A 56,387-nucleotide genomic window follows, 5' to 3' on the forward strand; every position below is an offset into this window, starting at 1 on the left:
AAAATGGTTCCCAACACCGAAGTGTCGAGGAGTTTGTTCACTGACAGAGAAACAACTGACTATAAAAATCAAATTGTCCATCAATCAAAGGAATCCCACCCACTCCGAAAAGCAGGTTGGGGTTCAATAAATTGGCATTGAACATAGTGCACGCTGTTGAGTTCTCAAGAAACGGACGCACCCGAACTCCCAACCCACAACCGTGAGCCACTCATTCAGGGCAACCTGTCAACCATACCACCACCCACCACAACCCAAACCGGAAACCAGCTGAGAAACAATGAGAAGAAGAAGTTCGATTCTAGGCTTGAAATCACCGAGTCGCAAACGCGCCTACGAGGTTATTTGGCTAGAACCGCACCGACCGCCCGGCCCGAAGACCCGACCGCCGCGGCGACATGGATAAACATACGCAACCCCACCCCCACCACACAAATCCCACCAACACCCCGGGCGTGTCGCAACGCCGGCCAACCGAGCCGACCGGCGGGAGCGCCCAGATCAACGCCGATTTCCACGCGTGGCCACCCCATCCGCGCGTCGGCCTGCCCGCGCCGACCCCTCGCCCGTCCGACCTGTGAGCCGCATGTCGACATGTTTCGCGTTCGCTGAGATTTCGGAATACCAGCAGCCTCCATGCGTTGGAATGGAACGGGTCGAAGGCGATCCGGCACGTGTTCCCCCACTTGAAAGCTGGTTCGCCATGACGCTCGTCACCGACCTCACCTCCCGCAAGGCCGACACCTCGGCCGCCCTCATCGACCCGCTGGTCGACCGCTGGAGCCCGCGCGCGTTCGATCCGAACGCCGTCGTGGACCCCGAGGCCGTGCGCACCGTGCTCGAGGCCGCCCGCTGGGCGCCGTCGGCGAACAACTCCCAGCCGTGGCGCTTCATCGTGGCGCACCGCGGCACCCCCGCCTTCACCACCGTGCACGAGGCACTGGCCGGCTTCAACCAGGCGTGGGCCGACTCGGCCGCCGTGCTCGTCGTGAACATCGCCGAGGTGGCGGATGCCGAGGGCAAGCCGCGTCCGTGGGCGCGCTACGACCTCGGCCAGGCCGTCGCCCACCTCACGGTGCAGGCGCAGCACGAAGGACTGCACACGCACCAGATGGGCGGCTTCGACGCCGCTGCGCTCCATGACGCGTTCGGCCTCGCCGACAACCTCGAGGTCGTCTCGATCACGACGATCGGCGTGCTCGGCGACGTCGACTCGCTGCCCGACGTGCTCCGCGAGCGCGAGATCGCCCCGCGCCAGCGCAAGACGCTCGACGAGCTGGTGCTCGGCGCGTAGTCGCACCGCGCCTCGCAACGCCGGATGCCCCGTGGTTCGCCACGGGGCATCTTGCGTCCCCGAGGGAGATGGTGGCGGTACGGCGCTACTGCGTTACAGGGTTACGCGCGGACGAGGTCGACGGGGGTCGTCGGCGGTTCCTCGCGGGCCGGCACGGCGGAGGGCTCGACGGCGGCCGAACCCGGGCGTGCGCGATCCGGGGCGACGTCGGGGGCGGCGTGCGTCGCGACATCCGCCACCTCGTCGGACACCACCGGGATCGGGGCCGCAGCGAGCGCCCGCTTGATGCGCCAGGCCGCGAACACCGCGATCAGGCTCACGAGGATGTGCATGCCGAGGAACACGTCGGTCAGGCCCGCGCCGAGCAGCACTCCGGCGACGAGCGGACCCGCCGCCGAGAACGCGGTCTGCAGGGCGGCCACGGTTCCGAGCGTCTGGCCGACCATGCCCTTCGGCGCGAGCTGCGCCGTGAGCGGGTTCAGCACCGGGCTGTAGATCGTCTCGCCCACAGCGAAGATGCCGTAGGTCGTGACGAACAGCGCGGTCGCGATGCCGGGCGAGAACTGCGCGGCCGAGAGGATCAGCCACGACACCACCCAGATGCTGCCGACGCCCATGAGCAGCGCCGGGGCGCCGCGCTTGGCCGTCACCTTCACCACGATCACCTGCAGGGCCACGATGACGATGCAGTTCACGGCGGCCGCGATGCCGATCGCCGAGGGGTCGATGTCGAGCACGGTGAGCCCGTAGGCGGGCAGTCCGGACTCGAACTGAGCGTAGAAGCCGAGGGCGAGGGCGATCGTGACGACGGCGGTCCAGCGCATCGCGGGCTGCGCGAAGATCACGCGGAGGGCGCCGCGGGTGCGGGTCGGGGCGCCGGGGCCGTCGGACGTGCCGTCGCCGGCACGTGGCCCGTCGCGATCCGGGTCGATCACGGCGATCGCGCCGGTCGCGGCGTCGAGGGCCGCGAAGGCGCCGGTGCCGGTCGAGACGCCGTGGCCGGCCGCGCCCGCCCCACGTTCGAGTGGAGCACGGGCGCCGGCGCGCGACATCCGCCCGGCGAACGCGATGATCGCCGACGAGAGCACGAAGCCGCCCGCGGCCATGAGGAATCCGATGTCGAGGCCGTCTGCGCGGTCGAGGTCGACGACGAGCCCGGCGAGGAACGCACCGGCCGCCATGCCGAGCGCCTCGCCCGTGAACTTGTAGGCGAAGATCTTGCGGCGATCGTCGAACGACGACCAGTTCAGGGCGAGCACCTGCTTCGCCGGCACCGCGGCCGACAGGCCGAGCCCGAAGACGAGCATGCCCGCCAGGAAGAGGGCGGGGACATCGGCGAACACCAGCGAGGCGACGCCCGCCGCGCCGAGCAGCTGGGCGAGCACCGCGACGCGCACCGGGTCGAAGCGGTCGGCGAGCCGGCCTGCCAGCGGCGCGGCGACGAGCGCGCCGATCGAGAAGAGCGACGACGCCCCGGCGGCGACGAGGGCGCCCCACTCGCGGGTGTCGGCCGCGTAGGCGTACTGGTACGGCAGCACGGCTCCCCAGCCGAGCGAGCCGATGGCGCTCGCGAGCACGAGCAGTTTCGCGCGCATGAAGGCGCCCTCCTCTCAGGGTTCGTTCGACGGGCGGCGGATGTCGCGACGGGGGTCGCGCGCCGGCGTCGGCCGCGGCATCCCCTCACCCTTCGATTGCGAAGTATTCGATATCGAAATATTAGCAACCGAAGGATGCGTGCGAGAATTCCCGTATGGCCAAACGGACTCCGAGCGCGCAGGAACTGCACCGTCGCGCCGTCGCGACCTACGTGAAGGCCGGCGGCGAGGAGTCGGTGCAGCGCGTCATCACGGCCGTGCAGAGCCTCACGAAGAAGCTCGACCAGTGGTACGCGAGGCAACTCGTCGACCTCGAGGTCACGGCCGGCGAGTGGGCCGTGCTCACCTCGCTCGCCAAGGCCGGCGAGGCCCTCACCCCCAGTCAGCTGGCCGAGCTCACGAACGTCGCGCCGTCGTCGATGACGCACCGCATCGACAAGCTCGTCGAGCGCGGACTCGTCGAACGCACGCCCGACTCCGAGAACCGCACGCGCATCTTCGTGAGCCTCACGGATGCCGGTTGGCAGCTGTTCAGCGTCGCGATCCGCGGGTCGGACGTGGTCGAGTCCGACGTGCTCCAGGACCTGAGCGACGACGAGCGCGGCGAGCTCGCACGCCTGCTCGAGGTCGTCATCGCGCGGCTGGACGACATCGACGCGTAGGGGGCAGTGAGGCGTCGGCCTGATCGAGACCGATCGCGACTCACCCGGCCGAGCGGACCACCTCGAGCGGCCCTTCCTCGGGCGTCGGCGGCTCGAACCTCTCGAAGTACTCAGTGGCCGTCTGCTCGGTGAGCGGCCAATCGTCCGCCGACCGGCCGTGTCGGTCGCCGACGCGGCTCACGATGGTCTCGAGACTCGTCGCGATGTACACGGTCTCGGGCACAATGCCCTGGGGTGCGAGCAACGCCCGGAACTCATCGCGTTGTCGCCGGAACCAGAATCCGAAATCGAGCACGACATCGCTCCCTGCTGCGACAAGGCGCAGCAAGCGCGCCTTCAGGTCTGCCGCCACCTCGGCGACCACGTCGGCGGAGGGCATCGTCGTGATTCCGCGATCCCAGAACTCCACCTCGAACGACAGACGCGTCCAACCCTCGCGTTCCAGGCGTTTGGCGTAGGTGGTCTTTCCTGCACCACCTGGCCCGCACATCATCACGACGCGGGGTCGGTGTTCCGTGTCCAGTGCCACGGGCCGAGGTTACGCTCCGCCACCGACGCCGAGATGTTCAACGCCCGCCCGTCGCCGACCTGGATCAGGACGGACGTGATCCGCACACCCTAGGGCTGCAGCATGACCTTGATCGCGCGGCGCTCGTCCATGGCGGCGTAAGCCTCGGCCGCCTCGGAGAGGGGCAGCTTCAGGTCGAAGACGCGCCCCGGCTCGATCGCACCCGAGATGACGTCGGGCAGCAGCTCCTCGATGTAGCCGCGCACGGGCGCGACGCCGCCGTTGACGCCGACGTTGCGATTGAAGAGCGGGCGCACGGGCAGCTCGGGCCCGCCGTTCGGAGCACCGACGTAGCCGACCATTCCGCCGGGGCGGGTGGAGCGGATCGCCTGGTCCATCGACTCCTTCGTGCCGACGCACTCGAGCACGCGGTCGGCGCCGACGCCCTCGGTGAGCGCCTGCACCGCGGCCACGCCCTCGTCGCCGCGCTCTTCGACGATGTGAGTCGCTCCGAACGCGCGAGCGAGCTCCTGTCGATCGGCGTGCCGCGACATCGCGATGATCGTCGTGGCGCCGAGGCGCTTCGCAGCGATGATCGCGCAGAGTCCGACGGCGCCGTCGCCCACGACCGCGACCGAGTCGCCGGGCTGCACGCCGGCCGAGACGGCCGCGTGGTGGCCCGTGCCCATGACGTCGCTGAGGGTGAGGAGTCCGGGCACCATGTCGGCCGTGACCTCCTCGCGGACCGGAACGAGTGTGCCGTCGGCGAGCGGCACTCGCACGCGTTCGCCCTGACCGGCATCCGCGAACCCGCCGAGGCGGTCGTCGGTGCCCCACCACCCGCCGTTGAGGCACGAGGTGCTGACGCCGTTTCGGCAGTTCACGCACGTGTTGTCGCACACGTAGAACGGCGCGATGACGAAGTCTCCGACCTCGATGAGGTTCACGTCGTCGCCGACGGCCTCGACCACCCCGACGAACTCGTGGCCGATGCGATGCGGTTCATGCGTCGGCGTCACGCCGCGATAGGGCCACAGGTCGGACCCGCAGACGCACGCGGCCACGACGCGCACGATGGCGTCGCCGCCGGTCGAGAGCACCGGGTCGGGCACGGTCTCGACGCGGATGTCACGGGCAGCGTGGATCACGGTGGCGAGCATGAGTCGAGCCTACGCTCGGGGGCGCGCGCTGGGGAGGGATGAGCGGCGCTGGTCTCGATACGCGCCGGCCCGCCTCCTCGACCGACGGGCGGGCGAGGCGGAGCGCGGACCGCGGCGGCCGTTCAGACGTGCGGGACGAACTCCTGCCAGGCGAGGCGCTTCTCGCGCCGCGGGTCGGCCTCGACCCGGTCGACGGCGTCGAAGACGAGGGTGCGCCGCATCCGCTCGTCGTATCGGGGCCAGCCGTCGAGCGGGGCTCCGGATGCGGCGAACGCCGCCCAGTGCCCCTGCATGCGCCGCCCCGCGTCGCGGAACATGCGCCGCCCGCCGAGCAGCGTGAGCGCGGTGCCCACCGGCGTGTCGAACTTCTCGAAGAGCGCGAAGAGCTCGAGCCCGTGCGTCGCGTCGAGCCCGAGCAGCCGGGCCGTGCGCGGCGCGGCGTCGAATCGGTAGAACCAGGTCGGCGCGTACCGCGAGTGCCGCTCGCCCGCCTTCACGCTCGGGAACCAGAACGTGAAGTCCCCGCTGAAGTCGGCGGCGGGCCGACGCTCGGGCAGGTCGGGGTACTGCCGCTTGATCGCCTTGCGCGCCTTCTTGCGCGTGTTCGCGAAGATCGCCCTGATGCGCAGCTTCGTCGTCGGCAGGATGTCGATGCGGCCCTCGAACAGCGACCCCTCCCGGTCGTTCGTGCCGATGATGAGCGGCACCCGGTGCGCCGTGCCGTCGCGGAACGCGTCGAGCGGTCGCACGGGCAGGAAGTCCCCGTCGATCACGGGCGCGAGGCTGATCGTGCCGGGATCCTCGTCGGGCGTGCGCACCGTCAGCTCGGTCGTCGCCCGAGCCATCACCGCGGGGTCGGCCGCACGGAGCATCGCCGCGGCATCCTCGACCCCCTCGCTCTCGAGGTCGTCGTCGTCGACCAGGCGGCTGAGGATCGACACGTACTCGCCCGCCCACTTCGCGGCCATCTCGGGGAGGTACACGGCGTTCGCCGGCGAGCTCTGCGCGATCGCGCGCGAGAACAGCCCCTCGGCGCTCGGCACCGCCATCAGCGTCGTGACCGAGTTCGCGCCAGCCGACTCGCCGAACAGCGTGACGCGGTCGGGGTCGCCGCCGAACGCGGCGATGTTGCGCCGCACCCACTCGAGCGCGGCGACCTGATCGCGCAGGCCGAGATTCACGTCGAACGGATGCCGCGGGCCGGCGTAGGCGCGGAAGTCCAGCCAGCCGAGCGCCCCGAGCCGATAGTTCAGGCTCACGTAGATCACACCGTGCCGGCGCACGAGCCGTTCACCCTGACGCGGGTACTCGTCGGAGGATCCGACGCTGTACGCCCCGCCGTGCACGAACACCATCACGGGGCGAAGATCGTCGCCCGCGGCATCCGGAGCCGTGATGTTGATGCGCAGGCAGTCCTCGCTGCGAGGGAGCCGCGGGTGCGCGCCGATGAACTGGCCGCGGCGGTTCTGCGGCGCGACCGGGCCGAACCGGGCGGCGTCGCGCACCCCGGCCCACGGCTCGGCCGGCACCGGCGCGAGGAACCGGCGCGGGCCGTCGGGGGCCGCCGCGTACGGGATGCCCCGCCAGGCGCGAATGCCGCGTTCGCGCACCCCGCGCACCGCGCCGAGGTCGGTCTCGACGATCAGGTCGTCGGCGCGGACGCCACCCCCCACGAGCATGCGGGGAGCCTACCCGTCGAGGGTGAACACCGCCGGGCCTGCGGATGTCGGGGGCGAGTGCCCCGGCGTGCGGATGTCGGTGGCCTGCGACAGGATGCACGGGTGAACGGAATCCGCGGCTTCTGGCGCGCCCTGCCGACCGAGGGCCGATGGCTGCTCTCGACCGTCGCGATCCAGACGCTCGGGCGCGGACTCACGCTGCCGTTCACGATCATCTACCTGCACGAGGTGCGCGGGTTCGACCTCGCGCTCTCTGGCACGCTCATGGGGCTCATCGCCGTCGTCGGGCTCATCGTCACGGGGCCGGGCGGCAGCCTCATCGACCGCTACGGCGCCCGCCGCATCCTCATCGTCGGACTGATCGCGATGCTCCTCGGCAACGTGCTGCTCGCGTTCGCCACCCATCCCGCCGTGGCCGCGGTCGGGCTCGTGCTCATCGGCGTGAACTTCGGCGTCTCGTGGCCCGGGTTCAACGCGCTCATCGCGAGCGTCGTGACCGGCGACCTGCGGCAGCAGTACTTCGGCATCAACTTCGCGCTCGTGAACCTCGGCATCGGGGTCGGCGGCATCGTCGGCGGCTTCTACGTGAACGTCGAGGCGCCCGAGACGTTCGTCACGATCTTCCTCGTCGACGCGGCGAGCGCGCTCATTCCCATGGCCCTGCTGCTCGGGCCGCTGCGGCACGTGCGCACGCAGGCCGACGCACCGGCCGACGGGGAGTCCGAAGGCGCGGGCGGGTACCTGCAGATCATCCGCCGCCCGGCCGTGATCTGGGTGTCGCTGCTCACGTTCGTGGCGATGTTCGTCGGGTACGGGCAGATGGAGGCCGGCTTCCCCGCGTTCGCCCGACAGGTCGCCGAGGTGCCGACCAGCACGATCGGTTTCGCGTTCGCCGCGAACACCCTCGTGATCGTGCTGCTGCAGTTCGCGGTGCTGAAGCGCATCGCGGGCAAGCGGCGCACGCGCGTCATGTGGGTCATGGCGCTCGTGTGGGCCGTCTCATGGCTGCTGCTCGGTGCGACCGGGCTCGTGCCCGGCACCTTCGCCGCCGCGATCGGCGTCATCGCCTTCATGGGGGTCTTCGCGTTCGGCGAGACCCTGCTCCAGCCGACGGTTCCGGCCGTGTACAACGACCTCGCCTCCGACCACAACCGCGGGCGCTACAACGCCGTCAACTCCGCCGCGTTCCAGGGCGGCGCGATCGCCGGACCGATCGCCGCGGGCTTCCTGCTCGACCACGGCCTGCATGCGGTGTTCATCGGCGTGATGGTCGTCTGCTGCCTCGGCATCGGCGTCATGGCGCTCGCGCTCGAACGCCGCATCACGCCGAGCGTGAACGGCGTCGTCGAGCCGCAGCCCGTCGTGGACTGAGGCTCCGGCACGCGGCACGGGGCACGCGGCACGGGGCACGCGGCACGCGGCAGAGCTACGGTGTCGCGCCCTTCGGAAGCGGCGGGACGATGGTGCGGAGCGACCAGCCGAACAACAGGAACATGGCGCCGACCGCGCCCGCGAACAGGGCGACGCCGAACGCGACGACCGACGTGAACAGCGACGCCCGCAGGAACGACGCGTTCATGACGGTGGAGCGCACCGGGTCGTCTTGATCGAGCTCGGCGTACGTCTTTCCGCCGCCGATCTCCTCGGCGTGCATGGCGATGACGCCCGCCTGCACGAACGCGTCGATCGGGCCGTTGACGGTCTGTCCGGCGAGGATCGGCGCGTCGTCGGGGATCACGATCTTCTCCGCAGCCAACTGGTTCGAGACCGAGGCCCACGCGACGATCGCGACGATGATGAGCAGGATGCCGCCGATGATGCCGGCCAATCCCGTCAGCCTGACCACGTTGACCTGCGTGCGGCTCAGTACAGCGCCACCGGTCTCGAAATTCTCCGTCATGTGCCATCCCCCCGAATGCCTGCGTCGGCTCCTAACGTAGCGGTCGACGCGGTGGGGATGGAAGAGCCTCGGCACGGCGCGTCGACCTGAACGACGCGGATCTCAGAGCCTCGCGGCCTTGGCGAGCAGGCTGTCGCGCTCGCGCTCGTTGCCGGTCATGCGGGCGGCCAGCTCGAGCTCGACGCGCGCCTCGTCGGTGCGCCCGAGCCGGGAGAGGAGCTCGCCCCGCACCGCGGGCAGGCCGGCGTACCCCGCAAGGCGTCCGGCCGCTGCGAGCTCGTCGACGACGAGCAGCGCCGAGGCCGGCCCGGTCGACATCGCGATCGCCACCGCACGGTTCAGGTCGACCACGGGCGACGGCGCGATGCGTCCGAGCGCCTCGTAGAGCACCACGATGTGCGCCCAGTCGGTCTCGTCGACCGACGGTGCGATCGCGTGCTGCTCGGCGATCGCCGCCTGGAGCCCGTAGGCGGCGCGACCGCGCCCGATGCCGTCGGCCTTGGCGAGTGCGGCGCGTCCACGGCCGAGCTGCGCGCGGTCCCAGCGCGTGCGGTCCTGCTCGTCGAGCGGGATCGCCGATCCGTCGGGCGCCGTGCGCGCCGGGAACCGCGCCGCCGTGAACTCCATCAGGGCCACGAGCGACCAGGCCTCGGGCTCGCGCGGCATGAGGCCCGCGACCACCCTGGCGAGGCGCAGGGCCTCGTTCGAGACATCCGCGCGCACCCATTCGCTGCCCGATGCGGGCAGATACCCCTCGTTGAACACGAGGTAGAGCACCTGCAGCACCGACGCGAGCCGCGCCGGGTACTCGTTCGGCTCGGGCACTTCGAACGGCACGTTCGCGGCGGCGAGGGTCTTCTTGGCCCGCACGATGCGCTGCTGAATCGTCGCGGTCGGCACGAGGAACGCCCGCGCGATCTCATCGCTCGAGAGGCCGCCCACGATGCGCAGCGTGAGCGCGATCTGCGCCTCTCGCGACAGCACCGGGTGGCACGACACGAAGATCAGGCGCAGCACGTCGTCGTCGATGGTGTCGGGGTCCCAGAAGACGTCGGATGCCGCGGCGCCGCCCTGCTCGAGGTCTCGCGCCATGGCCGCGTACCGCTCGTCGAGCCGCTCGCGACGGCGCCACCCGTCGATCGCACGGCGCTTGGCGACCGCGGTGAGCCAGGCACCCGGATTGTTCGGAACCCCCTCGGCCGGCCATTGGCGCAGCGCCTCGACGAGCGCCTCCTGCGCCAGGTCCTCGGCCTGGCCGATGTCGCCGACGAAGCGCGTCAGGGTCGCGACGATGCGCGCGGACTCGATGCGCCACACGGCGGCGACGGCCCGGCGGGCTCGCTCGGCGGCAGTGCGGCTCGCATCGACGCCCGCCGCCGGGCCGGCCTCACCGGCCGGCCCGGCCGCGCCCGCGGCATCCGTTGCTCCCATGGTGACGACCCGATGCCGTCAGTCGGCGCGACGCTCGGCGGCAGCCGCTGCCGATGCCTTGATGGCGGCGTCGGAGTCCTCGCGCCAGCCGGCCTCCTTCTGGATCCACTCGTTGTCCTGCGGGAAGTCCTCGAGCTCGGTCACGCGGCGCACCTCGAGCTTCGATCCGGGGCCCAGAGGGCAGCGCTTGGCCCACTCGGCGGCCTCTTCGGCGCTCGACGCCTGGATGATCCAGAAGCCGTTGAAGAGCTCCTTCGTCTCGCCGTAGGGGCCGTCGGTCACGACCGGGGGCGTGGTGTCGAAGTCGACGACGAAGCCCTCCTTGGCATCGGTCAGCCCCTCGCCGCCGAGCAGCACGCCCGCCTTGATGAGCGACTCGTTGTAGGCGCCCATGGCGGCGATGACCTCGTTGAAGTCGAGCTGCTCGTAGGCCTCGACGGCCGCATCGTTCGAGCGCATGATCAGCATGTACTTCACGGTGTTCTCCTCGTGTCAGGTGGCCGGGTGGCCGGTTCGGGGTAGGGCCGAAGTGCCCGCCTCACTCATGCGTCGAACGAGCGGATGCCGGATCGACAGGAGTTCGAGAAAACTTCCGGGGATCCGACATCCGCTCGTTCACGCCCTGCGTTCGGGCTCTACCGCTCGGCCCGCTGCACGCTCAGCGCCTCGCCCGAGGAGTCGAGCGCGACGACCACGGCGTCGCCGTCGCGGATGGTGCCCGCGAGCAGCGCCCGCGCGAGCCGGTCGTCGATCTCGCGCTGCATGAGCCGGCGCAGCGGCCGCGCTCCGTAGAGCGGGTCGTAGCCGCGCTCGGCGAGCCACGCCCTCGCATCGGGGGTGACCCCGAGCTCGAGGCGCCGCTCGTGCAGCCGCGCCGACAGGCGGTCGACGTAGAGGTTCACGATCTCGGCGAGCTCGTCTTCGCTGAGGGCGGAGAACACGACGAGGTCGTCGAGGCGGTTGACGAACTCGGGCTTGAAGGACTGGCGAACGGCCTGCATGACCGCGTCCTCCTTCTGCTCCCACGAGAGCGTGGGATCGACGAGGTACTGCGACCCCAGGTTCGACGTGAGGATCATGATGACGTTGCGGAAGTCGACCGTGCGACCCTGCCCGTCGGTCAGGCGCCCGTCATCGAGCACCTGGAGCAGCACGTCGAAGACCTCGGGGTGGGCCTTCTCGACCTCGTCGAACAGCACGACCGAGTACGGCCGACGGCGGACCGCCTCGGTGAGCTGGCCGCCCTGGTCGTAGCCGACGTAGCCCGGGGGCGCACCCACGAGCCGCGAGACCGAGAACTTCTCGCCGTACTCCGACATGTCGATGCGCACCATGGCGCGCTCGTCGTCGAAGAGGAACTCGGCGAGCGCGCGGGCGAGCTCGGTCTTGCCGACACCCGTCGGCCCGAGGAAGAGGAACGAGCCCGTCGGACGGTTCGGGTCGCTGATGCCCGCACGCGTGCGGCGCACGGCATCGGCGACCGCCGCGACGGCGCGCTTCTGACCGATGAGCCGCTTGCCGAGCTCGCGCTCGAGGTGCAGCAGCTTCTCGGTCTCGCCCTGCAGCAGACGGCCGACCGGGATGCCGGTCCAGGCGGCGATCACGGCCGCGATGTCTTCGTCGGTGACCTGCTCGTTGACCATGCGCGGCTCGTCGGTCGCGACCGACTCCGCCCGCTCGGCCTCGACGAGGTCGCGCTGCAGCCGGGCGATCGTCTCGTACTCCAGGCGCGACGCCGTGGCGTAGTCGGCCTCGCGCATCGCGCGGTCGCGCGCCGTCACGGCCTCGTCGAGCTGCTTCTTCAGGTCGCCGACGCGGTTCAGTGACATCCGCTCGCGCGACCAGCGCTCTTCGAGAGCGGCCAGCTCGCGCTCCTTGCCGACCAGCGTCTCGCGCAGCTTCGCGAGGCGCTCCTTCGAGGCGTCGTCCTTCTCCTTCTTGAGGGCGAGCTCCTCGATCTTCATGCGGTCGACCTCGCGCTTGAGCTGGTCGATCTCGATCGGGCTCGAGTCGATCTCCATCTTGAGGCGCGACATGGCCTCGTCGATGAGGTCGATCGCCTTGTCGGGCAGCTGGCGCGACGTGATGTAGCGATTGCTGAGGGATGCCGCGGCGACGAGTGCGGCATCGGTGATCGTCACGCCGTGGTGGGCCTCGTACCGGCCCTTGAGTCCGCGGAGGATCGCGACCGTGTCTTCGACGGACGGCTCGCCGACGTACACCTGCTGGAAGCGGCGCTCGAGCGCGGCATCCTTCTCGATGTACTCGCGGTACTCGTCGAGCGTGGTGGCGCCGATGAGTCGGAGCTCGCCGCGCGCGAGCATGGGCTTCAGCATGTTCGATGCCGCGACGGAGCCCTCGCCGCCGCCCGCGCCCATGAGCAGGTGCAGCTCGTCGACGAACGTGATGACCTCGCCGTCGGACTCGTCGATCTCCTTGAGCACGGCCTTCAGCCGCTCCTCGAACTGACCGCGGTACATCGCGCCCGCGACGAGCGCGGAGATGTCGAGCGAGATGAGCTGCTTGCCCTTGAGCGATTCGGCCACGTCGCCCGCGACGATGCGCTGGGCGAGGCCCTCGACCACGGCGGTCTTGCCGACGCCGGGCTCGCCGATGAGCACGGGGTTGTTCTTGGTGCGACGCGTGAGCACCTGGCTGACACGTCGGATCTCGGCGTCACGGCCGATGACCGGGTCGAGCTTGCCGGCCTTCGCGATCTCGGTGAGGTTGACGCCGTACTGTTCGAGCGCAGACTTCTGCTCTTCCTGCGAGTTCGGTGCGCCTTGCATGTTCGCCACTCATGACTCCCTTCGTTCCAAACTTGAGTGTACTTAACTCAACTTTGCGAAGTGGATCGGTATTCCGACCCGTGCCGGACTGGCCCCGATGCAGCACAGGCCTGGCCCCCTCATTCAAGGTAGACGGATGCCGCGGCAACCGCCATCACTCAGCGGGTGCGGGGATCGAGTCGCCGAGCAGCACGACGAGCAGTCGGCGGAACTCCGCCCGCTCGGCGTCGTCGAGTCGAGCGAGCAGCGTGCGCTGCGCCGAGTCGACCGCGGCGTCGAGTTCGACGAGCCGTGCGCGGCCGGGCTCCGTGATGTCGACGCTGTTGCGGCGTCGATCGTGCACGTCAGGGGAGCGCTCGACGAGGCCGGACGCCTCGAGTTCGCCGAGCACGACGTGCAGGTCGCTGCGATCGAGCCCGAGCCGTCGCCCCAACTCCGCCTGGCTCACCGCCCCGCCCTCGGCGAGCGCGTGCAGCACCGAGAAGTGGTGCCTGCGCACGCCGTGCGCCGCGAGCGCCTCGCCGACGACGCCGGCACCGACGCCGGCCGCGCGACTGAGCAGCCAGCTCGGCAGTTCGGCGAGCCGACGGGGCGGCACCGGCTGGACGCCCATGCCGTCGGGTGTGGGCGCCGGGGTCGCAGGGGGCGCCGGGGTCACGCCGCGGCCGGCTGCGTCGCGGGCGAGGTGCGCCAGGTCGGCACGACCTGCAGTTCGGCGATGCGCCAACCCGCCTCGGTCTCGCGGACGCCGAAGCGGTAGACCGCGCCGATCACCTGCACGGGCACGCCGTCGGCGTGGGCGAAGTGCGCGGTGAGGTTGGCCCTGACCTTCGCGGTGCGCCCGGCGGGAGCACCGGTGTCGTGTTCGGTCTCGGGGTCGGGGTCCGGATCAGCCTGGTCGACGATCACATTCGTCATGACGTGGTGCAGGCGATCGAACCCCACGTGATTGCGCGTCGCCTGGGCGACGACGGCCTCGCGACCCTCGGCAGTGCCGCCGGGCGTCGTCGCGGTCACGTCGTCGGTGAGGAGCTCATGCAGCACGTCGAATCGGTGCTCGTCGAGCGCGGCGCCCAGCCGCGAGACCATCTCGGCCAGCTGCACCCGGTCGTCGACGGTGATGGGGGCGATCGCCCCGGAGTCTCGTTCGTTCATCGATTGCTCCTCCTGATCGTTGGTGACACCAACGTTGGTGTCACCAACGTAACGCCGACTCGACGTCGAGCGCAAGAGCTCGGGCCAGTGACATCCATGCGATGGAATGGACCCCGCCCGGCGCGCGTTGGACCAGGCATGCAACGCTTCGGAACCCTCTCGTTCGGCCACTACGGACACCTCGGCGGCGGGCGGGAGCTCTCAGCCGGCGACTCGCTGCTGCAGGCCATCGACCTCGCGCAGGGCATGGACGAGCTCGGCGTCAACGGCGCGTACTTCCGCGTGCACCACTTCGCACGCCAGCAGGCGTCGCCCATGCCGCTGCTCGCCGCGATCGCCGCACGCACGCAGACCATCGAGGTCGGCACGGGCGTCATCGACATGCGCTACGAGAACCCGCTGCACCTGGCCGAGGAGGCCGCCGCGGTCGACCTGATCTCGGGCGGTCGACTCGCGCTCGGCGTGAGCCGGGGATCACCCGAGTCGGTCGTGCGCGGCTACGAGGCCTTCGGCTACACGGGATCGCAGGACCCTCGCGGCGCCGACCTCGCTCGCGAGCACTTCGACCGATTCCTGCAGGCGATCGAAGGCCAGGGCCTGGCCGAGCGCGACCCCTCGTCGCCCTTCGGCGGCGGCCACGGCATGCAGCGCATCGAGCCGTACTCGCCAGGACTGCGCTCGCGCATCTGGTGGGGTGCCGGCAACCGCGACTCCGCCGAGTGGGCGGGCCGCGCGGGCGTCAACCTCATGTCGTCGACCCTGCTGACCGAGGACCGCGGCATCCCGTTCGACGAGCTGCAGGCCCAGCAGATCCAGGCGTTCCGCGAGGCGTGGCGCGAAGCCGGTCACCCCGGCGAGCCGCGCACCTCGGTGAGCCGCTCGATCTTCCCGATCACGACGGCCGAGGACGAGCTGTACTTCGGCGGTCGCCAGGACGGCGACGGGGTCGGCATGATCGACGGAATCCGGTCGACCTTCGGCAAGACCTACGCGGGCACGCCCGACAAGCTCGTCGAGCAGCTGCAGAAGGATGCCGCGATCCGCGAGGCGGACACGCTGATGCTCACGATCCCGAGCCAGCTCGGCGTCGAGTTCAACCTGCGGCTGATCGCGGCGTTCGCGAAGCACGTGGCGCCGAGCCTCGGGTGGGAGCCGGCGAACCGCTGACGTCGTCGGCCGGCGATGCGCCGGTCGACCTCGGCACGCTCCTCTCGCCATTCTGCGTCGACAGGAGCAGACTCGGAGCATGGACGACGAACGCGACGAACGACCGCCGACCCGTCACCTGACGGAGGCCGAGTGCTGGCAGCGCATCAGCGATGCGCCCTACGGGCGCATCGCCGCGGCCGCCGGCGGCGACGTCGACATCTTCCCGGTGAACCACGCCGTCGCAGACGATCGCACGATCGTCTTCCGCACCTCTCCGGGCACGAAGCTGCTCGAGCTGACGATCCACCACCGCGTCGCCTTCGAGGTCGACGGCACCGACGACCGTGAGGCGTTCAGCGTCGTCGTGAAGGGCGACGCCGTCGAGTTCGACCGGCAGTCCGAGATCGTCGAGGCCGAACGGCTCGGCGTCGAGCCCTGGGCGCCCGAGACGAAGGACCGGTGGGTGCGCATCACGCCCACCGAGGTGCACGGCCGGCAGTTCGAACGCCCGCTCTAGCGCGGGCCGTCCGCGACTAACAGTGCGGGCCGGTCCGCGACGGATCCGCCGGCAAGGGAGTACTCACGCCGGAAATGGACCGCGCCTCCCCGCCGGGTCACGGCGAAGAGGCGCGGCGTTCATGGAGTCGACGGCTGCGGGGCCGACGACCGGAGACCGGCGACCGGCGGCCTAGCCGACGCCCTCGAGCGCGTCGGTCTCGGTGTTGCCGATGTTCGCGAGCACCTCGGGGCGACGCTTGGCGAGGTGCAGGTACCAGGCGAGCGCGGCGATCATCGTGGCGAGGAACAGGTACGGGATGACGTTCAGCGGCCACGCCGGCACGGGCCAGACGTTCGCGAAGAACACGTAGGCCATCGAGACGACCGCGACCACGGCGCAGACCCAGACGAGGCCGTTGCGCATGCCCTCGCGTCGCGTGTAGACGACGCAGGCGATCGCGACGAGCGCGTAGGCGACCATGTAGCCGTAGGTGCCGTACGTGTCGACCCAGACGACGATCTCCATCGGGTCGGCACCCATCGCGAGCAGCACGAGGTCGAGCACGATCGCGGCCGGGCCGGCGACGAGCAGCACGCGGTGCGGCGTCAGGTGGCGGTCGTGGGTGCGGCCGAACCGCTCGGCGACGACGCCCTCCTTGCCCATCACGTAGATGATGCGGCCGACCACGTTGAGCGGGGCGACGACGACGGCGAAGAACGAGGCGCCGACGCCGAAGGTGAGGATCGGGGCGAACCACGTCGGCATGCCGATCTGCGTGGCGATCGCCTCGAGCGGGCTCGCGGCCGTCGCCAGGTCCTCACCGAGGATCGCGATCTGGGTGTACGCCGCGAAGACGTAGAGGATGCCGACGGTCACCGCGCTCCACATGATGGCGCGGGGGATGGCGGTGTACGGGTTCTTCGCCTCGCGTCCGAGCGCGTCGGCCGATGAGAAGCCGACGAACCCGAGGATGCCGAGCACCATGCCCGCGGCGACGCCCTGGAACGGCACGCCCTCGAGCGAGAACTGCGCCGGGTCCCATGCGTTGGGGCCGGCCCAGACGAGCGCCAGCACGAGCAGGATCAGGATGATCGTCACCGAGACGAGCTCGAGCACGAGCGAGACCCGGGCCGACAGGCGGATGCCGCGGATCGTGAAGAGCGTCGCGAGGCCGCCGAGCACGATCGCCAGCGCCATCGACCAGCCGAGGCCCTCGGCGGGCACGCCCATGAGCACGAGGAACTGGTTCATGTACGAGACGGCGCCGCCGAGCGATCCGGCCGCGATGCCCCAGCAGCCCACGAGCAGGGCGATGCCCGCGAGGTACGCGCCGAACGGGCCGAGCCCCTTCGCGACGTAGGTGTAGAGCGAACCGGCCGAGGCGTGCCGCTTGGCGAACACGGCGACGCAGTAGCCGACCGAGAGGATCACGATCGTCGCGAGCACGAACGAGAGCATCGTGCCGTTGCCGGCCCCGATGTAGATGCCGGCCGCGGTGAACGCGATGACCGCGCTCGGGGCGATGTTGGCGATGGCCTGGGCGGCGAGCTCTGGCCCGCTCATGACGCCGCGGCGCAGGCCGGCGTCGGTGGGGGCGCCGGCCCGGGAGGCCGGCGCCTGGGTGGTGGGGGTGGTCATGTGAACTCTCCAGTGAGTCGAGCGGGTCATGGGCGTCTGCCGGTGGGCATCGGCCGGTCGGGGGCGGCTGCCGGTCAGGGGATCAGCAGCGTGCGGAGCGCTTCGCCGGATTCGAGGTCCTCGAACGCCTCGGCGGCCTCGGCGAGCGGGCGTCGCGCCGAGATCAGCGGGTCGAGCTTGAGCTGGCCGTCCATGTAACGGTCGACGAGCGCGGGGATGTCGATGGACGGGCGCACCGAGCCGTAGTTCGAGCCGAGGATGCGCTGGTCGGCCTCGGCGAGCACGAGCGGCTCGAACGACGCCTTCGCACCCGTCGGCGGCAGTCCCACGATGACGGCAGCCCCGCCGAGGCCCAGCATGCGGATCGCCTGCTCGGTCGTCGACGTGCGCCCGATGGCGTCGAACGCGTAGTCGACGCCGTCGGGGATGAGGTCGAAGAGCGCCTCGACCGCGTCGACCTGCGACGCGTCGATCTGGTCGGTGGCGCCGAACTGCACGGCGAGCGCGGTCTTGTCGGCGCGCACGTCGATCGCGACGATGCGTTCGGCGCCGGCGAGGCGGGCGCCCTGCACGACGTTGAGGCCCACGCCGCCGCAGCCGATGACGACGACGGTGGAGCCGGGCTCGACGGCCGCGGTGTTCAGCACGGCGCCGACGCCGGTGGCGACCGCGCAGCCGACGACGGCGACGATGTCGAGCGGCGCGTCGTCGCGCACCTTGACCGCACCCGACGCGGGGACGACGACCTCCTCGGCGAACGACGAGACGCCGAGGTAGTGGTGCAGCGACTCGTCGCCCTGCGACAGGCGCGAGGTGCCGTCGAAGAGCACGCCCTTCGGCGCCACGACCGTGGCGACCTTCTGGCAGCGGGCCTCGTGGCCCGAGCGGCAGTAGCGGCACTCGCCGCACGGCGGCACCCAGGAGAGCACCACGTGGTCGCCGACGGCGAGCGACGTGACGCCCTCGCCGAGTTCGACGACCACGCCGGAACCCTCATGACCCATGACGAGCGGAGCCGGGGCGTCCCATTCCCCTCGCTTCACGTGCAGGTCGGAGTGGCAGACGCCCGCCGCCGCGATCTTGACGCGCACTTCGCCGGCCTTGGGGGCGGCGAGTTCGACGTCGGCGACCTCGATCGGCGTCTCCGGTGCGCGGAAGACGATGGCTTTCATTGATGCTCCCTTGGATCTGGTGCTGGGGTACGCAAGATGCTAGGCAGACCAGCCCCGGCGCGTCACTGTGAAGAATGTCGAATCGAGAACGGATGCCGCGACATTCCGTACACTCGATCGCATGGCTCGTGACGTGCTCTCCATCGCCCGCGTGCTCGGCGGCGAGCTCATCGGCTCGGGCCTCGACGCCGCGACCCCGGTCGACTCGGCGATCCGGCTCGAGGAGTTCAGCGTCGTCGGCCACCCGTCGTTCGCGACCCTCGTGGTGGCCGCCGCCGAGCCGCTCGCCGCCGCACTCTCGGCCGGCGGACCACGCGCGGAGGCGCTGCGCGGCACCGTGCTCGTGAGCCATGGATCGACCCGTGCACTCCGGCGCGCCGTCGACCTCGCCGGCGTCACCGCGATCGTCGGCGCCGACGCGGGCGACGCCGTGCTGCACCCGCTGCTCGTCGCCCTCCTCGCGACCGACCAGGCCGCCGAGGACCGGCTCGTGACGACCGGCACCAAGGTGCTCACCCAGGTCGCGCGTCGTGGCGGGGTCGGCGCGGTGATCGCCGAGCTCGCGAGGCGCATCGACGGGTGGGCCGTGCTGCTCGACCCGCACGGCCAGGTGATCTCGACCGCCGGCGCGGGCGGACTGCATGTGCAGGACGCCGTCGCGGTGGCCTTCAGCAGGCCGGTCCGCGTGCGATATCCGGGCCTGCAGGTGCATCCGGTCGGCACCGGCGAGGACCTCAGCGCGTACCTCGTGATCTCGTCGCGCGAGGCGTCGATGAGCCGCGGCCGCGACCTCGCCTCCCAGGCGGCCGCACTGCTCGACCTCATGCTCCGCACACACGACCGGACCACGACCGAACGGCTCGGGCGGGAGCTCATGATCGGCACGCTCCTCGACGGCGGCCAGGCCGCCTCCTCGCTCCTTCGTCGGTGGGGCGTGCACGAGAGCTCGCTGACCGCGTTCGCGATCACGGCCCGGTCGAAGTCGGTCGACCTCGAGCGCCTCGTCACGCGGTGGCTCGACGAGTTCGGCAGCGTTCACCTCATCACCGAGGAACCCGGCCGGCTGCTCGGCTTCCTGCGCGACGATCGCGTCGACGACCTGGTTCGGAGGGTCGAGGATGTCGCGGCCGACGCGCGCGTGCCCCTGCGACTGGGACTCGGCTCGCCCGCGGCATCCGACTCCCTCGCCCGCACCGCCGCCGAGGCGCGACAGGCCCTCGACCTCGCCGCGACCGACGGCCGCACGGTGTCGAGGTACCGGGCCATGCCGACGGTCGCCCTCGTGCTCGATCGACTCGACGCGGCCGACGGCGCCCGCCTCGCCGAGGTGCTCGACCCGCTGCGCGAGGCGTCCGGCGAGCACGGCGAGCTCACCCGCACCCTCCGCGTCTACCTCGCCGAACACGGGTCGTGGGGGGTCGCCGCCGAGACCCTCGGCGTGCACCGGCAGACGCTGGCGAACCGCATCCACCGCATCGAGGCCACGACCGGTCTCTCGATGGGCAGCCCCGACGACCGCACGGCGGCGTGGCTCGCACTCAGGGCCCTCGAGCGCTGAGGCGATCGAGCCCTCGAGCGCGACGCCTCCGGCGAGGTCAGCCGATCGGAGGCGGCGCCACGTCGACCGAGGCGACCGTGGTGCGCGCGACGCCCTCGGGCGTCGGGATCTCGTACCTCACCGGCATGCCCGGGTGATCGAGGGCGAACCAGAAGCGCGCCACCTCCGGATCGCCGCCGTCACCGTGCCCCTGGCGCACCTCGTAGAGCAGGCAGTCGAGCAGCGCGTCCTCGCCGCCGAGGACCAGGTCGAGCGACACGGACGACCTCGTCGCATGCTCGACGGGGAACGCCGCGTGCTCCTGCAGTTCGCGCCACGTCACGCGCTCGCTCGTCACCTCGCCGTCGACGTCGCCCGCCGCATCGAGTCGCCACTGCTCGAGCGTCGCGCCCTCGTCGTCGAGGTCGACGAAACGGTTGACCCGCTCGAAGCGCTCGCCGCCGGGCGTCTCGACCAGCAGCCGGATCGTCTTGCCGGATCCGCTCGCCGCGCGGATCTCGCCGGCCGTGAACGGCGTCGGCAGCAGGCCCGGCCCGAGCAGGTGCGGGTCGGACGCAGGCTCGAGATCGGCGCCCGAGGGGGCGGCTTCTTCGCTCATGGCGCCAGTCTGCGACATCCGCCCGGATCTGGGAACCTCGGATTCGGCACGCGTTCTTACCGCATCGGCCCGCCCAGCGGAACAGCCTCCGGGACCTCATGGCGGATTCAATGCGTTCTCATACGAAAGCGCGTCATGCTCGAGATCCGACCACGACGAACCACGACGAACCCCCGGGGGCCCGCCATGCAGAAGCGCACCAAGATCATCACCGCCTCGATCGTCGCGGGGGTGCTCGTGCTCGGCGCGACGGCCGCGATCGCCGGACCGATCGTCTATCGCGACTTCATCGTCGGGCCGGCCGCCGATGCGCCGACCGTCACGGTGACGCCGAACCCGAGTGCGGGAGCCGGCGAGGCCGAGGCATCCGACCTCACCGGTGCCTGGACCGTCGCGGGCGGCTCGTTCGCCGGCTACCGCGTCGACGAGGTGCTGAACGGCACGGATGTCACGGTCGTCGGCCGCACCGAGCAGGTCACCGGCACGCTCGCCGTCGCCGACACGACCCTCGAATCGGCCGAGATCACCGTCGACGTCGCCTCGATCGCGACGGACAGCTCGAACCGCGACGACTACTTCCGCCAGAACGCGGTGCGCGTCGACGAGAACCCGACGGCGACGTTCGTGCTGACCGACGCCGTCGTGAGCGACGGTGCACCGGCCGTCGGGGAGGTGCAGACGATCCAGGCGACCGGCGACCTGACGCTCGCCGGGGTCACCCGTTCGGTCACCGTCGAACTCGAGGCCGTGCTGAACGGCGAGACCGGGCAGGTCGCCGGCAGCATCCCGATCACGTTCGCCGACTTCGGCGTCGAGGCGCCGAACCTCGGCTTCGTGTCGGTCGAGCCCGACGGCTACGTCGAGTTCTCGCTGGAGCTCGCGCGGGCGTGACCCGGCGGCCCCTCGTCCGATGGGCGTAGCCTCGAAGCGACCGATCGACCAGAAGGAGCACTCCATGCCTCTCGAAGGCGAATACGCGCCGAGCACCGCGGGTTGGGCCCGCAAGCAGGCCGAGGCCTACGAGGCGAGCGGCGGAACCGAGGCCAACCTGCTTCGCGGCCGACCGGTCATCGTGCTCACGACGGTGGGAGCCAAGAGCGGCAAGCTGCGCAAGACGGCGCTCATGCGGGTCGAGCACGATGGCGAGTACGCCGTGGTCGCGTCGCTGGGCGGTGCCCCGAAGCATCCGGTCTGGTACTGGAACCTGCTCGCCCACCCCAAGGTCGAGCTCCAGGATGCCGCGGAGAAGCACGACTACCTCTCGCGCGAGCTCGAGGGCGCCGAGCGCGACGAGTGGTGGGCGCGCGCGGTCGAAGCGTGGCCCGACTACGCGAACTACCAGACGAAGACCGACCGGCTCATCCCGGTGTTCCTGCTCACGCGTGTCGACGTGCTCTGACGCTCGCGGCGTCGGCGTTCACCACCTCGACATTCGGCGCGTCGGCGTTCACAGCCCGCGCATCGTGAAGGCGCGGGCGAGGAGTCCGCGCAGCGGGGGCAGGTCGAGCGTGCGCACGCCGGCGTTGCGGAGGCGCAACCGCAACCCCGAGGCCGGCGCACCGACGGCCATGTTGAACGCGGCCCGGCGCACGGCGCGACGAGCCGCCTGCCGCCGGACGCGATCGTAGACCTCGAACGCCTCGAACGGCGCGCCCACGGCGAGCGCGGCGGCGAGTTCGTGGTCGAGCCGCACGGCGTCGAGCCAACCGAGGTTCATGCCCTGCCCGCCGATGGGGCTGATCTCGTGCGCGGCATCGCCCGCGAGCGCGATGCGGCCGACGGCCATGCGGTCGGCGAGGTGCTGCCGCGCCTCGAACGCGCTCGGATCGCCCGCGTGGGCGACGTCGAACGCGCCGCCGACACGCGCATCCACGATGCCGGCGAGCGTGTCCGCGGTGAGCCGCGCCGGTGGGCGCCGCACCCTGGCCACCCAGCGCCGCCGCCCCTCCGGCATCGGGAACGACTCGACCACGCCCGCGGGCTCGAAGTGCAGCAGCGCGGTGCCGGGTTCGCCCGTGTCGTCGCGGGTGTCGCACATCACGTAGTGCGCCCGGCCGCGACGCGGTCGCCACCCGACCTCCATCGACGAGCGGATGCCGCTGCGCACGCCGTCGGCCGCGACCACGTAGCGCGCGGTCAGCGTGGTGGGCTGCCCGCCGGCGAGCCCGTCGACCTGCACGTCGGCGCCGCGGTCGTGCACGGCGCGCACGTCGACCCCCCGACGGATGCTCCCGGGCCGCAGGGCGGCGAGGCGGCGTTCGAGGATCGCCTCGGTCTCGAGCTGCGGCAGCGAGAGCACGACGCCGCGACCATCGACGTCGCGGACGCCGCCGCCTCGCCTGCCGCCGAAGGACATGGTGCCGAGCGTGCGCCCCTCGCAGGTCGCCCGTCCGTCGCGGATGGGCACCGCCGCGCCCGCGACCTCGGCCTCGACGCCCGCACGCGCGAGCGCTCGGAACCCAGGCGGATGGATGCCGATGGCGCGCGAACCGCCCGCGCCCCGAGACATCCGCCGCTCGAGCACGACCACGTCGACCCCGCGCTGCGCGAGCAGGCAGCCGAGCAGCAGGCCGACCGCGCCCGCGCCGACGACGACCACGTCGTGGCGGGACTCGCCGGCATCGGCCCGCTCGCCAGCGTCGGCCCGCTCACCGCCCACGGCGCGCTCGCCGCCCACGGCCCGCTCAGACATCCGCGCCCCACAGCACTTCGAGTCGCCACGGGATGCCGCGCCGCACCCGCCACCCCGAGGGAAGCAGCGCGGAGAGCTCGCCTGCCGTGTGGCTGCGACGGATCGAGGTCAGCCCGTCGGGGCGGATGTACGACCCCGACAGCAGGTTCGGGGCGAACGGCAGGGTGCCGAGCGCGAACGCGGCGTACCCCAGCGTGCTGCGCTCGATGTCGCCGTGCACGACGAGGCCCCCGTCGCGTGCGAGCCGCTCGGAGTCGGCGAGGAGCGCACCGAGCTGCACGCCGTCGAGGTGGTGCAGCACATGGTTCGACGTGACGACGGCGAACCGCTCGCCGGCGTCGGCGAGCTCGGCGCTCGTCGTGCGGCGGAGCACGAGCCCCGGCTCGCGCGGCCGGCTCGACGCCCACGCGAACGCGCGCTCGTCGGGGTCGATCGCGACCACCTCGAGCCGGAGGCCGTCGGCGCGGGCCCACCGCAGCATGGCCCGCGGCACGTCGGCGCCGCCCGAGCCGACGTCGAGCACCCGGCGGGTGGAGTCGGCCGACAACCGCGGACGGATCCACCGGCGGTACACCGCACGCTGGTTCGAGACCACGGGGTTCAGGCGACTGAACTGCTCGTACGTGCGAGCGAGCCGCTGCGGGTCGCAGTCGGGGTCGTCCATGAGCTCGGTCGACGCGTCGTCCCGCGTCGCCAGCGACCTCAACTCCGCCCCCTGCCCGGCGCGGAACGCCCGAAGCACATGGTCAGGCGCGGATCGTCAGCAGCGCCGACTCGACGGTGAGCCCCGGGCCGAAGGCCATGGCCGCGACCCGGTCGCCGTCGGCCGCGTCACGGGACTCGAGGATGTTCGCGAGCACGAACAGCACGGTCGCGCTCGACATGTTGCCGAAGTCGCGCAGCGTCTCGCGGGCGGGCACGAGCTGCGCCTCGGTGAGGGCGAGCCTCGACTCGACCTTGTCGAGGATGCTGCGGCCGCCCGGATGGATCGCCCAGTGCTCGACGGCCTCGCTCGACGTGTCGGTGGCGAGCGCCTCGGCGAGCGCGGCGTCGTGCTCGAACAGCGGCTCGAGCGCGCCCGTGATGTGCGCGTCGATGATCGCCGGCACCGCGTTGGAGAGCACCATCTCGAACCCGTGGTCGCCGATGCTCCAAGCCATGTCGTCTTCGCCGACGGGCGTGATGCGCGTCGCGAAGCGGTCGAGCTCGAACGCGCGCTCGCCGGGCTCGGGGGCGCGGGTCGAGACGATGCCCGCACCGGCTCCGTCGGAGAACAGCGACGAGGCGACGATCGTGTCGGGGTCGTTCGACGAGCGCAGGTGGAGCGTGCAGAGCTCGACGCTGATGACGAGCACCACCGCCGCGGCATCCGCCTGGCAGAGCTGCCGGGCGAGGCGGAGCGCCGGAATCGAGGCGTAGCAGCCCATGAACCCCAGGTGGTAGCGCTCGACGCCGGGGTCGAGCCCGAGTTCGCGCGCGACCATGAAGTCGGGGCCGGGGGCGTAGAAGCCCGTGCACGAAACCGTGATGACATGCGTGATCTCGGATGCCGCGACGCCCGGTGTGGCGTCGATCGCCGCCCGCCCCGCCTCGACGTAGAGGCCGGTGGCCTCGCGTGCGTAGATCGCATTGCGGGCCTTGGTGCCGGGCAGCAGCAGCTCGCCGGTCGCCTGGTCGAAGAAGACCGGGGTCTCGTCGCGCGGCTCGAGCGTGAGCTCCTCGAGCACGCTGTGCCGGCGCTCGATGCCCGAGACGTTGAACGACGTCGTGACGATGCGCTGCGCGAGGCGGTTCAGCCCCGGTTGCGCCGCGAACACGTCGCGCACCGCATCTTGCACGAGGACGGTGGCCGGAACCACCGTCGAGATCCCCCTCAGCGTGATGGTCATGCCCCACCCTAGGCACGTGAGCGGATGCCGCGACAGGGGTTGCGGCGAACTCCTCCGCGCACCTGCGAACTCTCCGCGCACAGACGACGAAGCGCCGGCGATCCGGAGAGGATCACCGGCGCCAGGTGCGTCGCGGTCTGCGGATCAGCCGAGCAGCCGGGCCTTCGCGGCCGCGAACTCCGCGTCGTCGAGGATGCCCTGCTCCTTGAGCGCAGCGAGCTTCTGCAGTTCGGCGACGATGTCGACGCTCGGGGCCGCAGCCGCGGGCGGCGGCGCTGCGGCCGCCTGCTGCTGCGCGAGGTACGCCTGCTGCTGCGCAGCCTGCTGCGCGGCGGCGTCGATCTGCGCCTGCTGCTGTTGCTGCTGGTAGGCGTCGGCCTGGGCCTGCTCCTGGTACTTCTCCTGCTGGTGGCGCTGCACGCTGCCGCTCACCGCGGTGGCCGTGCCGGCGACGACCGCCGTGCGCGCCGCCATGCCGATGAGGCCCGGGCGCCCCATCCGTCGTCCCATCATGATTCGACTCCTTCGGTCTCGGCCAGCACCGCGTTGACGATCGGCGCGGGAATGCGCTCGGCCTGGATCACCTCGGCACCGGAGGCGGCGAACTTCGACGCGAGCCGCTTCGCCCACACCAGTTCCATCGCGACCAGCGCCGCCGACGTGCCCTGCGGAATCAGCGCCGCGAGCTCCTCGACGTCTTCGTCGCCCACGAGCCCGGCTTCGAGCACCTCGATGTCGATGTCGAGCTCGCCGCCGAGATCTTCGAACTCGACGATCGTGACCTCGTCGTCATGGCTGCGCGACACGAGCAGGAAGTCGAGGATTCGGATCTCTCCGCCCTCGACCAGCTCGCTGAGCGCGTCCATCGTTCCCTGATCGGGACTCTCGCCCGTGAACCCGACAAGGTACAGGTCGACCGGACCGTACTCGAACTCCGCCATTGGTTCCCCCTCCATGGTTGTGAGCAGAACACTAGTCCCGGGTACCGGCCGTTGTCACCGCCTCGTCCGGTGTATCTCCCGAGAGTCGCCTGAGCGTCGCCGAGCGTTCATCGGGCTCGAGGAAGAGCGCACGCACGAGCAGCGTGAGCGGGATCGAGAGGATCGCGCCGATCGGCCCGATCACGAGGGTCCAGAACACGACCGACACGAACGAGAGCGTGAGGCTCAGCGACACCGCATCGCTCACGAACTTCGGCTGGATCAGCACCTGCAGGGTCACGTTCACGACGCAGTACACGAGCACCACGACGAGGGCGAGCGGCCACCCGCCGATCACGAGCGCGAGCACCGCGGGCGGGATGAGCCCGATCACGAAGCCGATGTTCGGGATGAAGTTCGTCACGAACGCGAGGATCGCCCAGACGAGCGGGATGGGGATGCCGAGGCCCCACAGCACGAGGCCGTCGATGATCGCCACGACGAGTCCGAAGCTCGCATTGACCACGTAGTAGCGCCGGACGCCCGAGAAGTAGCGGCCGCCGATCACGTCGCCGGCAGCCGTGCCGAAGACCGGGCGGGCCCGCGCGAAGCGCGCAGCATCCGCCGACATGAAGATCACGTACGCGAGCACGAAGAAGAACGCGGTCGCGAGGCCGAGCAGCGCGCTCGCGAGGCCGCCGGCGAAGCCGACGAGCTGCGCGGGGTCGAGCACCGTCGAGAGGCTCGCCGTGGCATCCGTCGTCACACCGGTCGACTCGACCATGGAGATCAGCGACGCCGCGGTCTGCTCGAGCTCGTCGAGGTAGTCGGGCAGGATCGCCACGAACTGGGCGGATGCCACGACGAGCAGCACTGCGAGGGCTGCGAGGATCGCCCAGGCCACCGCGACGACCGCACTCGTGGCCAGCCACTTCGGCCAGCCCCGACGCTCGAGCGGGAAGCGCACCGGGTGCGCGATGATCACCACGACGGCGGCGACCGCGATCGGCCCGAGCACCTCGCGCGCGAGCCACACCCCGCCCAACGCGATCACGGCGGCGGCGAGCACGATCACCCGCCGGTGCGCCAGCGTGAAGCCGGTCGACGCGATCCGGCGATCCTCGGGCACGTGCTCTACTGCGGCATCCGCCATCTCGGCCTCCCACGAGTCACCCTACGATCACCGACGCGCAACCCGCAGACCGCCGCGCGTTCTCTGGACGAGATCCTCGGAACGACGCTACATTCGGCTCAGGCGCTCGATCCCTGGGGGGCGCGGAAAACTCGAGAACGGAACAACGAATATGGATTTCTGGTCAAACTTCTGGAGCATCATCTGGTGGTTCCTGTGGGCCTTCGTCTTCATCGCCTACCTGATGATCCTCTTCTCGATCGTGGGCGACCTGTTCCGCGATCACAAGCTGAGCGGCTGGTGGAAGGCCATCTGGATCATCTTCCTGATCTTCGTCCCGTTCCTGACGGCACTGATCTACCTCATCGCGCGTGGCCAGGGCATGGCGGAGCGCTCGCAGCGTGACGCCCGCCAGGCGCAGGCGGCGGCCGACGACTACATCCGCCAGACGGCGGGCACCGCGGCGAGCCCGTCCGATGAGATCGCCAAGGCGAAGGGCCTGCTCGACTCGGGCGCCATCACGGCCGAGGAGTTCGCGCACCTGAAGTCGAAGGCGCTGTCGCAGAGCGCGTAAGCAGCACCGTTCGTCGTCAGACGGACGAAGAGGGGGCCGGATGCCACGCATCCGGCCCCCTCTTGGCGTTCGTCCCTAGTCGCGTGGTGCCGCGGCGGCGGGCACCGCCTGCGCACCGGCATCCGCCACCGGCTCGCCCGAAGCGCCCGCGGTGCGGAGGAACACGATGATCCAGCTGAAGATCAGGCAGGCCGCCACGAGCTCGACGGCCGTGAGGTTGTAGTACCCGATCGCGAAGAAGATCGCGACGACCGCGATCACGACGAGGTACGCGAAGCCGAGCAGCACGAACACGCGCGGGATCGTGCGGATCAGCCTCGGCAGCCGGATCACGATGATCGCGAAGCAGATCGCCATGCCCGTCGCGACCGAGTTGTGCACCCAGAAGAACTCGTCGACCTTGAAGATGCCGACGCACGCGAGGAAGATGCCGACGAGGATCAGCAGCAGGCGCACGGTGTCGCGTCCCTTGCGGTCGGCGGGGTCGGATGCCGGCAGGGCCGCGGTGGCGTAGCGCGCCACGATCGTGACGATCGCACCCGCGACGATGAGCGTGACGTTGAACGCCATGGCCGAGATGTCGTCGGTCATGCCGAGCGCCGAGAGGTTCTCCTCCCACCAGTGCTTGTCGCCCGCCGAGAGCATGCTCGCGAGCACGCCCACCACGAGGAACACGGCGAGCACCAGCGACAGCAGCATGGGCGTCATGCGCACCGACGACAGGAAGCTCACGTACGCCGACAGGGCGAGCGTGACCCCCGCGAGCGCCGCGGCGGGCAGCGGGAACACGACCGCGTCCTGGAAGCACAGCTCCAGCACCGTCGAGAGCGCGAGCCAGCCGAGCAGGGCGATGACGCCGTGCGCGATCGCCAGCGCGGCGATGTCGAACCAGTGCAGCCTCGCGTCGGGCACGTTGAGGCCCTCGCCGATCTCGTTCCGGAGCGCAGGATTCGGGGTTCGGTCCGCGACGTACCGGCCGAACACGAACGCGGCGATCGCCGCGACCGCGCCGCCGATGGCCGCGAACGCGCCGAGCGAGCCCCGACCCGCGATCGGGAGGTCCTGACCCCAGAAGAGGAACAGTCCGACCACCCCGCCGAGCACGAAGAACACGCTGCCGACGAGCAGGGCCGCGGACTCCAGCGACTCCACGTTCGCGCCGGGTGTCTTGAGGATCTGCCTGATCGGCACCGCTTCGCGCTTCGACCGCTGCTTCGTCGACGTTGCTCCCGACACGTGCTCTCCCACCCCTAGGCCCGTGCCATCCGAGTCGGCACGGCGATTCGGAGATCAGCATGACACCGCGCGCGCCGACGAGTCCACAGGCTCGACGTGCGGATGCGGCATCCGCCCGACTGCGTCGATGGTCTCGAGACGCTTCGCGCCTCGACCGGCGACCGCGGGTCAGGACGAGATCGGGTCGAGCACCTCGAGCATCGACCCCTGCACGAACCCCGCCCACTCGTAGGCCGCGCGCAGGTAGTCGTCGCGGGTCTCGTCGGACTCGGTGTCGCCCTCCTCGATGACGCCGACCCGCTCGGCGAGGATCAGCCGAAGATCGGTGAGGAAGGTGAGCCACCCCCACGCCTCGGACTCGTCGAGCTCGATCTGCACGACGCCCTCGCCCTCGTGGGAGGCGGTCGCGTCGCGCACGCGCTGGGCCGCCTGGCGCTTGCCGTCGACGAGGCTGTCGCGCGTGTACCGCTCGAACTCCTGCGAGGCGGCATGGTCTTCGGGGTACGCGTTCGGCAGCAGTCTCCCGAGCGCCGGGTCGTCGACCTCGCCGAGCAGCAGCACCGAGTCGACCTGGTCGGCGAGCTCGGACAGCAGCATCGCCTCTTCGGTCTCGAGCACGAGACGGACGCCCTCGCCGTCGCTGCGCCCGGCGACGATCACGGCTCGGCCCTCGACACGGTCGCCTGCAGGCCGTAGCCGTGCATGGCCTGCACGTGGCGTTCCATCGCCTCCCGGTTGCCGGTCGCGACGATCGCCCGCCCCTCGGTGTGCACGCAGAGCATGAGGCGCTCGGCCTCGTCGCGCGCGAAGCCGAAGTAGCTGCGGAACACGTAGCTCACGTACGTCATGAGGTTGACCGGGTCGTCCCACACGACGGTCTGCCACGGCACCTCGGCCGCGACACGCGTGGTGGTGTCGAGGTCGAGTTCTTCGAGCGTGGAGGTCACGCATCAAGACTGACACGACCGGGCGGATGACGCGAGTGGGCGTCGGTCGTGCGGCTCAGGTCGCGCTGCCCTCGTCGTCGGCGGCGCTCGCGGTCCGCGGCGTCATGAACCACTCGACGAACCGCTCCGCCCGGCCGTCGGGGGCGAAGTGCACCTCCCAGAGGTTCCAGTAGAACGCATGGCCCGGGTAGTCCACGTGCCCCTTGATCATGCCGAGGCGGTCGTCCTCGATCAGCACCTCGAGCTCGAAGACGGGCTCGGCGGGCTCGTCCTCGATCCACATCTCGACGATCGCGTCGATGCCGCGCACCGGGTCGGGGTCGTCGGGTCGGAACCAGTACTCGGCGTCGGCCGTGAAGAGCGCCCGCACGTCGTCGGGCGCCTTGGATCGCCATGCGCGGAGGTACCCGTCCAGCCATCGGCTCGCCTGCGTCATGCCCCGTGTCTACTCCACCGGCGGCGGCGCCGTCATGCGGTTGACAGCGGGCTCGGCCAAGTCCTGCTCGGAGCGCGGGCCTCAACCGGCGCGACGCGAGGCGGTGACCGTGAACTTCGGGTCGCGGGCGATCTGCCGCGTCGGGCCCACGATGCGCTCGAGCGCGGGCCGGTAGCGCAGGTGCGAGTTCCAGACGCACCACAGCTCGCCGCCCGGCGCGAGCACCCGGGCGGCATCGGCGAAGAGGTGCTCGGCTATGCCCGTGTGCAGTGCGGCGTCGGAGTGGAACGGCGGGTTCAGCACGATCAGCCGCTGGCTCGCCGCGGGCAGCAGCTCGAGCCCGTCAGCCTGCGTCACGGTCACGCGGTCGGCCACGCCGTTCGCCTCTGCGGTCGCGCGAGCGGATGCCGCCGCCGCCGCCGAGCGGTCGGTCGCCGTCACCACGAGCCCCGGCCGGGCGCGCGCCAGCCAGGCGGCCACCACGCCCGTGCCGCACGCGAGGTCGACGGCCGTCGCGGCATCCGGAACCGCATCGCCGTCGTCGAGCGCCGCGAGCAGCAGACGCGTGCCGATGTCGACCGAGGTGCCCGCGAACACGCCGCCGTGCGCGGCGACCACGAGATCGAGATCGGCGTCGCGCTGCAGCCGCGGCCACGTCGTCGGCCGGGGCGCGTGCACGACCCGCCGCTCGCTCGCGATCAGCACGCGGGACTTCTGCCGGGCATGCGACACGTCGACCCGGTCGAACCACGTCCCGAGCACCTCGTTCATCGCGAGCGTCATGTGCTTGAGGCGCCCGCCGGCGACGATGCGGACGTCGGATGCCGCGTGCTCGGCCACGAGCCCCGCGAGCTCGTCGAGCCGGTCGAGCGAGCGCGGCAGCCGCATGAGCACGACCCGCGCGCCCCCGAGGAGTTCGGGCGAGAGCGGGAGCGAGAGGGGCACGCGTTCACCCGCGAAGCCGAGCCGCACGGTGTTGCGCGCGAGCGCGCGCTCGCCCGTCGCGAGGTCCTGGTGCACCCGCACGCCGGACGCGCCGAGCGCCGTGGCGCCCAGTGCGAGCGCGCCGTAGGCGTCGTCGAGCACGACCACCTCGCCCGGCCCCGCCGCCGCGATCGCCTCGGCCGCCTCGTCGAGGATCAACCGGTCGGCCGCATCGGACGCCTCGAGCCCGTGGCCCTCGACATCGGGCTCGCGGCGCAGCAGTTCGAAGTCCAAGCTCACCCGCCAAGGCTACGCGGAGCGCCATCCTGAGTGCGGGACGCAGACTCGTTTGCTACTCTCGGGCCCGCATGGGGAACGCACAGTCGACTGGGGAACGATCGGCGGCGCGGCAGAACGCCGGGTCGCGCGTCAGGCGAACCCAGAGGCGCCGACCCCGCGGCATCCGCCCGCTCGCGACCTTCTCGGTCGTCGCCGTCATGGGCATCGTCGCGACGCTCTCGCTCGTGCCCGCAGCACCGGTCCCGACCGCGCTCGCGGGCGGCACCGACACCGTCGACGGCGCGCAGACCGTCGAGATCGCCGACGGCGTCGAGGCGCAGAAGGTCTCGCAGGAGTCGTACACCGCGGCCACCGGGCCCCAGACGCTCGTCGCGGGCGGCACCAACGTCGACTGGGCCAAGCTCGTGCTCATCGACGGAGACTGGCCCGTCACCGAAGAGAACATCACGTTCATGATGCGCTGGACCCGGCAGGAGAACGGCGCCGACAACTGGTGGAACCGCAACAACCCGCTGAACAACGGGCAGGGGTCCGGCGGCGGATCCGGTCTCGGCAGCTACGTCGACCTCGTCGAGGCGGCCTTCTACGCGGCGCAGAACATCAAGTCGGGTCGTTACCCCGCGGTCGACGCGGCGCTCCAGCGCGGCGATTCGGCGGATGCCACGGCGCAGGCCATCTGGGCCTCCCCGTGGGCGTCGAGTCACTACGGCTACGGCACGCACTGGAGCTCGCGACCCTACGAGGTCATCGAGGCGCCCGCGGAGGCCTGGGGCCGCTGAGTCGCTCGCCCGGCTCGACCCGTCAGCCGCGGTCGAGCGGACGCCAGACGACCATGGCCGTCTCGCGTCGAACACGCGTGCCCGCGCGGAGCGTGACCACCTCGCCCTGCGACCCGGCCGCGAACACGCGACGGCCCGGACGGTTCAGCATCTCGTCGGCGAGCATGGCCTCGAGCTCGCGCACACGGGCGCGCAGCGTGGTCACCTCGTCTTCGAGGCCGAGCACGCGGCGGATGCCCTCGAGGCTGACGCCCTCGCTCGAGAGCTGGGCGATCTCGCGCAGCTGCACGACGTTGCGCATCGAGTAGCGGCGCGATCCGCCGGTGGTGCGCGTCGGCGAGACGAGGCCGAGCCGGTCGTACTGCCGCAGGGTCTGCGGGTGCATGCCGGCCAGCTCCGCCGCCACCGAGATGACGAAGATGGGGCTGGACTCGTCGACGCTCACGGCCGGCTCAGCCCCTCGCCTTGGCGATCAGGTCGTCGCGCGGGTTCTCGGCGGGCAGTTCGGCCGCGAACTCCTCGAGCTTCTGCTGGGCGTCTTTCGAGAGGTGCGACGGCACGACGACCTGCACCACGGCGAGCAAGTCGCCCGTGGCCTTCTTCGTCTCGACGCCTCGGCCCTTGACCCGCAGCACGCGGCCGCTCGGGGTGCCGGGCGCGACGCGGAGCTTCACGGGGTCTCCGCCGAGGGTCGGCACCTGGATCGTGGCACCGAGCGCGGCCTCGGTGAACGTCACGGGAACGGTCACGCGCAGGTTCAGGCCGTCGCGCTCGAACACGGGGTGCTTGCGCACGGTCACCGTGAGCACGAGGTCGCCGGGCGCGCCGCCGTCGGGCGACGGCTGGCCCTTGCCCGCCACGCGGATCTTCTGGCCGTCGGCCACGCCCGCCGGGATGCGCACCGTGATGTTGCGGCCCTCGCCGGTCTGCAGGGTGATCTGGTCGCCCTTGGTGGCGGTGACGAAGTCGAGCGTGGTCGTCGCCGTGACGTCGCGACCCTTGGTGGGGCCGCCCGCCCCGCGGAACCCGCCGGTCGACTGCCCGAACCGGCCGTTGCCGAAGAGTCCGCCGAGCAGGTCGTCGTAGTCGCCGCCCTGCTGGTAGTACTGCTGGCGTCCGCCGCGGCCGGCGCCTGCACCGCCGCCGAACATGCCGCCGAAGACGTCGTCGAAGCCGCCGTTGCCGCCGCCCGCGCCGGGCGCGGTGAAGCGCGCGCCGGAGCCCATGGCTCGAACCGCGTCGTACTCCTTGCGCTGCTCGGGGTCGGAGAGCACCGAGTGCGCCTCGCTGATCTCCTTGAACTTCGCCTCGGCCGCGGCATCACCCGCGTTCGAATCGGGGTGGTACTTGCGCGCGAGCTTGCGGTACGTCTTCTTGAGGTCGGCTTCGCTCACGTCTTTCGAGACGCCGAGCACCTTGTAGAAGTCCTTGTCGAACCAGTCCTGGCTGGCCATCGACACCTCATCTCTCGAAGTCTGGTGGAAAGGGTACGCCGGTCGAGGAGCTGTGCGCTCCCCGACCGGCTCCCGGAACGGATGGTTACGCGGGCGTCTTCACGACGACCTTCGCAGCGCGGAGCTGCGTGCCGCCGAGCGTGTAGCCCGTCTCGACGACGTCGGCGACCGTGTCGACCTCGACGTCGGGCGAGGGCTGCTGGAAGATCGCCTCGTGCTTCTGCGGGTCGAACACGTCGCCCGGCTCGCCGAACTTGGCGAGCCCGAGGCGCTCGACCGACGCGCGCAGCTTCGCCGCGATCGTGGCGAACGCCGACTCGCCCTCGAGGTCTCCGTGCTTCTCGGCACGGTCGAGGTCGTCGAGCACCGGCAGCAGCACCGAGACGGTCGCGCCGATGGCGCGCTCCTTCTCGAGCTCGCGGTTGGCCTCTGTGCGCCGACGGTAGTTGGCGTACTCGGCCGTGACCCGCTTGAGGTCTGCCAGGTGCTCGTCGCTCGGGTCTTCGACCTCGGCGTTCGCCGCGTTCAGGATGTCTTCGACCGTGAGCTCGCGCTCGTCGGCCTCGACCCCGTCGATGAGCTCCTCGGGGGTGACGGATGCCTCGGCATCCGTCGCCCCGTCGGCGGCGTCGGGCTCGGGAACCTGGGGGTTCTCGTTCTCGTCAGCCATGCTCGGGCCTACTTCTTGTCGTCTTCGTCGTCGATGACCTCGGCGTCGACCACGTCTTCGTCGGACGCGTCGGCCTGCGGCTCGCCGTCGGCGGGAGCGCCACCGGCGGCCGAGGCATCCTGCGCCTGCGACTGCGCGTAGATCGCCTCGCCGAGCTTGCCCTGCGACTGCGACAGCTTCTCGAAGGCCGACTTCACGGCCTCGTCGTCGTCGCCCGCGAGGGCCGACTTCAGCGCGTCGACGTCGCCCTGCACCTCGGACTTGACGTCAGCGGGGAGCTTGTCGTCGTTGTCCTTGATGAGCTTCTCGGTCGAGTAGGCGAGCTGCTCGGCGGAGTTGCGGGTCTCGGCGAACTCGCGGCGCTTCTTGTCTTCGGCCGCGTGCTCTTCAGCCTCGCGCACCATGCGCTCGATGTCGTCCTTCGGGAGGCTCGAGCCGCCCGAGATCGTCATCGACTGCTCCTTGCCGGTGCCCTTGTCCTTGGCGGACACGTGCACGATGCCGTTGGCGTCGATGTCGAAGGTGACCTCGACCTGCGGGATGCCGCGGGGGGCCGGGGCGATGCCGGTCAGCTCGAAGGTGCCGAGCGGCTTGTTGTCGCGGGTGAACTCGCGCTCGCCCTGGAAGACCTGGATCGCGACCGACGGCTGGTTGTCGTCGGCGGTCGTGAAGGTCTCGCTGCGCTTGGTCGGGATGGCCGTGTTGCGCTCGATGAGCTTGGTCATGATGCCGCCCTTGGTCTCGATGCCGAGGCTCAGGGGGGTGACGTCGATGAGCAGGACGTCCTTGCGCTCGCCCTTCAGCACGCCGGCCTGGAGCGCGGCGCCGACGGCGACGACCTCATCGGGGTTGACGCCCTTGTTGGGCTCCTGGCCGGTCTCCTTCTTCACCAGTTCGGAGACGGCGGGCATGCGGGTCGAGCCGCCGACGAGCACGACGTGCGCGATGTCGGCGAGCTTGACGCCGGCCTCGCGGATGACGTCTTCGAAGGGCTTCTTCGTGCGGTCGAGCAGGTCGGAGGTCATGTTCTCGAACTGCGCGCGCGTGAGGGTCTCGTCGAGGTTGGCGGGGCCGTTCTCGGTGAGCGAGAGGTAGGGGAGCTGGATGCTCGTGCTCATCGAGGAGCTGAGCTCCTTCTTGGCCTGCTCGGCGGCCTCCTTGAGGCGCTGCTTGGCGATCTTGTCGTTCGAGACGTCGACGCCGGTCGACTCCTTGAAGCGCTTGATGAGCCACTCGACGATGCGCTGGTCCCAGTCGTCGCCGCCGAGGCGGTTGTCGCCCGCGGTCGAGCGCACCTGGATGGTCGAGAAGTCGTCGTCCTTGCCCACTTCGAGCAGCGAGACGTCGAACGTGCCGCCACCGAGGTCGAAGACGAGGATGAGCTCGTCCTCCTTGCCCTTGTCGAGGCCGTACGCGAGTGCGGCGGCGGTGGGCTCGTTGATGATGCGGAGCACGTTGAGGCCCGCGATCTCGCCGGCCTCCTTGGTGGCCTGGCGCTCGGCGTCGTTGAAGTACGCGGGAACGGTGATGACGGCGTCGGTGACCGTGTCGCCGAGGTACTGCTCCGCGTCGCGCTTCAGCTTCTGCAGGATGCGCGCCGAGATCTCCTGGGGGGTGTACTTCTTGCCGTCGATCTCGTCGGTCTTCCAGTCGGTGCCGACGTGGCGCTTGACCGACGCGATGGTGCGGTCGACGTTGGTGACGGCCTGGCGCTTCGCGGTCTCGCCGACGAGCACCTCGCCGTCCTTGGTGAAGGCGACCACCGAGGGGGTGGTGCGGAAGCCCTCGGCGTTCGCGATGACGGTGGGCTCGCCACCTTCGAGCACGGCGACGACCGAGTTGGTGGTTCCGAGGTCGATTCCTACTGCACGTGACATGTGTGTCTCTCCTTCTGCCTGGGGCGGTTCGCGGGCGGATGCCGCGAGCACCCGTCGGCTGTCGATTCGGCCTTCATGGCCGGCAACCGAAGTTCATTCTGCGGAACTTGAGTCCCGATGACTCAAGCCTTGCAGTGCTGTTTTGGCGTGTCAAGTCGAGGACTTCAAACTTGAGCACACTTGACTCAACTCACAGCGCGCATTCAGTATTCCGGCTCGTCCGCACGGTGCGGTGCGCGGCCCCGTCGCAGCCACTAGCCTGCCGTTGTGGACGCGCAGGAGCAGGAGGAGCGCCTCGTCGCCGCGGAGCTCGACCGGTACGACCGCGAACTGCGGCGGTACCGCAAACTGCGAAGCGGCCTCGAGGCCGACGTCGCGCGACGGCTCGAGGCCGCCGGGTTCAAGTACTTCCACGTCACCGCGCGCGTGAAGTCGCGCGAGTCCTTCGAGCGCAAGGTGCGCCGGGCACCCGACCGCGAGGTGCGCGACATCCTCGGCGTGCGGGTGGTCGCCAACTTCGAGGGCGACCTGCCCGGCATGGAGCAGGTCGTGCGCGAGGCGCTCATCGTCGACGACGACTCCTGGGTCGACAAGTCGGCGCTGCTCCCGCTCGACGCGTTCGGGTACCGCTCGGTGCAGTTCGTCGGACGGGTGCCGGGCGACCGCGTCGGCAGCGGCAGCGGCAGCGGCAGCGCCAGCAGCAGCGGCGAGGCGGCGAGCGGCGACGACCGCGCCGCCGGCTCGGAGGTCGAGGTCGAGGTCCAGCTGCGAACGGCGCTGTCCGACACGTGGTCGGAGCTCGAGCACGACTTCCGCTACAAGTCCGCGCGACGCCTGCCCCGCGAGGTCGACCGACTGTTCGCCATCTCGGCGGCACTGCTCGAGCAGGCCGACGACAACCTCGACCTCATCCGCCGACTGGTCGAGGAGGCGCGCACCGCGACGCCGGTGGTCGGCGACCGCGGCGGCGAGCGCGGGTACATCGGGCGGTTCATCCAGTACGACGGCGACTCCCGTTCGCTCGACCAGGTCGTCACGGCCGCGCTCGACGTGCCGTTCGGCACCGTGACCGGATCGGGGCGCGAGCTCCGCAGCGTCGTGCGCGCCGCCGGATGGCTGCACTACGACGCCCTCGCCGACGGCTTCGCCGAGTTCTCGGAGCACGGTCGCCGCCTCGCGATCGCGTGCGCCTCCACCACCAACGACATCCTGCTGACCGACGCGGAGCCGCAGCGGCCCGCCCGTTCGTTCCGCGGCATCGGGCTCTACTGGTCCGCACTGGCCGCGGCCCTCCTCGGCGGCGGGTCGCTCCGCGAGAGCCGAGTGCCCGGCGGGCGGCTCGCCGAGTACCGCACGGTGGCGACCTGGCTCGACGCGCATCCCGAGGCGTCCGCGCTCGGCGTGCGGAGCCGGTACCAGTCGCTGGCGGCTCCGTCCGGCACGCTCGACGACGCGGGCTACGGCCCGATCGCCCTCGACTGAACGGGCGCTCGGCCTGAGCGGTCGGACCGATCGGGGCGGTCGCACCGATCCGGGCGGTCGCACGACCGTGGCGACCGTCATCGAGGGTCGCACGCGGCATCCGGCCCGTCCGTCGACTGATTGAATCGACGGATGCCCCACGCCGAACCGTGCACCACGTGAACCCCCTCGAGTTCGTGCTGCTCATGGCCGGCGGGGTCGTCGCTGGGTCGATCAACGCGGTCGTCGGATCGGGCTCGCTCGTGACCTTCCCGCTGCTCATCGCGTTCGGCTACCCGCCCGTGCTCGCGAACGTCACGAACAACGTGGGCGTGCTGCCCGCCTCGCTCGCGGCGACCTACGCGAACCGGGCGCAGTTCCGCGGCGAGTGGCGGCGGCTCGGGTTCATCCTCTGCTTCTCGGCCGCAGGCGGCGTCGCCGGCGCCGTGCTGCTGCTGCAGCTGCCGAGCGAGGCGTTCGACGCGATCGTGCCGGCGCTCATCGTGCTCGCGCTCCTGCTCGTGGTGTTCGGCCCGTGGATCAAGCGGTGGACCACGCGCCTGCACGGCGGAGCCGAGCACCACGACCATCCGGTCGCCACGGTCGTCGTCGCGGGCCTCACCGCGGTCTACGGCGGCTACTTCGGTGCGGCTCAGGGGGTGCTGCTGCTCGCCCTGCTCTCGATCACGATGACCGGCGCGCTCTCGCGGGCGAACGCGTACAAGAACGCCATGGCCGCCGTCGCGAACCTCGCGGCAGCCGTCGTGTTCGTCGCGGCCACCGACGTCGCCTGGCCCGCTGCCGCGGCGATCGCGATCGGCTCGTTCATCGGCGGATCGCTCGGCGGACGCTACGGACGGCACATCCCGCAGACCGCCTACCGCGTCGTCATCGTCGTGGTCGGGCTCGCGGCGCTCGCGTACTTCGTGCTCACCTGAGCCTCGGACCCTCCGCGGTGGAGCGCGGAGCGCGGAACTGCGGAGCGCGGAACTGCGGAGCGGCGCAGCTCAGCCGAGCATCGACCCCTCGGCCGACGCGTTCGGCGCGGGGTCGGGCAGCCTCCGCATCCGGAACCCGTTCAGGATGCCGAGCACGCCCGCGAGGATCGGCACGAGCAACGCGACCTGCAGTGCGATGAAACGCGCGTCGGTGTTGATGCGCAGCACCTCGTCCTGCACCTCGGGCGTCTCGTCGGCGAGGAGCGCCTCGAGGCCGGTGTTCGTCATGATCTCGGCGTCCTCCTCGAGCACCGTCGAGACCTGCTGCTGCTGTTCGGTGCTGAGCACGGTGCTGGCCTCCGCGCTCGCGGTGAAGGTGTACGCGAGCGTCGCGAGCATGATCGCGCCCGCGAACGCGAGGCCGAACGACAGGCCGAACGACCCGGCGGCCGAGTTCACGCCGGCCGCCTCGCTCACCCGCTCGTCGGAGATCGGCGAGAGCGTGTAGTTGTTCAGCTGCGAGACGAGCAGCCCGAGCCCGCAGCCCGCGATGACGAGCGGCACCACGAGGAACCAGCCCGAGTCGGCGATGGGCACGATCGGCACGATCAGGCCCACGCCGACCACGACGAGCACGAAGCCCCAGAGGATGATGTTGGCCGGGCGTCGCTTGAGTCCGCGCCCGGCGAGGAGCGCCACGACGAACATGCTGAGCGACAGCGGCGCGATCGAGAGACCGGCCTGCAGCGCGTTGTACTCGAAGACCATCTGGAGGTAGATCGGCAGCACGATCATGGTGCCGCCGAGCGCGATCTGCTGGAGCAGCTGGCCGCTCGCACCCGCACGGAACGGCTTCGAGTCGAAGAGCGTCGGGTCGAGCAGCGTCGGCTTGCCGCGGCGTTTGCGGCTGCGCAGCCAGAACACGAGCAGGCCGAGCCCCAGCACGCCGATGCCGATGATGAGGCCGACGTAACCGCCGCCCTCCTGCCACACGAGGATGCCGGTCACGACACCGCCCATGCCGATGATCGAGAGCAGGGCGCCCACGAGGTCGATCGAACGTTCGCCGTGGTACGGCACGTCCTTCACGAGCCCGATGCCGATGAGCACGACGGCGATGATCGCCGCCTCGAGCGCGAAGCCGACCCGCCACGACAGGAACGTGGTGATGAAGCCGCCGAGGAGCGGTCCGACCGCCGCCGCGATCGCGGCGGACGCCCCGACGAGCGCGTAGACGCGCTTCTGGTGGTCGCCCTCGAAGTTGCCGTGGATGAGCGACTGCATCGCGGGCAGCAGCAGCGAGGCGCCGATGCCGCCGATGACGGCCCAGAAGACGATGATCGCCGTCAGGTCCTGCGCGAAGACCATCGCGAGCGCGCCGACCGCGTACGCGAGCAGGCCGAGGATGTAGGCGAGCTTGCGGCCGATGAGGTCGCCCGTCTTGCCGCCGATGAGGATGAACGCGGCCGAGACGAGCGCCTCGAGCGCGATCGCGCCCTGCACCCCGCTCACCGTCGTGTCGAGGTCGTGGACCACCGCCGAGATCGACACGTTCATGAGCGACGTGTCGACCACCAGCACGAACATCGCCATCGCGAGGAGCAACGCGAGACGGAAATTGAACGGCGCAGCGGCGCCCTGCCCACCACTCATACGCGCACTCAACCACACCCGCGCCCTCCTCCGATAGAGCCACCCCGGTGGACAGCCGCGCGCGGGGCGCGTATCGTGTCGCGAGCCGCACCACGCGGCATCCGCCTCACGGAGTGAAAGGAGCGAGTCATGACCGACGCCTTCGTCGCGCGTTTCGCAGACCCCCTTTCCTGCGAGGCCTCCAGCCTGTAGCCGTTCGGCCGGGCACCCGGTGGCCTCCATCTCATTCGGAGAACCACCGTGACCTTCCTCTCGTCTCTCGACGACACCGCTTCGACGACTTCCGCCGAGGCATCCGCCCTCTCCTCGCTCGCGTTCCAGACCACGGAACCCGGCGAGGGCCAACGCTGGTCGACCTGGCCGGCGACCACTCCCAGCGAGCGCGGCCCCATGCCCCGCCCCGACTGGCTCGTCACCTCCGCCGCGGCGATCGACACCGAACTCGGCGTCGTGAAGACCGGCAAGGAGGGCGACGTGTTCCTCATCGAGCGCGCGATCCCGGATGCCCCGCCCGAGGTCGCGGGCAACCGCGTCGTGCTCGCCGCCAAGCGCTACCGCTCGAACGAGCACTCCGACTTCCACCGCTCGACCATCTACACCGAAGGACGTGGGCTGCGCCGCACGCGCGACGTCCGCGCCGTCGCCAAGGGCACGTCGTTCGGCCGCTCGGTCGCGCGCGTGCAGTGGGCGAGCGCCGAGTTCGAGGCCCTGTGCCGGCTCGCCGAGCTCGGCGCGGCCGTGCCGTACCCGGTGCAGGTGGCCGGCACCGAAGTGCTCATGGAGTTCATCGGCGACGGACGGGTCGCCGCCCCGCGGCTCGCGCAGGTTCGGGCGACCCCCGACGAACTCCGGGACCTGTTCCACCAGGTCGTCGAGTTCATGCACGTGCTCGCCGCCAACGGCCTCGCGCACGGCGACCTCTCGCCGTACAACCTGCTCGTGCACCACGGGCGCGTCGTCGCGATCGACCTGCCTCAGATCGTCGACCTCGTGTCGAACCCGCAGGGGCTCGACCTGCTGCACCGCGACTGCGTCAACGTGTGCGACTGGTTCACGAGGCAGCGGCTCGAGTGCGACGCCGAGGCGCTGTTCGGCGAACTCGTCGCCGTGATCTGGTGACGATGATCTGGTGACGGATGCCGCGGCGCAGCGCCTCGGGGTTGGCCCCGAGGCGCCGCGCCGGGCGCACGGGTACGCTCCGCGCATGGAGACTCGACGGAACGGATACCTGCTCGCCCTCGCGCTCGTCGGCGCAGGCGCCCTGCTCACCGCCTGCACCAGCGGCTCGGCGCTCCCGAGCGACCCGCCGTCGAGCAGCAGCGCCCCGCCCGCGACGTCCGAGCCGAGCGCGGACGCGAGCCCGGATCCGGAGGCGAGCGGGACCGCGACGACGTGCGACACCGTGCTCACGCCTGCCGCGGCGGCGGACCTCGCCGCCGACGGCCTGGAGCCGGTCGAGGTGGCGCAGACCTCCTATCCTTTCGCCGACGAGCTCGCCGAGGCGGGTGCCCTCGTGTGCAAGTGGGGCAAGCCCTCGAGCGACGTCAGCATGCTCGTCGTGCAGCTCTCGGGCGTCGAGACCGACGACTGGACCGACGAGCTGACGGCAGCCGGCTACGTGGAGACGGGGGATCCGGTCGAGGGGGCATGGACCGGCCCGATCGACGGCGGAACCGGGCTGCCCTCGGTCGTGCTCGTCGAGGGCGACCGGCTCACGTTCGTCAGCGCCCCCGACTTCGTCGACGACCTCGCCTGAACGCTGTCGCCGCCGACGCTGGTCAGCGGGCGCGGCGACGCGACCTGATGCCCGATGCCGCGAGCAGCAGTCCGGCAGCGGCGAGCATGCCGACGGCGAGGGCCGAACCGGATGCCGCGTCGACGCCGGTCGCGGGCAGGCACGTAGTCGAGCCGGGCGGGCACGGGGTCGGCGTCGGCGGTGCGGTGGTCGGTACCGGCGTGGTGGGCGTCGGAGTCGGCGTCGGCGTCGGAGGTGCGGGCGTGACCGTGAGGAGCATCGGGTCGCCGATCACCGGGTCGAAGAGCGCGCTGGTGGCGACGAGGCGCACGAGCAGGCCCGAGTTCGCGAGCGCGCCGTCGACGTCGAGCGACTCCCCGGTGGCGCCGGCGACGTCGGTCCAGGTCGCGCCGCCGTCGGTGCTCGACTGCCAGCGGATCTGCTGCCAGAAGTCGGCGGCGGTGGCCGTGAACGTCGCGGGCGTGCCCTCGTCGACCGTCTGGTCGCCGCTGCCGGTGATCGTCGGCTTCGTGAAGACGAGCAGCTCGTCGGTGCCGCCGCTGGTCGCGTAGACACGGTCGGCGTCGGCACCGGTCGCGCTGTACGCATCGACCGACTCGACGTTCGCGCCGATGTCGACCCGCGACCCGTCGGGCGTGCCGGTCGAGTAGTCGATCGCGACGATGCCCCCGGTGAGGCAGGCGACGTAGACGCGGTCGCCGTTCGGGGTCGAGTCGAGCAGGCGCGGACCGCAGTCGACGGGGTCCGTCACGACGGGGTCGGCGGAGCCGGGCGTGAACGCGGAGATCGAGGTCGGCGTGCCGGAGTTCGAGCTCAGCACGCGGTCGACGTTCTCGACATAGGCGGAATCCCAGGGCAGGTCGCCCGTGGGGGTGAGGGTGCCGAGCGCGAGCGAACCGTCGCCGGCGACATCGACCGCCTGCACGCCGCCCGCCGGAGCGGCCGCGAACGAGGTGAAGTACGCCTGCGTTCCGTCGGTGCGCACCGAGACGCCTCGCGATCCGTTGGGCACGGTGACCGTGCGAGGAGCCGCCGTCGGATCCGCGGTCGTGAACTGGTACTGCGGATTGAACAGCGTCGCCGCGTAGATGTAGGTGCCCGCAGCGTCGGCCTCGAGGTCGACGAATCCACCGCCTGCCGTGATCACGGTCGGTGCGGGCATGCCGCCCGCCTCGAGGTCGGCGGCCGGGTAGACGAGGATCTGCCCCGGGTTGTAGAACGCGACCCACACCTGCGTGCCGTCGGGCGAGACCTGCACGGACGTGGGATTGAAGTCGGTGCCGGGCCCGAAGGTCACGGCGCCGACCTGGGCGAAGTCGGTGGTCTCGTACACCCGCAGGTCGGCGACGCCGCCGTCGCCGCGCGAGATGACGAACACGTGGGCGCCGTTGGGCGTGGCGTCGACGTCGATCGGGTACCGCCCCGACGGCACGGCCAGGTAGGTCATCTCGGGGTCGGCGCTGGCGGGGGCCGCGGCGAGCAGCCCGGTCGCGGATCCGGCGAGGAGCATCAGCGCGGCCGTGGCGATCGCGAGGCCGCGACGGCGGCGACGCGACCGGGGCGGGGCCTGCCGGCGATCGGTGTCGAGCATTCGTCGAGTCTTTCATCTGTCGCACGCCGGCACCAGACCACGGGGTGGCGCGCGGAGTAGTGTTCGTGCAGATCACCGACGATCCGACCGCCCGCCCGCCGTGCGGCGCCGGACGACGGGCGCCGCGCCGCGGCATCCGTCACCGGCCGTTCACCCGACCGAATGAGACTGCTCGCATGACGCTTCCCCCCGAGCCCCCCGCCGACGCACCGCGCAACTTCCCGCCGTCGCACCTGACGCCCGCCGACGGCGCCGCGGCGACGATCGGCGTGACGACCGAGCAGGTGGAGGCCGTCTCCGACGCGGGCGCGCGCAAGGGCCGGATCCTCGCGTGGGGGCTCTGGGACTGGGGCTCTGCGGCCTTCAACGCCGTCGTGACCACGTTCGTGTTCACCGTGTACCTCACGGGCGAGTCGTTCGGGCCGAAGGGCACCGTCGAGGCGCAGCTCGGCTGGGCGCTCGCGATCGCGGGCCTGCTGATCGCGCTGCTCGCGCCCATCACGGGCCAGCGCTCGGACACGAGCGGGCGCCGCAAGCTCTGGCTCGCCGTGAACACCTACATCGTGGTGCTCATCACGCTCGCGATGTTCTTCGTACTGCCGGCGCCCGAGTACCTGATGCTCGGCCTGTTCCTCGTGGCCGCGGGCAACGTGTTCTTCGAGTTCGCCGGCGTGAACTACAACGCCATGCTCGTGCAGGTGTCGACGCCGCGCTCGATCGGCAAGGTGTCGGGCTTCGGCTGGGGCATGGGCTACGTCGGCGGCATCGTGCTGCTGCTCGTCGTCTACTTCGGCTTCATCCAGCCCGAGGTCGGGCTCTTCGGCGTGACCGGTGACGACGGCCTCGACGTGCGCGTCACCATGCTCGTGTCGGCGATCTGGTTCGGGCTCTTCGCCCTGCCGGTGCTGCTCGCCGTGCCCGAGTACCGCAACCCGGCCGCCGTCGATCGCGGCAAGGTCGGCTTCTTCGCGTCCTACGCGCGTCTCGGCCGCGACATCAAGCGCCTCTGGAACGAGCAGCGCGACACCGTGTGGTTCCTGCTCGCGAGCGCCGTGTTCCGCGACGGACTCGCGGGCGTGTTCACGTTCGGCGGCGTGCTCGCGGCATCCGTCTTCGGGTTCTCGGCCGGCGAGGTCATCATCTTCGCGATCGCGGCCAACGTCGTCGCGGGCGTCTCGACGATCGCCGTCGGCGCGCTCGACGACCGCCTCGGGGCGAAGCCCGTCATCATCACGGCCCTCATCGGCCTCGTGGTCAGCGGCCTCATCGTGTTCTTCCTGCACGACGGCGGGCAGATCGTGTTCTGGACCGCGGGCCTCGCGCTCTGCCTCTTCGTGGGTCCGGCGCAGTCGGCGAGCCGCACGTTCCTCGCTCGGCTCATCCCGGCCGGGCGCGAGGGCGAGGTGTTCGGCCTGTACGCCACGACGGGCCGCGCCGTGAGCTTCCTGGCGCCGACGGCGTTCGCGCTGTTCGTCACGATCGGCGGGGCGCCGTACTTCGGCATCCTCGGCATCGTGCTGGTGATCGCGCTCGGGCTCGCGCTGCTCATTCCCGTGAAGGCGGTGCCGGTGCGGCGGTAGGGCCGGCGGCGCGGGGCCGGCCGGGCGGTCAGGCCTCCGCGCGCAGGCGCTCGACGAGCTCGTCCATGGCGCGGCCGACGATGCGGGGCATGTCGACGGCGTCGGGGTCGAGGAGCCACTGCACCTGGAGGCCGTCCATGATCGCGATGAGGCTCGTCGCCGAGTCGCGCAGCTCCTGCGCGTCGGTGTTGCCCGACACCTCGCCGAGCACGCCGGCGATCTTGGTGCGCAGGCCCTCGGTGCGGGTCTGGAAGTAGTCGTGGGCCGGATGCCCGTCGGTCACCGATTCGCCCGAGAGCACCGAGTACGCCTGCACGACGCCTCGGCGGTGCGTGTTCTCCTCGACGGTGTCGACGAGGTGCTGGAGGAAGGCGGGGCCCTCGACCTGCGCGCGCTCGGGGATGCCGGCGACCTCCTCGCCGTCGCGGTACTTGAGCATCGCGACGAGCAGCCCCTCCTTCGACCCGAAGTGGTGCAGCACGCCCGCGTGGGTCATGCCGGCCTGCTCGGCCACCTCGACGAGGGCGCCCTTGTTGTAGCCGCGGGCGCCGAAGACGTTCAGTGCGGCCTTCAGCACCGCCTCGCGGCGTTCGGTCGTGCGCGCCTGAGGGCGCTGCACGCGCTCGGCCGCGGGCTTCGGGGCCCCGGCTCGCGTTGTGTCCACCACGGATGATTCCTTCCTCGTGCAGCGCCGACTCGCGGCATCCGCTTCTGTGCAGGATGCCGCGTCGGGCGTCGCATGTCGAGTGCAGCACTCGATGTTCGGGTCTGTCGGGTGCCACCGTTCGCCGTTACCGAACCGTGACATGATTCACTTACTTACTAGTCAGTAAGTGTGTCACGATGTCCAACGTCACTCAACGACGAGCATGGATGGAGTTCAGGCGTGACCGCAACGACGACCGCCCTCGGGGCCCTCGACCCGAACGGGGCACCCGCAGCCGATACCCTCGGCGCACCGGCGATCGACCCGGCGACGCTCGCCGCCTCGCTCCCGCTCGACGAGAAGGTCGCCCTGCTCACGGGCGCCGCGACCTGGACGCTCCGGTCGATCCCCGAGATCGGCATGCGCACCATGACCGTCTCCGACGGGCCCATCGGCGTGCGCGGCACCGGCGAGGACGGCCTGCCCTCTGCGCAGCTGCCCGCCCCCTCGGCCACCGCCGCGACCTGGGACGTCGACCTGCAGGCCCGACTCGGCGCGCTCATGGCCGGCGAAGCCCGCCGCAAGGGCGTCGACGTGATCCTCGCCCCCGTCGTGAACCTCCAGCGCAGCCCCGTCGGCGGCCGCCACTTCGAGTGCCTCTCCGAGGACCCGCTGCTCACCGCCCGCCTCGCCGTCGCGTTCATCGACGCGATCCAGGCCGGCGGCATCGCCGCATGCGTCAAGCACTTCATCGGCAACGAGACCGAGACCGACCGCACCTCCTACCTCTCGCGCATCGACGAGCAGACGCTCCGCGAGGTCTACCTCGCCCCGTTCGAGGCGGTCGTCGACGCCGGCGTCTGGACCATCATGGCCGCCTACAACGGCCTCACCCGCGACGGCGTCGAGGCGACCTCGACCGCCCACGAGCCCCTGCTCAGCGGCATCCTCAAGGGCGAATGGCAGTTCGACGGCGTCGTGATCAGCGACTGGCTCGCCACGAAGACCGCGGTCGAACCCGCCGTCGCCGGCCTCGACCTCGTGATGCCCGGCCCCGGCGGCCCCTGGGCCGACGGCCTCCTCGCGGCGGTCGAGTCGGGCCTCGTCCCCGAGTCGGTCATCGACGACAAGGTCGCCCGCATCATCCGCCTCGCCGACCGCGTCGGCGCACTCAGCGGCATCGCCGGCGAGACCCTGCCGTTCGACGCGACCGGCGCCACCGACGACCCGGCGGGCGAGAACGTCGTCGCACTGCTGACCGAGGCCGCCGCGCGCTCGACCGTCGTGCTGCGCAACGAAGGCGGACTCCTGCCCGTCGACCCCGCGCTGCGCGGCCGCATCGCCCTCATCGGCCACAACGCCGTGCAGCCCTTCACGCAGGGCGGCGGCAGCGCGTTCGTCACCGCGCCGCACGTGAGCCAGCCGATCGACGCCCTCCGCGCCGCGTTCCCCGACGCCGCCGTCGACCTGCTCCGCGGCGGGGCGACCACGCTGCGCGCCCCACTCGCGCCCGCCGAACTGCTCACGACGCCGACCGGCGAACCCGGAATCCTCGTCGAGCTCCTCGACGCGAACGGCGAGACCGTCGGCACGGAGCTGCTGCCCGACGCCGAGGCGCTCTGGTTCCCGATCGACGACGACGCCGCGGCATCCGTCCGCGTGATCACCGACCTGCACCTCGCGCGCGCCGGGCGCCACCTCATCGACCTCGGTCCCGTCGGCGCGCACCGCGTCGTCGTCGACGGCGCCGAGCGCAGCACCTCCCGGCACGTCGTCGGCGCCGAGGTGATCCTCGACTCGAGCTACGCGAACCCTGCGCACGTCGAGACCGCGATCGACGCCGAGGGGCCGCGCCACGTGCGCATCGAGGTCGACGCGCAGATCATCGACGGCGAGTCGTACGGCCGCTTCGTGCGCCTGCACTTCCGCCACCTCGAGCCCAGCCTCAGCATCGACGAGGAGATCGCACAGGCCGTCGCCGCCGCCGAGCAGGCCGACCTCGCGGTCGTCGTCGTCGGCACGAACTCCGAGACCGAGTCCGAGGGCTGGGACCGCCCCGACCTCGCGCTGCCCGGCCGCCAGAACGAGCTCGTGCGCCGCGTCGCCGCCGCGAACCCCGCCACCGTCGTCATCGTGAACGCCGGCGCTCCCGTGCTGCTGCCGTGGCTCGACGAGGTCGCCGCCGTGCTCTGGTGGTGGCTGCCAGGCCAGGAGGCCGGAGCCTCCCTCGCGGCCGCGCTCACCGGCGCCATCGAGCCGAGCGGCCGCCTGCCGTGGACCCTCCCCGCGAACGAGGCCGACGTGCCCGTTCCGCACGGCATCCCCGTCGACGGCGTCATCGAGTACGCCGAGGGCGTCGACGTCGGCCACCGCGGCTGGGATCGCCTCGAGCGCACGCCCGCCCGCGAGTTCGGCTTCGGACTCGGGTACGCCGCATGGGAGTACCGCACGCTCGAACTCGTCGACGCGGCATCCGGGACCCCCGATGCCGACGCTTTCGCGACCGCCCGCGTGACGGTCGAGAACACGAGCGGGCGCGACGGCCGCGAGGTCGTCCAGGTCTACCTCTCGGCCGACCCGGCCGATGCGACCCGCCCCCTTCGCTGGCTCGCCGGCTTCGCCGTGGTCGACGTCGCCGCCGGCGGCAGCGCGACCGTCGACATCCCGATCGCACGCAGGTCGTTCGAGACCTGGGCGACGGATGCCGCATCATGGACCCTTCCGTCGGGCACCTACCGGGTGCACGCGGGCCGGTCCTCCCGAGATCTCCGCCTGGAGGCCGTGCACGCCGTGCACCCGGTCGCGGGCTGAGCACCACCCAAGCACCACAACGCACCAACCCACACACAATGCAAGGAGGCATGGAAATGCGAAAGAGCATCCTCGCCGCGGGCGCCGTACTGGTCGCCGCCGGCTTGGCTTTCACGGGGTGCAGCGCGGACACGAGCGGCGGAGGCGGTGGAACGAGCGCGAAGGTGCTCACCATCGGCATGCCGAACGGCCCGCAGCAGCCGAACCAGAACCCGCTCGCCACCGGATCGGCATCGCTGTCGCTCGGCTACGCGTTCGCGGTCTACGAGTCGCTCATGCAGGTCAACGAGATCGACCCGACCGCGGCCCCGACGCCGTGGCTCGCCGACTCGGTCGAGTGGAACGCGGACTCGACGCAGGCGATCATCACCGCTCGCGACGGCGTCAAGTGGTCCGACGGCGAAGACTTCACCGCTGAGGACATCGCCTTCTCGATCCAGCTCCGCAAGGACAACCCCGAGCTGAACATCGACTTCCCCGACCAGTACGGCGACATCACCGTCGACGGCAACAAGGTCACCGTGAACTTCACGACCGGCCAGTACGTCAACCAGGTGAAGCTGTACAAGCTGCTCATCGTTCCCGAGCACATCTGGAAGGGCGAGGACGCCGTCACGTTCAGCGACGACGACATGATCGGCACCGGCCCGTTCACCCTGAAGTCGTTCAGCGCCCAGGCCGTCACGCTCACCCCCAACGAGACGTACTGGGGCGGCAAGTCGAAGGTCGGCGAGCTCCGCTACGACGCCTACAACGACAACGCGGGCCTGACCACGGCGCTCACCACCGGTGAGGCGCAGTGGGGCTGGACCTTCATCCCCGACTACGAGTCGACCTACATCGCCAAGGACCCCGAGCACTTCAACCAGGTCGCCGGCGGCGGCTTCGGCGTCGACGTGCTCTACCTGAACAACGAGACGAAGCCGTTCAACAACGTCGCCTTCCGTCAGGCGCTGAACATGGTCGTCGACCACGCCGACATCACGAAGACGGCCGGCTACGGCGTCTGGCCCGAGATCACGAGCGTGACCGGCCTGCCCCAGCCCTCCGGCGACGCGTTCATCTCGGACGAGTACCAGGGCAAGGAGCTCTCGGTCGACGTCGACGGCGCCAAGAAGGTGCTGACCGACGCGGGCTACACCTACGACGGCGACAAGCTCATCGACCCCGATGGCGAAGCGGTCTCGTTCAAGCTGACCAACCCCAGCGGTTGGACCGACTACCTCGACGCGCTCGGCATCATCGCCGAGGGTGCCAAGTCGCTCGGCGCCGAGGCCACGGTCGACGCGATCGTGCAGGACACCTGGTTCAACGACACCATCCCGTTCGGCAACTTCCAGGCCTCGCTGCACTGGACCGACGGCGGTTCGACCCCCTGGAACCTGTACTCGAACATCATGGACGGCGCCTCGTACGTGCCGCTCGGTGAGACCGCGAACTGGAACTTCGGCCGCTACAACGACGACGACGTCACGAAGGCCCTCGCGACCTTCAAGTCGACGACCGACGAGGGCGAGCGCCAGGCCGCGCTCGACGTCGTGCAGCAGCACTACGTCGAGGACGTTCCCGGCATCGTGATCTGGTCGCGTCCTGCCGTGGCGCAGTATTCCACGCAGAACTACACCGGATTCCCCACCTCCGAGGACCCCTACGCGAACCCGCAGCCGACGGGCCCGCAGGCGGCACTCATCCTGTCCAAGCTCACGCCGAGCGAGTGACCCCGACCGGGCGCAGGCCCGGAACAACCGGCACATCGGGAACCTCCCGCAACATGTGACGATGAGGTGCGGCGGATGCCTCGTGCATCCGCCGCACCACCCACTCAACGTTGAGCTCCGACCCCGAGGTGACCCGAATGTCCCCCTCCCCCTCAGCAGAACCCGCGGACGGCGACGTCGTCCTCCAGGCCGTCGACCTGCAGAAGCACTTCAAGCTCCGCGGGCTCAACTCGCGCGACGTCGTGCACGCGGTCGACGGCGTGAACTTCGAGCTGCGGCGCGGCCGCGTGCTCGCCCTCGTCGGCGAATCGGGCTCGGGCAAGTCGACCATCGCCCGACTGCTCGCCCAGCTCATGCCCACGACCGGTGGGCGCATCCTGCTGCACGGCGAGGATGCCGCGGCCAAGGGCCGCCGCGCGTTCCGTCGGTACGTCGGCCGGGTGCAGATGATCTTCCAGGACCCGTTCGGGTCGCTGAACCCCGTGCACACCGTGCGGTACATGCTCACCCGCAGCCTCCGCATCCACCGCGGACGCCTGCGCGGCGCCGCCCTCGAGGAGGCGCTCGTCGAGCTGCTCGAGCGCGTGCAGCTGAAGCCGGCCGAGCGCTACATCGACAAGTTCCCGCACGAGCTCTCGGGCGGCCAGCGCCAGCGCGTCGCGATCGCCCGCGCCCTCGCGGCAGACCCCGAGGTGCTGCTCGCCGACGAGCCGATCTCGATGCTCGACGTGTCGATCCGACTCGGCATCCTGAACCTGCTCCAGGACCTCCGCGATCGCCTCCACATCGCGATCCTCTACATCACCCACGACATCGCCTCGGCCCGCTACTTCGCCGACCGCACGATGGTCATGTACGCGGGCCGCATCGTCGAGTCCGGTGATTCCGAGTCGGTCACGCAGGACCCGAAGCACCCGTACACCCAGCTGCTCGTGCGCTCGGCGCCCGACCCCGACGACCTCGAGGCGCGTGCGCACGGTGCACGCGGCGAGGCCCCCAGCCTCGTGAAGCCCCCGAGCGGATGTCGCTTCAACCCGCGCTGCCCGTTCGCGACCGAGCTGTGCCGCACGGAGGCTCCGCCCCTGCTGCCCGTCGGCGACGGCCGCGAGGCCGCGTGCTGGGGCTACTCCGAACGTGCCGACCGCCCGACGCTCAGCGACATCACGGAGGCGCTCGCATGAGGTTCTTCCTCCGCCGACTCGGCTTCTACCTGATCACCTTCTGGGCCGCGGTCACGATCAACTTCTTCATCCCCCGCATCATGCCCGGCGACCCGGTCAGCGCCCTCATCGCCAAGAACCAGGGCCGCATCAGCCCCGACGCCGCCGAAGCGCTGCGCACGCTGTTCGGCCTCGACGAGAACATGTCGCTCTGGGACCAGTACGTGCAGTACTGGAACCTGCTTCTGCACGGCGAGCTCGGCACCTCGTTCGCCTACTCCGCCCCGGTCGCCGACGTCATCGCCGGAGCCATCCCCTGGACCATCGGCCTGGTCGGCATCGCGACGATCATCAGCTTCACGCTCGGCACGCTCATCGGCTCCGGCATCGGCTGGCGTCGCGGCACGTGGGCCGACTCGCTCCTCCCGATCTCGACGTTCTTCTCGGCCGTGCCGTACTTCTGGCTCGCGCTGATCGCGATCTCGGTCTTCTCGGTCACGCTCGGCTGGTTCCCGGCGAGCGGCAGCTACGACCGCTCGCTGGTTCCGTCGTTCTCGTGGGAGTTCATCTCCTCCGTCATCTACTACGGCACCCTGCCCGCCCTGACGATCGTGATCTCGTCGATCTCGGGGTGGATCCTCGGCATGCGCAACATGATGGTCACGGTCTCGTCCGAGGACTACGTGACGGTCGCGCAGGCGAAGGGCGTCTCGGAGCGCACCGCCCTGTTCGGCTACTCGGCGCGCAACGCGATCCTGCCGCAGGTGTCGAGCTTCGCGCTCTCGCTCGGCTTCATCGTCGGCGGCACCCTCGTCATGGAGATCGTCTTCTCCTACCAGGGCATCGGCTACTACCTCTTCACGGCGGTCGCCGCGAAGGACTACCCGCTCATGCAGGGCATCTTCCTCGTGATCACGGTCGCGGTGCTGTTCGCGAACATCGTGGCCGACTTCATCTACGGGGTGCTCGACCCGCGCACCCGACAGGAGGGCTGACATGACGATCGACACCAGCATCGTCGAAGAGGGCCAGGAGCTCGAGAAGCCGTCGCAGGCGCCCATGACGGGCGTGGTCGCGGCGGCCGAGGGGCGCCGACGCGGCAAGCCGCGCAAGTTCCTCTTCCTCCGCAACTCGAAGGCCGTCGCCGGCATGGTGATCCTCGGGTTCTTCCTCCTCATCGCGATCATCGGGCCGTGGATCGCCCCGTACGATCCGAGCGCGCGCAGCGACGACATCCTGCAGCCGCCGTCGTGGGAGCACTGGTTCGGCACGACCCACCTCGGCCAGGACGTGTTCTCGCAGATCCTGGTCGGCACGCGCGGCGTGATCGTCGTGGGCTTCGTCGCCGGCATCCTCGCGACCGCGATCGGCGTCATCGTCGGCGTCACCGCCGGGTACATCGGCGGCCTCGGCGACGAGACCCTCTCGGTGCTCGCGAACGTGTTCCTCGTGATCCCGCAGCTGCCGCTCATCATCATCATCGCCGGCCAGCTGCCGACGGTCGGCGGCGTGACGGTGGCCGTGGTCATCGCGATCACGGGCTGGGCGTGGGGTGCGCGCGTGCTCCGAGCCCAGACGCTCTCGTTGCGACGCCGCGACTTCGTCGAGGCGGCCCGCGCGAACGGCGAGCGCACGTGGCGCATCATCACGGCCGAGATCCTGCCGAACCTCACGGCGATCATCGCCTCGGGCTTCGTCGGCACCGTCGCATTCGCCGTGCTCTCGCTCATCACGCTGTCGTTCATCGGCATCGGCAACACGGGCGAGTGGAACTGGGGAACGGTGCTCTACCAGGCGCAGTCGCAGCTCGCACTGCAGCGCGGCGCGTGGTGGTGGTTCGTTCCGGCGGGCCTCTGCATCGCCCTGCTCGGCATGTCGCTGACCCTCATCAACTTCGGCATCGACGAGTTCGTCAACCCGCGCCTGCGATCGACGGGCCTGAACGCCAGGTCGCTGCGCAAGCGCGGCATCCGCCCCCGTATCGGATTCACCCCTGTGGTGCGCGAGGCCGAGGAGACCCGAGCATGACCATCGCCAGCCCCATCGGGCACCCCCAGCGACTCGCCCCGGCGAGCGACCCCGTGCTCGAGATCAAGAACCTGTCGGTCGACTACGGCTACGACGACGACCCGGTGCACGTGCTGCGCCAGGTCTCACTCACCCTGGGCCGCGGCGAGGTGCTCGGCCTCGCCGGCGAGTCGGGCTGCGGCAAGTCGACGCTCGCGTATGCGGCCACGCGACTGCTGCCGCCCCCCGGCCTCATCACGGGCGGCGAGGTGCTGTTCACCGACCGCTCGGGAGTGAAGACCGACCTGCTGCGACTGAACGACACGCAACTGCGCGCGTCGCGCTGGCAGGACATGGCGATCGTGTTCCAGGGCGCGATGAACTCGCTGAACCCGGTGTACCGCATCGGCCGGCAGATCGCCGACGGCATCCGCGCGCACGAGCCGAAGACCTCGCAGAAGGAGGCGCTCGAGCGCGCCGCCGAACTGCTCGACCTCGTCGGCATCTCGCCCGACCGCCTGCGCTCGTATCCGCACGAGCTCTCGGGCGGCATGCGCCAGCGCGTCATGATCGCCATGGCGCTCGCGCTCGACCCCCAGGTGCTGATCATGGACGAGCCCACCACGGCGCTCGACGTCGTGATGCAGCGCCAGATCGTCGAGCAGATCGCCGAGCTGCGCGATCGCCTCGGCTTCTCGGTCATCTTCATCACGCACGACGTGTCGCTGCTCATCGAGATCGCCGACCGCATCGCGATCATGTACGCGGGCGAGATCGTCGAGGATGCCGCGGCGCTCGACGTCTACAACAAGCCCCGTCACCCGTACTCGTCGGCGCTGCTGCACTCGTTCCCGCCGCTGCGCGGGCCGCGGCGCGAGCTCATCGGCATCCCCGGATCACCGCCCGACCTCTCCCGCCTCGGCGGCGGGTGCCCGTTCGCCGACCGCTGCGCGTTCGCGTTCGACGCCTGCTCGAAGGTGAACCCCGAGCTCGTGTTCCCGAACGTGCCGGGCGACGACCCTCGCCGGTCGGTCGCGTGCCTGCGCCACGACCCCGCCGCCGTGCGGGCCGTCGGCGAGGTGCCGCTGCCCGTGCCGGCGGAGCTGTCGCTGAGCTGAGCGAGGGCGAACGGATGCCGCGGGCAGGCGTCTCGTCGTCGGAACACGCGCTGTGCGAGCATGGGCGCATGCCTGAACGCCTGCCCGCCCTCGTCGCCATCTCGCACGGAACGAGCTCCCCCGAGGGTCAGGCGGCGGTGCGCGGGCTGCGCGACGCGGTCGGCGAGGCGCTCGCGCGTCGTGCCGCCCGCGCCGGCACGGCAGACGCCCCGACGGCGTCGCTGCGACTCGGTCACGTCGACGTCGAGCAGCCCGACGTTCCCGCCACGCTCGCCTCGCTCGCCGAGGGCGAGCCGGCGGTCGTGGTGCCGCTTCTGCTCTCGGCCGGGTATCACGTGCACGTCGACCTCACCGAGGCCGTCGAGGCCGAGACGGCGCGCGACGTCGTGCTCGGCGGCGCGCTCGGCCCCGACGACCGGCTCGTGACCGTGCTGATCCGCCGCCTCGACGAGGCGGGCATCCGCGACGACGACGCCGTCGTGCTCGCGGTCGCGGGCTCGAGCGATCGGCGGGCCGTCGACGACTGCCTCGACATGACCGCGCGGCTCGCCGCGGCATCCGGGCGCGCCGTCTCGGTCGGGTTCCTGTCGGCCGCCGAGCCGTCGCTGCCCGACGCGGTCGCCGCGGCCCGTGCCGACGCCGCGATCGCCCTCGCGCTCGACGCGCCCGGCAGGCCCGGTGCGCTGCTCGGCATCCCGGGCGTCTCCGACATCGCCGGCTTCCCGGGCGTGCCCGGCACCAATCGGGCGAAGGCGGCCGCGGCTCCCCGCGTGATCGTCGCGAACTACCTGCTCGCCCCGGGCTACTTCGACGACCTGGCCCGCTCCGCCGGTGCCGATGTGGTCGCGCAACCCCTGCTGCTTCCGGATGCCCCGGCCCCCGCCGAGCTCGTCGACCTCGTGCTCGAACGCTACGACGCAGCATCCGGGTCACCGGTCGAGTAGGCGCGCCGGCGCCGTATCGAGACCAGCGACCCGAGCCCGACCGGCTGGTCTCGTTACGCTCCTTCGTCGCTCCTCGACCGGCGGAGCACCCGGCGGAGTCCGCGAGCGCAAGGGTTCCCGCCCACTGTGACGCAATACGTCACGACGTGACCGGACGTGACGCCATCGCCTGACGGCATCCGGCGGCCTCGCCTAGCTTCGAGCGGAAGGCCTGAGCGCACCGTGCGCCGCCGACGGAAGGAGCAGCCTGTGACGACCCCGCCAACGGATGTCGCGACCGACGCGAGTGCGCTCGACGCGGCTGCGACCGAGACCGCCGCGGCCCCCGCTCGCCCGGAACGCCCCGAGCGCGCCGAGCGCCCTGCCCGTGCCGAGCGCCCCGCGCGC

Annotated in this window: 54 protein-coding genes (1 of these 54 running past the window's edge); 23 read left to right on the top strand and 31 right to left on the bottom strand. The window is 70.9% G+C overall.

What is annotated here, in order from left to right; all coding sequences use genetic code 11:
- Positions 1–703: 703 nt before the first annotated feature.
- Positions 704–1,294: a nitroreductase family protein gene (locus GQR16_RS04680; RefSeq protein WP_157414009.1), complete on the top strand. Its 591-nt coding sequence runs from the start codon at positions 704–706 to the stop codon at positions 1,292–1,294.
- A 101-nt stretch (positions 1,295–1,395) separates the two neighbouring features.
- Here the strand turns inward: GQR16_RS04680 and GQR16_RS04685 are convergent, their stop codons facing one another.
- Positions 1,396–2,889, bottom strand: coding sequence for an MFS transporter (locus tag GQR16_RS04685; protein WP_157414010.1), 1,494 nt, complete (start codon positions 2,887–2,889; stop codon positions 1,396–1,398).
- A gap of 155 nt (positions 2,890–3,044) precedes the next feature.
- Between GQR16_RS04685 and GQR16_RS04690 the strand changes: the two genes are divergently transcribed.
- Positions 3,045–3,551 carry a MarR family winged helix-turn-helix transcriptional regulator gene (locus GQR16_RS04690; RefSeq protein ID WP_157414011.1) on the top strand — a complete coding sequence of 169 codons (507 nt, stop codon included), beginning with the start codon at positions 3,045–3,047 and terminating at the stop codon, positions 3,549–3,551.
- Between the two features lie 40 nt (positions 3,552–3,591).
- Here the strand turns inward: GQR16_RS04690 and GQR16_RS04695 are convergent, their stop codons facing one another.
- The 3 genes from GQR16_RS04695 to GQR16_RS04705 all read right to left on the bottom strand — a co-directional run bounded on the left by GQR16_RS04695 (position 3,592) and on the right by GQR16_RS04705 (position 6,898).
- Positions 3,592–4,080 carry a P-loop nucleotide/nucleoside kinase family protein gene (locus tag GQR16_RS04695; protein ID WP_211373440.1) on the bottom strand — a complete coding sequence of 163 codons (489 nt, stop codon included), beginning with the start codon at positions 4,078–4,080 and terminating at the stop codon, positions 3,592–3,594.
- A gap of 89 nt (positions 4,081–4,169) precedes the next feature.
- Positions 4,170–5,219 (bottom strand): zinc-dependent alcohol dehydrogenase family protein, encoded by a 1,050-nt coding sequence (locus GQR16_RS04700; RefSeq protein ID WP_157414012.1) that lies wholly within the window; start codon positions 5,217–5,219, stop codon positions 4,170–4,172.
- A gap of 122 nt (positions 5,220–5,341) precedes the next feature.
- Positions 5,342–6,898, bottom strand: a complete 1,557-nt coding sequence (locus GQR16_RS04705; protein WP_157414013.1) for a carboxylesterase/lipase family protein — start codon at positions 6,896–6,898, stop codon at positions 5,342–5,344.
- Between the two features lie 102 nt (positions 6,899–7,000).
- On the opposite strand from GQR16_RS04705, the gene GQR16_RS04710 reads away from it, so the two are divergent.
- Positions 7,001–8,269 carry an MFS transporter gene (locus GQR16_RS04710; protein WP_246200517.1) on the top strand — a complete coding sequence of 423 codons (1,269 nt, stop codon included), beginning with the start codon at positions 7,001–7,003 and terminating at the stop codon, positions 8,267–8,269.
- Positions 8,270–8,324: 55 nt separating this feature from the next.
- On the opposite strand, the gene GQR16_RS04715 is transcribed toward GQR16_RS04710, so the two are convergent.
- The 6 genes from GQR16_RS04715 to GQR16_RS04740 form a co-directional block, all read right to left on the bottom strand.
- Positions 8,325–8,798 carry an aromatic ring-opening dioxygenase LigA gene (locus tag GQR16_RS04715; RefSeq protein ID WP_246200519.1) on the bottom strand — a complete coding sequence of 158 codons (474 nt, stop codon included), beginning with the start codon at positions 8,796–8,798 and terminating at the stop codon, positions 8,325–8,327.
- A 102-nt stretch (positions 8,799–8,900) separates the two neighbouring features.
- A complete protein-coding gene (locus GQR16_RS04720) occupies positions 8,901–10,229 on the bottom strand; it encodes an RNA polymerase sigma factor (protein WP_157414015.1) in 1,329 nt (442 codons plus the stop codon).
- A gap of 18 nt (positions 10,230–10,247) precedes the next feature.
- Positions 10,248–10,706, bottom strand: a complete 459-nt coding sequence (locus GQR16_RS04725; RefSeq protein WP_157414016.1) for a YciI family protein — start codon at positions 10,704–10,706, stop codon at positions 10,248–10,250.
- A gap of 158 nt (positions 10,707–10,864) precedes the next feature.
- Positions 10,865–13,027, bottom strand: a complete 2,163-nt coding sequence (locus tag GQR16_RS04730; protein WP_170298415.1) for an ATP-dependent Clp protease ATP-binding subunit — start codon at positions 13,025–13,027, stop codon at positions 10,865–10,867.
- A gap of 145 nt (positions 13,028–13,172) precedes the next feature.
- A complete protein-coding gene (locus GQR16_RS04735) occupies positions 13,173–13,631 on the bottom strand; it encodes a MarR family winged helix-turn-helix transcriptional regulator (RefSeq protein ID WP_157414017.1) in 459 nt (152 codons plus the stop codon).
- A gap of 41 nt (positions 13,632–13,672) precedes the next feature.
- Positions 13,673–14,173 carry a nuclear transport factor 2 family protein gene (locus GQR16_RS04740; protein WP_157414018.1) on the bottom strand — a complete coding sequence of 167 codons (501 nt, stop codon included), beginning with the start codon at positions 14,171–14,173 and terminating at the stop codon, positions 13,673–13,675.
- A 138-nt stretch (positions 14,174–14,311) separates the two neighbouring features.
- Between GQR16_RS04740 and GQR16_RS04745 the strand changes: the two genes are divergently transcribed.
- Positions 14,312–15,340, top strand: coding sequence for an LLM class flavin-dependent oxidoreductase (locus GQR16_RS04745; protein WP_157414019.1), 1,029 nt, complete (start codon positions 14,312–14,314; stop codon positions 15,338–15,340).
- A gap of 79 nt (positions 15,341–15,419) precedes the next feature.
- Entirely contained in the window at positions 15,420–15,839 is a 420-nt protein-coding gene (locus GQR16_RS04750; RefSeq protein ID WP_157414020.1) for a pyridoxamine 5'-phosphate oxidase family protein, read from the top strand.
- 171 nt (positions 15,840–16,010) lie between these two features.
- Here the strand turns inward: GQR16_RS04750 and GQR16_RS04755 are convergent, their stop codons facing one another.
- Both GQR16_RS04755 and GQR16_RS04760 read right to left on the bottom strand, forming a co-directional pair.
- Positions 16,011–17,384, bottom strand: a complete 1,374-nt coding sequence (locus tag GQR16_RS04755) for an APC family permease (RefSeq protein WP_211373454.1) — start codon at positions 17,382–17,384, stop codon at positions 16,011–16,013.
- A gap of 149 nt (positions 17,385–17,533) precedes the next feature.
- Positions 17,534–18,631, bottom strand: coding sequence for an alcohol dehydrogenase catalytic domain-containing protein (locus GQR16_RS04760; RefSeq protein ID WP_157414022.1), 1,098 nt, complete (start codon positions 18,629–18,631; stop codon positions 17,534–17,536).
- Between the two features lie 121 nt (positions 18,632–18,752).
- Between GQR16_RS04760 and GQR16_RS04765 the strand changes: the two genes are divergently transcribed.
- Positions 18,753–20,189: a PucR family transcriptional regulator gene (locus tag GQR16_RS04765; RefSeq protein WP_157414023.1), complete on the top strand. Its 1,437-nt coding sequence runs from the start codon at positions 18,753–18,755 to the stop codon at positions 20,187–20,189.
- Positions 20,190–20,226: 37 nt separating this feature from the next.
- On the opposite strand, the gene GQR16_RS04770 is transcribed toward GQR16_RS04765, so the two are convergent.
- The gene (locus GQR16_RS04770; RefSeq protein WP_157414024.1) at positions 20,227–20,787 is read right to left on the bottom strand and encodes a hypothetical protein; all 561 of its coding nucleotides are present in this window, start codon (positions 20,785–20,787) and stop codon (positions 20,227–20,229) included.
- A gap of 186 nt (positions 20,788–20,973) precedes the next feature.
- Here GQR16_RS04770 and GQR16_RS04775 point away from each other — a divergent pair, with 186 nt between their 5' ends.
- Together GQR16_RS04775 and GQR16_RS04780 are read left to right on the top strand one after the other, a co-directional pair.
- Positions 20,974–21,678, top strand: a complete 705-nt coding sequence (locus GQR16_RS04775; RefSeq protein WP_157414025.1) for a YceI family protein — start codon at positions 20,974–20,976, stop codon at positions 21,676–21,678.
- A gap of 64 nt (positions 21,679–21,742) precedes the next feature.
- Positions 21,743–22,186 (top strand): nitroreductase family deazaflavin-dependent oxidoreductase, encoded by a 444-nt coding sequence (locus GQR16_RS04780; protein ID WP_157414026.1) that lies wholly within the window; start codon positions 21,743–21,745, stop codon positions 22,184–22,186.
- A 48-nt stretch (positions 22,187–22,234) separates the two neighbouring features.
- Here the strand turns inward: GQR16_RS04780 and GQR16_RS04785 are convergent, their stop codons facing one another.
- From GQR16_RS04785 to GQR16_RS04810, 6 genes are all read right to left on the bottom strand, one after another.
- Positions 22,235–23,479: an FAD-dependent oxidoreductase gene (locus GQR16_RS04785; RefSeq protein WP_157414027.1), complete on the bottom strand. Its 1,245-nt coding sequence runs from the start codon at positions 23,477–23,479 to the stop codon at positions 22,235–22,237.
- A complete protein-coding gene (locus GQR16_RS04790) occupies positions 23,472–24,185 on the bottom strand; it encodes a methyltransferase domain-containing protein (protein WP_157414028.1) in 714 nt (237 codons plus the stop codon). Before GQR16_RS04790 ends, GQR16_RS04785 begins: the two co-directional genes overlap by 8 nt.
- Positions 24,186–24,225: 40 nt before the next feature.
- Entirely contained in the window at positions 24,226–25,368 is a 1,143-nt protein-coding gene (locus tag GQR16_RS04795; protein WP_157414029.1) for a type III polyketide synthase, read from the bottom strand.
- A gap of 144 nt (positions 25,369–25,512) precedes the next feature.
- Positions 25,513–25,881 carry an SHOCT domain-containing protein gene (locus GQR16_RS04800; protein WP_246200521.1) on the bottom strand — a complete coding sequence of 123 codons (369 nt, stop codon included), beginning with the start codon at positions 25,879–25,881 and terminating at the stop codon, positions 25,513–25,515.
- Positions 25,878–26,309, bottom strand: coding sequence for a DUF6325 family protein (locus GQR16_RS04805; protein ID WP_246200522.1), 432 nt, complete (start codon positions 26,307–26,309; stop codon positions 25,878–25,880). The genes GQR16_RS04800 and GQR16_RS04805 overlap by 4 nt, the downstream gene beginning before the upstream one ends.
- Before the next feature lie 31 nt (positions 26,310–26,340).
- Positions 26,341–27,441, bottom strand: coding sequence for an AI-2E family transporter (locus tag GQR16_RS04810; protein ID WP_157414031.1), 1,101 nt, complete (start codon positions 27,439–27,441; stop codon positions 26,341–26,343).
- Positions 27,442–27,592: 151 nt separating this feature from the next.
- Here GQR16_RS04810 and GQR16_RS04815 point away from each other — a divergent pair, with 151 nt between their 5' ends.
- Positions 27,593–27,994 (top strand): SHOCT domain-containing protein, encoded by a 402-nt coding sequence (locus tag GQR16_RS04815; protein ID WP_157414032.1) that lies wholly within the window; start codon positions 27,593–27,595, stop codon positions 27,992–27,994.
- A 75-nt stretch (positions 27,995–28,069) separates the two neighbouring features.
- On the opposite strand, the gene GQR16_RS04820 is transcribed toward GQR16_RS04815, so the two are convergent.
- The 5 genes from GQR16_RS04820 to GQR16_RS04840 form a co-directional block, all read right to left on the bottom strand.
- Positions 28,070–29,230, bottom strand: coding sequence for a DUF998 domain-containing protein (locus GQR16_RS04820; protein ID WP_246200524.1), 1,161 nt, complete (start codon positions 29,228–29,230; stop codon positions 28,070–28,072).
- A gap of 168 nt (positions 29,231–29,398) precedes the next feature.
- Positions 29,399–29,890 carry a DUF2017 family protein gene (locus tag GQR16_RS04825; RefSeq protein WP_157414033.1) on the bottom strand — a complete coding sequence of 164 codons (492 nt, stop codon included), beginning with the start codon at positions 29,888–29,890 and terminating at the stop codon, positions 29,399–29,401.
- Complete coding sequence (gene clpS / locus GQR16_RS04830; RefSeq protein WP_157414034.1) at positions 29,887–30,177, bottom strand: ATP-dependent Clp protease adapter ClpS; 291 nt, start codon at positions 30,175–30,177, stop codon at positions 29,887–29,889. The genes GQR16_RS04825 and clpS overlap by 4 nt, the downstream gene beginning before the upstream one ends.
- A 55-nt stretch (positions 30,178–30,232) precedes the next feature.
- Entirely contained in the window at positions 30,233–30,613 is a 381-nt protein-coding gene (locus GQR16_RS04835; RefSeq protein WP_157414035.1) for a nuclear transport factor 2 family protein, read from the bottom strand.
- A gap of 81 nt (positions 30,614–30,694) precedes the next feature.
- Positions 30,695–31,837 carry a class I SAM-dependent methyltransferase gene (locus tag GQR16_RS04840; protein ID WP_157414036.1) on the bottom strand — a complete coding sequence of 381 codons (1,143 nt, stop codon included), beginning with the start codon at positions 31,835–31,837 and terminating at the stop codon, positions 30,695–30,697.
- Between the two features lie 68 nt (positions 31,838–31,905).
- Here GQR16_RS04840 and GQR16_RS04845 point away from each other — a divergent pair, with 68 nt between their 5' ends.
- Positions 31,906–32,616: a hypothetical protein gene (locus GQR16_RS04845; RefSeq protein ID WP_246200526.1), complete on the top strand. Its 711-nt coding sequence runs from the start codon at positions 31,906–31,908 to the stop codon at positions 32,614–32,616.
- A gap of 22 nt (positions 32,617–32,638) precedes the next feature.
- On the opposite strand, the gene GQR16_RS04850 is transcribed toward GQR16_RS04845, so the two are convergent.
- The 4 genes from GQR16_RS04850 to dnaK all read right to left on the bottom strand — a co-directional run bounded on the left by GQR16_RS04850 (position 32,639) and on the right by dnaK (position 36,617).
- A complete protein-coding gene (locus GQR16_RS04850; protein WP_281351371.1) occupies positions 32,639–33,061 on the bottom strand; it encodes a heat shock protein transcriptional repressor HspR in 423 nt (140 codons plus the stop codon).
- A gap of 7 nt (positions 33,062–33,068) precedes the next feature.
- Positions 33,069–34,070 (bottom strand): DnaJ C-terminal domain-containing protein, encoded by a 1,002-nt coding sequence (locus GQR16_RS04855; protein WP_157414037.1) that lies wholly within the window; start codon positions 34,068–34,070, stop codon positions 33,069–33,071.
- Positions 34,071–34,155: 85 nt separating this feature from the next.
- Positions 34,156–34,740, bottom strand: coding sequence for a nucleotide exchange factor GrpE (locus GQR16_RS04860; protein WP_157414038.1), 585 nt, complete (start codon positions 34,738–34,740; stop codon positions 34,156–34,158).
- A gap of 8 nt (positions 34,741–34,748) precedes the next feature.
- Positions 34,749–36,617 (bottom strand): molecular chaperone DnaK, encoded by a 1,869-nt coding sequence (dnaK, locus tag GQR16_RS04865; RefSeq protein WP_157414039.1) that lies wholly within the window; start codon positions 36,615–36,617, stop codon positions 34,749–34,751.
- 267 nt (positions 36,618–36,884) lie between these two features.
- Between dnaK and GQR16_RS04870 the strand changes: the two genes are divergently transcribed.
- Together GQR16_RS04870 and GQR16_RS04875 are read left to right on the top strand one after the other, a co-directional pair.
- A complete protein-coding gene (locus tag GQR16_RS04870) occupies positions 36,885–38,099 on the top strand; it encodes a GTP pyrophosphokinase (RefSeq protein ID WP_157414040.1) in 1,215 nt (404 codons plus the stop codon).
- 158 nt (positions 38,100–38,257) lie between these two features.
- Complete coding sequence (locus GQR16_RS04875; RefSeq protein ID WP_157414041.1) at positions 38,258–39,016, top strand: sulfite exporter TauE/SafE family protein; 759 nt, start codon at positions 38,258–38,260, stop codon at positions 39,014–39,016.
- A gap of 69 nt (positions 39,017–39,085) precedes the next feature.
- On the opposite strand, the gene GQR16_RS04880 is transcribed toward GQR16_RS04875, so the two are convergent.
- Positions 39,086–40,669, bottom strand: coding sequence for an MFS transporter (locus tag GQR16_RS04880; RefSeq protein WP_157414042.1), 1,584 nt, complete (start codon positions 40,667–40,669; stop codon positions 39,086–39,088).
- A gap of 240 nt (positions 40,670–40,909) precedes the next feature.
- Here GQR16_RS04880 and GQR16_RS04885 point away from each other — a divergent pair, with 240 nt between their 5' ends.
- Both GQR16_RS04885 and GQR16_RS04890 read left to right on the top strand, forming a co-directional pair.
- Entirely contained in the window at positions 40,910–41,788 is an 879-nt protein-coding gene (locus GQR16_RS04885) for a serine protein kinase RIO (protein ID WP_246200527.1), read from the top strand.
- 85 nt (positions 41,789–41,873) lie between these two features.
- Positions 41,874–42,425, top strand: coding sequence for a hypothetical protein (locus GQR16_RS04890; RefSeq protein WP_157414043.1), 552 nt, complete (start codon positions 41,874–41,876; stop codon positions 42,423–42,425).
- 22 nt (positions 42,426–42,447) lie between these two features.
- On the opposite strand, the gene GQR16_RS19720 is transcribed toward GQR16_RS04890, so the two are convergent.
- A complete protein-coding gene (locus GQR16_RS19720) occupies positions 42,448–44,016 on the bottom strand; it encodes a YncE family protein (protein ID WP_211373441.1) in 1,569 nt (522 codons plus the stop codon).
- A gap of 176 nt (positions 44,017–44,192) precedes the next feature.
- On the opposite strand from GQR16_RS19720, the gene GQR16_RS04900 reads away from it, so the two are divergent.
- A complete protein-coding gene (locus GQR16_RS04900) occupies positions 44,193–45,596 on the top strand; it encodes an MFS transporter (protein WP_157414044.1) in 1,404 nt (467 codons plus the stop codon).
- Between the two features lie 28 nt (positions 45,597–45,624).
- On the opposite strand, the gene GQR16_RS04905 is transcribed toward GQR16_RS04900, so the two are convergent.
- Positions 45,625–46,263 (bottom strand): TetR/AcrR family transcriptional regulator, encoded by a 639-nt coding sequence (locus GQR16_RS04905; protein WP_170298416.1) that lies wholly within the window; start codon positions 46,261–46,263, stop codon positions 45,625–45,627.
- Positions 46,264–46,482: 219 nt separating this feature from the next.
- Here GQR16_RS04905 and GQR16_RS04910 point away from each other — a divergent pair, with 219 nt between their 5' ends.
- The 8 genes from GQR16_RS04910 to GQR16_RS04945 all read left to right on the top strand — a co-directional run.
- Positions 46,483–49,053, top strand: a complete 2,571-nt coding sequence (locus GQR16_RS04910; protein WP_246200528.1) for a beta-glucosidase family protein — start codon at positions 46,483–46,485, stop codon at positions 49,051–49,053.
- A gap of 56 nt (positions 49,054–49,109) precedes the next feature.
- A complete protein-coding gene (locus GQR16_RS04915; RefSeq protein ID WP_246200529.1) occupies positions 49,110–50,771 on the top strand; it encodes an ABC transporter substrate-binding protein in 1,662 nt (553 codons plus the stop codon).
- A 137-nt stretch (positions 50,772–50,908) separates the two neighbouring features.
- Positions 50,909–51,952: an ABC transporter ATP-binding protein gene (locus GQR16_RS04920; RefSeq protein ID WP_157414047.1), complete on the top strand. Its 1,044-nt coding sequence runs from the start codon at positions 50,909–50,911 to the stop codon at positions 51,950–51,952.
- A complete protein-coding gene (locus GQR16_RS04925; protein WP_157414048.1) occupies positions 51,949–52,926 on the top strand; it encodes an ABC transporter permease in 978 nt (325 codons plus the stop codon). Before GQR16_RS04920 ends, GQR16_RS04925 begins: the two co-directional genes overlap by 4 nt.
- Before the next feature lies 1 nt (position 52,927).
- Positions 52,928–53,959 (top strand): ABC transporter permease, encoded by a 1,032-nt coding sequence (locus GQR16_RS04930; RefSeq protein WP_157414049.1) that lies wholly within the window; start codon positions 52,928–52,930, stop codon positions 53,957–53,959.
- On the top strand, positions 53,956–55,056 hold the full coding sequence (locus tag GQR16_RS04935; RefSeq protein WP_157414050.1) for an ABC transporter ATP-binding protein: 1,101 nt from the start codon (positions 53,956–53,958) through the stop codon (positions 55,054–55,056). The genes GQR16_RS04930 and GQR16_RS04935 overlap by 4 nt, the downstream gene beginning before the upstream one ends.
- A 68-nt stretch (positions 55,057–55,124) precedes the next feature.
- Positions 55,125–56,000, top strand: a complete 876-nt coding sequence (locus tag GQR16_RS04940) for a sirohydrochlorin chelatase (protein WP_157414051.1) — start codon at positions 55,125–55,127, stop codon at positions 55,998–56,000.
- Positions 56,001–56,249: 249 nt separating this feature from the next.
- Positions 56,250–56,387, top strand: the 5' end (the start) of a protein-coding gene (locus GQR16_RS04945) for a nitrite/sulfite reductase (RefSeq protein WP_157414052.1). Its footprint extends 1,671 nt past the window's final position; 138 of the gene's 1,809 nt are visible here — the first part of the coding sequence; the start codon lies at positions 56,250–56,252; its stop codon lies beyond the right edge, outside the window.

Source organism: Agromyces allii, from assembly GCF_009749385.1.
In the GTDB taxonomy this organism is placed as follows: domain Bacteria; phylum Actinomycetota; class Actinomycetes; order Actinomycetales; family Microbacteriaceae; genus Agromyces; species Agromyces allii.

What these genes read in the sequence shown, in the direction of transcription:
- GQR16_RS04680 (WP_157414009.1), top strand. Translation starts at nt 704, where the DNA reads ATGACGCTCGTCACCGACCTCACCTCCCGCAAGGCCGACACCTCGGCC.
- GQR16_RS04685 (WP_157414010.1), bottom strand. Translation starts at nt 2,889, where the DNA reads ATGCGCGCGAAACTGCTCGTGCTCGCGAGCGCCATCGGCTCGCTCGGC.
- GQR16_RS04690 (WP_157414011.1), top strand. Translation starts at nt 3,045, where the DNA reads ATGGCCAAACGGACTCCGAGCGCGCAGGAACTGCACCGTCGCGCCGTC.
- GQR16_RS04700 (WP_157414012.1), bottom strand. Translation starts at nt 5,219, where the DNA reads ATGCTCGCCACCGTGATCCACGCTGCCCGTGACATCCGCGTCGAGACC.
- GQR16_RS04705 (WP_157414013.1), bottom strand. Translation starts at nt 6,898, where the DNA reads ATGCTCGTGGGGGGTGGCGTCCGCGCCGACGACCTGATCGTCGAGACC.
- GQR16_RS04715 (WP_246200519.1), bottom strand. Translation starts at nt 8,798, where the DNA reads ATGACGGAGAATTTCGAGACCGGTGGCGCTGTACTGAGCCGCACGCAG.
- GQR16_RS04720 (WP_157414015.1), bottom strand. Translation starts at nt 10,229, where the DNA reads ATGGGAGCAACGGATGCCGCGGGCGCGGCCGGGCCGGCCGGTGAGGCC.
- GQR16_RS04735 (WP_157414017.1), bottom strand. Translation starts at nt 13,631, where the DNA reads ATGGGCGTCCAGCCGGTGCCGCCCCGTCGGCTCGCCGAACTGCCGAGC.
- GQR16_RS04740 (WP_157414018.1), bottom strand. Translation starts at nt 14,173, where the DNA reads ATGAACGAACGAGACTCCGGGGCGATCGCCCCCATCACCGTCGACGAC.
- GQR16_RS04745 (WP_157414019.1), top strand. Translation starts at nt 14,312, where the DNA reads ATGCAACGCTTCGGAACCCTCTCGTTCGGCCACTACGGACACCTCGGC.
- GQR16_RS04750 (WP_157414020.1), top strand. Translation starts at nt 15,420, where the DNA reads ATGGACGACGAACGCGACGAACGACCGCCGACCCGTCACCTGACGGAG.
- GQR16_RS04755 (WP_211373454.1), bottom strand. Translation starts at nt 17,384, where the DNA reads ATGAGCGGGCCAGAGCTCGCCGCCCAGGCCATCGCCAACATCGCCCCG.
- GQR16_RS04760 (WP_157414022.1), bottom strand. Translation starts at nt 18,631, where the DNA reads ATGAAAGCCATCGTCTTCCGCGCACCGGAGACGCCGATCGAGGTCGCC.
- GQR16_RS04765 (WP_157414023.1), top strand. Translation starts at nt 18,753, where the DNA reads ATGGCTCGTGACGTGCTCTCCATCGCCCGCGTGCTCGGCGGCGAGCTC.
- GQR16_RS04770 (WP_157414024.1), bottom strand. Translation starts at nt 20,787, where the DNA reads ATGAGCGAAGAAGCCGCCCCCTCGGGCGCCGATCTCGAGCCTGCGTCC.
- GQR16_RS04775 (WP_157414025.1), top strand. Translation starts at nt 20,974, where the DNA reads ATGCAGAAGCGCACCAAGATCATCACCGCCTCGATCGTCGCGGGGGTG.
- GQR16_RS04780 (WP_157414026.1), top strand. Translation starts at nt 21,743, where the DNA reads ATGCCTCTCGAAGGCGAATACGCGCCGAGCACCGCGGGTTGGGCCCGC.
- GQR16_RS04785 (WP_157414027.1), bottom strand. Translation starts at nt 23,479, where the DNA reads ATGTCTGAGCGGGCCGTGGGCGGCGAGCGCGCCGTGGGCGGTGAGCGG.
- GQR16_RS04795 (WP_157414029.1), bottom strand. Translation starts at nt 25,368, where the DNA reads ATGACCATCACGCTGAGGGGGATCTCGACGGTGGTTCCGGCCACCGTC.
- GQR16_RS04800 (WP_246200521.1), bottom strand. Translation starts at nt 25,881, where the DNA reads ATGATGGGACGACGGATGGGGCGCCCGGGCCTCATCGGCATGGCGGCG.
- GQR16_RS04805 (WP_246200522.1), bottom strand. Translation starts at nt 26,309, where the DNA reads ATGGCGGAGTTCGAGTACGGTCCGGTCGACCTGTACCTTGTCGGGTTC.
- GQR16_RS04810 (WP_157414031.1), bottom strand. Translation starts at nt 27,441, where the DNA reads ATGGCGGATGCCGCAGTAGAGCACGTGCCCGAGGATCGCCGGATCGCG.
- GQR16_RS04815 (WP_157414032.1), top strand. Translation starts at nt 27,593, where the DNA reads ATGGATTTCTGGTCAAACTTCTGGAGCATCATCTGGTGGTTCCTGTGG.
- GQR16_RS04835 (WP_157414035.1), bottom strand. Translation starts at nt 30,613, where the DNA reads ATGACGCAGGCGAGCCGATGGCTGGACGGGTACCTCCGCGCATGGCGA.
- GQR16_RS04845 (WP_246200526.1), top strand. Translation starts at nt 31,906, where the DNA reads ATGGGGAACGCACAGTCGACTGGGGAACGATCGGCGGCGCGGCAGAAC.
- GQR16_RS04855 (WP_157414037.1), bottom strand. Translation starts at nt 34,070, where the DNA reads ATGGCCAGCCAGGACTGGTTCGACAAGGACTTCTACAAGGTGCTCGGC.
- GQR16_RS04860 (WP_157414038.1), bottom strand. Translation starts at nt 34,740, where the DNA reads ATGGCTGACGAGAACGAGAACCCCCAGGTTCCCGAGCCCGACGCCGCC.
- dnaK (WP_157414039.1), bottom strand. Translation starts at nt 36,617, where the DNA reads ATGTCACGTGCAGTAGGAATCGACCTCGGAACCACCAACTCGGTCGTC.
- GQR16_RS04880 (WP_157414042.1), bottom strand. Translation starts at nt 40,669, where the DNA reads ATGAGTGGTGGGCAGGGCGCCGCTGCGCCGTTCAATTTCCGTCTCGCG.
- GQR16_RS04890 (WP_157414043.1), top strand. Translation starts at nt 41,874, where the DNA reads ATGGAGACTCGACGGAACGGATACCTGCTCGCCCTCGCGCTCGTCGGC.
- GQR16_RS19720 (WP_211373441.1), bottom strand. Translation starts at nt 44,016, where the DNA reads ATGCTCGACACCGATCGCCGGCAGGCCCCGCCCCGGTCGCGTCGCCGC.
- GQR16_RS04900 (WP_157414044.1), top strand. Translation starts at nt 44,193, where the DNA reads ATGACGCTTCCCCCCGAGCCCCCCGCCGACGCACCGCGCAACTTCCCG.
- GQR16_RS04915 (WP_246200529.1), top strand. Translation starts at nt 49,110, where the DNA reads ATGCGAAAGAGCATCCTCGCCGCGGGCGCCGTACTGGTCGCCGCCGGC.
- GQR16_RS04920 (WP_157414047.1), top strand. Translation starts at nt 50,909, where the DNA reads ATGTCCCCCTCCCCCTCAGCAGAACCCGCGGACGGCGACGTCGTCCTC.
- GQR16_RS04925 (WP_157414048.1), top strand. Translation starts at nt 51,949, where the DNA reads ATGAGGTTCTTCCTCCGCCGACTCGGCTTCTACCTGATCACCTTCTGG.
- GQR16_RS04930 (WP_157414049.1), top strand. Translation starts at nt 52,928, where the DNA reads ATGACGATCGACACCAGCATCGTCGAAGAGGGCCAGGAGCTCGAGAAG.
- GQR16_RS04935 (WP_157414050.1), top strand. Translation starts at nt 53,956, where the DNA reads ATGACCATCGCCAGCCCCATCGGGCACCCCCAGCGACTCGCCCCGGCG.
- GQR16_RS04940 (WP_157414051.1), top strand. Translation starts at nt 55,125, where the DNA reads ATGCCTGAACGCCTGCCCGCCCTCGTCGCCATCTCGCACGGAACGAGC.